Consider the following 55001-nt stretch of genomic DNA (forward strand, 5'->3'; position numbering starts at 1 on the left):
GTGCGTCGACGCGGTGCTCGAACGCGTAGGGGGCCGTCCCGGTGACCTTGGCCGGGCCGTCGAGGCGGGTGACGCGGGTGCCGATGGTGCGGGGTTCCAGCGCGGTCATCGCTGCGCTCCGTTTGTCAGCGCGGCGAGTGTGGCGACGATGGCGCCGCGCGTCAGCTCGACCTTGAACTCGTTGCCGGACAACGGCTGCGCCTGGTCCAGCTCCGCGTCCGCCGCTCGACGGAACGTGTCCTCGGTGGCGAGCGCGCCGACGAGCGTCTCTTCGGCGCGACGGGCTCGCCACGGTTTGTGCGCGACGCCGCCGAGCGCGATACGGGCGCTCCTCACGGAACCGCCGTCGACGACGAGCTCCGCGGCGACGGACGTCAACGCGAACGCGTACGAGGCGCGGTCGCGCACCTTGCGGTACGTCGAGCGAGCACCGGACGGCGGCGGCGGAATGTCGACCGCGGTGATCAGAGCGCCCGGCGGCAGTTCGGTGTCGCGGTCGGGGCGGTCACCGGGCAGCCGGTGGAATTCGGTCAACGGGACACGGTGCTCACCGGAGCCGTCGACGAACACGACCGACGCGTCGAGGGCGGCCATTGCCACGGCCATGTCCGAAGGGTGGACCGCCACACAGTGTTCGGAGGCGCCGAAGATCGCGTGATAACGGACGTAGCCGCCGATCGCCGAACAACCGTCGCCGGGGTTGCGCTTGTTGCACGGCGTCGTGACGTCCTGGAAGTAGACACAGCGGGTCCGCTGCAACAGGTTTCCCGCGGTGGTGGCGAGGTTGCGTAACTGACCGGACGCGGCCGACAGCAGGGCGCGGGCGAGCACCGGGTAGCGGCTGCGCACCACCGGATGCGCGGCCAGATCGCTGTTGCGGACGTCGGCGCCGACGCGCAGGGTGCCGTCGGGCAACTGGTCGACGTCGGTGAGGGGTAGGTGGCCGACGTCGACGACGAGGGACGGCTCGAGGATGCCGAGCTTCATGTGGTCGACGAGGTTGGTACCGCCGGCGAGGAACACGGCGTCGGGGCGGTCGGCGACGGCGGTGACGGCGTCCTGCACGCTGGTGGCGCGGTGGTAGTCGAAGGGGATCATCGGGCGGCCTCGCTGATGGCGGCGACGATGTTGGGGTAGGCGGCGCAGCGGCAGAGGTTGCCGCTCATGCGTTCGCGGATCTCTTCATCGGACAGTTCGGGCGTCTGTTCGAGCTCCACGGTGACGACGCTGGGCTGGCCGGCTTTGAACTCATCGAGCATGCCGACGGCCGAGCAGATCTGACCGGGCGTGCAGTACCCGCACTGGAAGCCGTCGTGGTCGAGGAAGGACTGGGCGACCGGGTGGAGTGCGTCGCCGTCACCGAGGCCGGACGCGGTGACGATCTCGGCGCCGTCATGCGCGACGGCGAATGCCAGGCAGGTGGTGGCGCGGCGACCGTCGAGCAGGACCGTGCACGAACCGCACTGGCCGTGGTCGCAGCCCTTCTTGGGCGCGGTGACGCCGAGGTGTTCGCGGAGCAGGTCGAGCAGGGTGACGCGGTTGTCGACGGTCACGGCGTGCTCGGTGCCGTCGACGCACACGGTGATATCGGTGAAGTGGGCGGACTCCATTGCACGCAGGTACCCGTGCCGGGCCTGGTGAAACGGCCGCGGGTGTCACTCCTCGTGCGGTTTCCTGCCGAGGATCTTTTCCAGCTCGTCGGTCAGATGGTGATGGTGGTGGCGCTTGGGCCGCGAGAAGTCCAGCCCCACGTGTTCCGGACCGTAGGTCATGGCGCCGTTCTCGAGGGTGCCGACGACCATGTGCTCACAGGGCAGGCGATACATGACGCCGCCTTCGGCGTTCGTCACCCACTGAATCTCTTTCTCGTCAACGCTCTCGCCGCATTCCGGGCAGGTGACTGTGGTCATCGCTGGCGTCCTTCCGCTGTCTTCACGGCTGAGTCTGGTGTTGGCCGGACACCGGCGACAGTGACGAAAGGCCTCCCCAAGACGCCGAGAGTCACAAGCCGGAAGAGTGCTCCGCACAATGGACGCATGTCCCCGCAAACGTGGAACCTGGATCCCTCCGACGGTGAGTTGACGATCCGCACCGGCGTTGAAGGCCGTGCGGCAAAGATGGGTCATCGCCTGACCATCGCCGTGAACACCTGGCATGCGACGGTGGGGTGGTCCGACGGCGAACCCTCCGAGGCGACGTTGACCGCGGAGGTCGACTCGCTCGAGGTGCGCAGCGGCGAGGGTGGCGTGACGCCGTTGACGGGTCCGGAGAAGGCGCTGGTGCGGTCGAACGCGCTGAAAGTGCTGAATGCGAAGCGGTTCCCGCGGATCGAGTTCGAAACGAGCGGCATCGAGAAGACGCGCGACGGATACCGTCTGACCGGCACGCTGCAGATCAACGGCAAGACGCGCGACCAGGAGGTCGACCTGACCGTGCAGGACATCGACGGTGTGTGGCGCATGTCATCCGAAACCGAAGTGCGCCACTCCGACTTCGGCCTCAAGCCGTACTCCATGCTGATGGGCTCGATGAAGGTCGCCGACGCTGTGACCGTCGCATTCACCGCGAAACGAAATAGCCGGTAACCTGGCGCACTGAGGAAATCGCCTGTGCTGCTGCGACATCGGAGTCGCCGGCGATACCCGCTGCGGGGAGCGGGTTACGTAAGACGGCGTTGCGGGAACACCACTGGTTGCTGCGCTGGTGTCGAAAAGAGAAAGGATGGCATGTGAGCTCCCCGAAGGGCGGTTCCCGTCTGGGCACGCGATTCGGGCCGTATGAGCTGAAGTCTCTGATCGGCGTCGGCGGCATGGGCGAGGTCTACCGCGCGTGGGACACCGCAAAGGAACGGACCGTGGCCATCAAGCTGCTACGTCCGGATATGGCGGCAGATCCCAACTTTCAGGAACGCTTCCGGCGCGAGTCGCGCGTCGCGGCGCGCCTGCAGGAACCGCACGTCATCCCCGTTCACGACTTCGGCGACATCGACGGTGTGCTGTACATCGACATGCGCCTGGTCGAGGGCGCCAGTCTGAAGGAGTTGTTGCGGACCAACGGCCCGTTGCCGGCGACGCGCGCGGTGTCGATCATCACGCAGGTGGCGTCTGCGCTGGACGCCGCGCATTCGAACGGGCTGGTGCACCGCGACATCAAGCCCGAGAACGTGCTGCTGACCCAGGACGACTTCGTCTATCTCGTCGATTTCGGCATCGCCCACGGTGGCGGCGAAGCGACGGTGACCAAGACCGGCCTGGTGATCGGGTCGTGTGCGTACATGGCGCCCGAACGCATCAGCGGCGAGCGCGGCGGCCCGGCTTCCGACATCTACTCGCTGACCTGCCTGCTCTACGAATGCCTGACCGGTCGTGCGCCGTACGACTCCGGCGATCTGCGCGAGATCATGGGGGCGCACCTGTTCTCGCCGCCCCCGAGGCCGAGCATCATGCGCCGCGGCATCAGCCGGGCGTTCGACGAGGTCATCGAACGCGGGATGGCGAAGAAGCCCACGGACCGGTTCGCGAGGGCCGGGGAGCTCGCCAGGGCCGCGGCGGCCGCCACCGAGCAGGCGCCGCCCACCACCCCGGTCGCGCCGCCTCCGCCGCCGGCGCCGTCGACGCGCCAGTTCTCGGCCGTCGACCCGAACCCGGTGAGCACCCGCCATCAGCCGGCGTACGCGCCGCTGCCGCCGCCACCGGCGAACCGCAAGCGCTTCACCCCGACGCAGATCGGCCTGGTGGCCGCGACGATCGCGCTGTTCACGGTGGCGATAGTGCTGGCCATCGTCCTGGTATTCAGCAACAACGACGGAGGTTCGGCGCCGCAGACGCGGCTGGCCGCGCCGCCGTCGACCACCACCGAGACGACGTCCCCGTCCACGACGGAGACGACCACACCGTCGACCACCACGACCACGACGATCCCGACCCCGACCACAAGCGGACCGCCGATCGCCGGCGTCTCGGGCACCGATTCGCAGGGGTTCATCGGGCACACCACGCGTTGCGAGTCGGGGAGCACGCCGGTCGCCGCGATCCGCACGTCGCAGTCGCTGGCGGTGATCTGCGAGACCGGCCAGGGCACGTACCAGTACCGCGGCGAGCGTCTGCGCGACGGCGCGAACGTCCAGCTCAACGCGCAGAAGATGGGCGGCGGGTTCGTGGCCACCAATCCGGCGGACGGGGCACGCTACGACGTGCAGCCCGGCCTGCTGACGATCTCGAGCAACGGCAAGGTCGATTCGGCCGAACCGGCGCTGGAGTACGGCTCCGCAGCCCGCTAACCGGCGATTTGTGTGCATTTACGCGCGCTGAGCGCTCGTTTACGCACACAAATCGCGCAGGTCGGCTACCGTTCGGCCAGGGACACGTCTCGGATCGGGGATCCACATGGACAACCGCAAGTACGCCCGCGAGAGCGAACAGGCTCGCAGACAGGAAATTGAACAGGACGCCCGCCGGCTCCGGGAGTTCGAAACCTTCTCCAAATTCTCCGACAACGACCTACGACGCCTGGTCGAAGCGGCGCACCGCACGTCCACCTCGGGGCCGTGGCCGCTGATCCAGGAGCAGACCCCGTCGGACGCCTGCTACATCCTGCTCGACGGCGAGGTCGGCGTGTACGTCGGTCACAACCGCATCGCGGTCGTCGGCCCCGGCGAGGTGATCGGCGAGTCGGTGCTGCGTCGCGGTTCACTGCGCAACGCGACCGTGACGACCACGGGACGCGCCGAGGTACTGCATATCAACCGCGACGACCTGGCCCGCCTGGTCGATGAGATGCCGGCGCTGCGCAAGGCCATGGACGAGACCGTCGCCCGTCACGCTCCGCAAGCCGCCGCTGAACAGAGCTGACCGAACCTAACCTCCCTCATGGTTTGACGCGAGTGTCAACCCGGGTACGCCGCGTCTATGGAACGGCTCAGTGCGTTCGACGCGACGATGCTCTACAGCGAATCATCCAGTGTCCCACTGAATGTCTGTTCCATCGCCTGCCTTGACACGTCGACCGTTCCCGGTGGCTACGACTTCGAGCGAGCCCGCGACCATCTGGCCACGCGGTTGAAGGCACTGCCTGAACTACGGGCAAAGCTCGCCAACAGTCAGCTCAACCTCGATCATCCGGTGTGGGTCGACGATGACGATCTGGACCTCGAATACCACCTGCACCGCATCGCCTTACCCGCACCGGGCGGGCGCAACGAATTGGTCGACGTCTGCTCACGGATCGCGGCCGCACCGCTCGACCGCAGCAAGCCGCTGTGGGAGATGTGGGTGATCGAAGGCATCTCCGAAACCGACCCCTTCAGCGGCGGCGATGTCGCACTGCTGATCAAGGTGCACCACGCCGCGGTGGACGGGGTGTCGGCGGCCAACCTGATCAGCACGCTGTGCGACCTCGAACCCGACGGCGCGGCACCCGAACCCGTCGAGGGTTTCGGCGGCGCGAAGCCGTTCGAGATCGCCGCCGGCGGATTGGTCCGCGCGTTCATGCGTCCGCTGCAACTCACCCGGGCGGTGCCCGCGACGATGCAGACACTCGTCAGCACCATCACCCGCGCGCGCAGTGGCAACGCGATGGCCGCCCCGTTCTCGGCTCCGGCGACGGTGTTCAATGCCGAGATCTCCTCGGACCGCATCATCGCGGTGGCGCAGCTCGAGCTCGACGACGTCAAGAAGGTGAAGAACGCGTTCGACGTCAAGGTCAACGACGTCGTCATGGCGCTGTGCGCCGGCGCACTGCGCGAGTACCTGCTCAAGCGCGGCGAGCTTCCGGACAAGCCGCTGATCGCGGTGGTCCCGGCGTCGGTGCACGACAAGTCCGACCGGCCCGGCCGCAACCAGCTTTCGGGCTTCTTCAACAACCTGCAGACCCACATCGAGGATCCCGCCGAGCGGCTGCGCACCATCGCCGAATCCAGCTCTCGCGCAAAGGCTCACAGCGCCGACATCGCTCCCACGCTGCTCGCCGACGTCACCCAGGCGCTGCCCCCCGCGCTGTTCGGGATGGCGATGGACGTGCTGTCCCGCACGCCGCTCAAGCGCGCGGCGATCCACAACGTGGTGATCTCGAATGTAGCTGGGCCGCAGGACAAGCTGTACGCGATGGGCGCCGAGATGAAGGCGCTCTATCCGCTGGGTCCGATCTTCCACGGCTCAGGCCTGAACATCACGGTCATGTCGTTGGGCGGCAAGCTGAACATCGGGATCATCTCGTGCCGGAAACTGGTCAACGACCTCTGGGATCTGGCCGACCGCTTCGAGACCGCGCTCGACGAGCTACTGGCCGCCTGCTGAGCGCTTCGCGGGCTTGATAAGCCACAGCGCCAGGACGATCGCCGCGATCGGACCGACGGCCATGATCAAGCTCAACGTATGGATCGCGTCGACGGCGTTGTGCGGCGCCTGCTCGACCACCAACCGCGCCTGCTCGGGGTTCACCAGCTGCGCGCCGTGACCGCCGTGCACGGTCAGCAGCGCCTCGCGCGTCTCGTCGCGCGTGATCCCCGAGTGCGACAGGTCGTGCGCGCTGTCGGTGAGGAACAGGTTGATGCCCACGAGCGCGAAAAGCGCGGGCCCGAGCGAGTATCCGCCCTCGTTGACCGCGCTCTTGACCGCCGACACCGCGCCGCCGAGATCATCGGGCGCGCTACTCATCATGATCATGGCTTGCGGCGTCGTGACCAGAGCGCCGCCGACCACGATCAGCGCGGTGGTGACGAACACCGTCGTGCGCGTCGTGTCCAGGTCGTAGAACCGCATCGTCAGCAACCCGCCGAGCATGACCATAAGCCCGGTGATCATCACGGCTCGGGGACTGAACCGGTTCGCGGTGGGTCCGGCGGAGGTGGCGGCGACGGCGGCCAACGCGGTGGCGGGGATCAGCAGCAGGCCGAACAGCTCGTGCGACTCCTTGCGGATCGTGACGAGATAGAACGACAGCAGCACCATCGATCCGCCGAGCACGATGTTGAACATGACCCCGGCGGCGACGGCCGCGTTGAACCGGCCCGTCCGGAACACCCGCATGTCGAGTGCGGGATCGCTCGTGCGCAATTCCTGTGCGACGAAAACGCATCCGGCCAGCAGGCCGACGCCGATCGCGACCAGACCCACCGCGTTGATGCCGGTCTCGATGCGCGAGACGCCGAAGATCAGCCCCAGCAGGGCGACGGCGAACAACGCCATCCCGAGCACGTCGAGGCGACGCACCGCGCGCACCGTCTCCGGCACGAACCGCCACGTGACGAGCAAGCCCACCGCGCCGACGATCGGAACGACGAAAAAGCAGGCGCGCCAACCGATCGCGTGGCCCAGCATCCCGCTGATCGCCGGCATCGGCGTGGCGACGGCGTAGCCCACGCCGAAGTAGGCGGCGATCGCCGCGGCCCGCCGCCCCGGCGCGAATACCGCGTTGGTGATCGCGAGCGAGAGCCCGATTAGAAACGCCGACATCACGCCCGCGCCCGCCCGCGCGATGATCAGCACGACCGGCACGGGCGACACGGCGGCGAGCACGCTGAACGCGATGGCCCCGGCCATCCCGAGCAGGTACATACGCCGCATGCCGTACAGGTCGCCCAGCGCGCCGGCGCTGAGGACGGCGGCCGCCATGGTCAGCGTGGCCAGGCTTGCGACGAACGTGGAGGTGGTCCCGCTGATTCCCAGGCCCGTCGAGATGAGTTGCAGGTTGGCCGAGAAGGTGGTCGGGTCGCCGATCGCGATGGCATAGCCGAGGCCCATCGCGATGACCGTCATGACAGCGGCGAGCCCCGATACCTGACGCTGCTCGGCGTCGACACGAGTACCGTCCGGCACGCGCGGGATGTTACCGGCGAAGAAGCGCCGCCATCACCTCTTTCGAGGGGACCGTCGCGGCGGTCAGCGCTATGGTGTGCCGCCCGACGGGCACGTGAACAACCGGACCGGTCGGCTCGCCGTCGAGCAACACCGCGATATCTGGGGGCAGCGCCGCCAGTTCGACGCGTGTGACCGTGTCGGTCGAGACGTCGATGGTCGACGTGTCCAGCGACGCCAGCCCGGCCCTGGCCACGTCGACGGTGATGCCCGCGACGCCGGTGAGTTTCAGCGTCAAGAAAGGTATCGGTTCGACGGCTGCGCCTGTGCGCCACAGCAGTTCGGTGTAGAGGCCGGGGGACAGGTCGAGGTCGGGTTCCACGCCCCGGTGGCGCCGGATCGTCCGGGTGGGGTCGGGGCGCGCGTACGACCGCGCGTCGACCGATGCGACCGCGCCACGCTTGTCCGCCAGGCCCGGATCGGCCTCTAGATCCGAGATCCACCAAACATGTTGCGGGCCAAGGCCGAGATCCGGCCGGACGAGCTCCGGATACCAGGCATAGGTGATGTGTCCGGGATCGGGTTGGCGAAGCCCCGTGCCCATGTGGGCAATCGGATCGTCGAACTCGTCGTCGAGGACCCACGTGAGGTGGTCCTCGAAGGGGTAGACGGTGAACCGGTACCGGTAGCCCAACCGGTCCAGCTCGAGCACCTGTGACAGCACGGAGGCGATCGGGACGAGCTGGTCGAGCACACCGTGGGCGATGACGAACGGAAGCCATCGGGCGTTGGGCAGTAGCTCCCAGGTGTCGCCCGCGCGGGCGCAGTGGGAGTTCGGATCGAGGTTTCCGGGGACGTCGACGTTGGGCAGGAGTCGCACGCCGCAGACCGGAGGCCCGGCCAGCACGACGGCTTGTGCGAACACTTCCGGGTAGGTCAGTCCCAGTTTGTACGCCGCGTAGCCGCCCATGGAGTAGCCAGAGACCACCGTGCGGTTCGGATCGGTGCCGAGCTGTTCGGCCACCCGCGCCCACACCTCCCACACGTCGAGCTCACCTTCGTCGAAGTACCAGCACGACGGTCCGCGGGCCAGCGGTGTGACCACCACCGATTCGCGGTCCTCGCAGACTTGATGGAGTAGCCGCGGGTCGATCGCCGCGAACTGGTTCTGGCCCAACGCAAGTGAGTGCAGCAGCAACGTCAGCGGTAGCGTGCGGCCGGGCGTATAGGTGGAGGGCAGACAAACCGAGTACGGCTGCACACGGCCTAGAAACTGCGGGTCGGTACTGAAGATGTTCGTCTTCGCGACACCCTGGCCCAGCTCGACCGACGAGACGTACCACCGGGTCGATGTCCCACGCACGAGCGGCTCGTCGGTGGTGACGCGATCGGCGAGTCGGTCCCACGCGAGCGCCACGGAGAATTCAGTGACGTCGCCGTCGCTGAGCGCGGCGGCTTGTGCCTGATCGGACCAGAAGTTCAGGTGCGCCTTCTCCTGCTGATGAGTGCGGAAGGCGACGTTGTATACGTTCGGCTGGCCGGGCCGCGCACCGCGAGTGGCGGGCACGTCGGCGAACGCGTCGCCCGTGTCGTCGGCCAACCCGGCGGCCAGGCGGACGGTCCAGGTGCCTTCCGGTTCGACCAGGTTGCGGGGCACCTTGGCGAGGAAAGACCGGGACTGCATGTCGACGACGTGTTCGACCGGCGTCGACGACTGCGTGGTGAGGTCGATCAGCCGTGCGCCTTTGGCCGAAATGAGCAGGGCGGTGTCGATTCCGGCCGAGGTGACTCCGGCCTTCGCGGGCCACTCGTTGGTGGGCGCGGCGGTGCGGTCGGTGTCGAAGGCGAACAGCGCTATAGGGATTGACGCGTCGAGCAGGGTGTTCCAGTCGACGCGCCACCATGTGTGGGTGTCGGTGAGCCCGATCGCGACGCGGAAGATGTCGGCACCGTTGCGGGCCGCGGGTCCGTCGGGGTAGACGTAGGTGCCGCGCGGGGGCACCAGTCCACCGGTCGGGATGTCGACGAGCAGACCGGTCGCACCGTGGTCGTCGTAAAGGAAATCGGTCCAGAAGAACGTGCCGTCGGCGTAGCGGCCGGTGCCGCAGGTACGGGGGAAGTCTTCGCCGAATGGCCAGCCGTCCGGTGCGGGGAGTTTCGGTTCAGGACGCAGTGCGGCGGCCGGCACGCCCTCGGGCATGCCGTTGATGACTTTGAGGTCCGGTGGCGGACCGGCATCCGGCGGTTTGACGGCCTTCAAGAGGGATTCGGCTGCGCGGACTCCGATGCGAACGGGTAGCAGCGCCAGGTCGATGAGGGACATGACCCCAACGTAGGAGGAGTGCGGCGGACCGCGGGGACTTACGGCCCGACTCTCAGCAGGGCGCCTTGATCTGAAAGGGCATCGTGCGCGACTGGCCTGGGTGCTTCCCGTCGGCGCCGACGAGGGTGCCGGAGATGGTGTAGACGTTGCCGCTGGTGGTCGCTTCGGCCTTACCGGCGTCGCCGCCCAGCGAGCCGTTGATCTCGTTGACGTTCTCGATGTTGACCGTCCGTACCACCGGCTTCTCGCCACCGAGCTCCAGGAACACGCTCGCGCTACCCGTCTTCGCCTTGGCGTCGATCTGCATCGACCACTGATGCTGGGTGCACTCGACCGACTGGGTGTCGACGCCGTTGCCGTCGATGACGATTCGGCCGGACTGGGCGGGTTCCTCCGACGGCGTCGGCCCGACCAGACCGCAGCCCGAGACGACGGCCACCGTCGCCAACACCGGTAACGCACTCGACCGGATTCGCATGAGACACCTCCACCCTGGCCTCGGGAGGTTACCGCGGCCGGGCACCACCGAGGGCCGTCATCGTCGTTTCGCCAGGAAACGGCCCGGGTAATAAAGCCGGGTGTCAGGCGGTCCCGCGCCAGCATGAGCTTCAAGGGCGCAGTCAACGAGGCCACCGAGAGTCGAGTGGTCCAGTTCTTCGCGCGTGCCGGATATCCGGTCAGCGGGACGCTGCACCTGCTCGTCGCGTACACGATCGTGCGGATCGCAATGGGCTTCGGCGGTGAGGCCGACCAGTCCGGCGCCCTGGCGACACTGGCCACCGAGGGCGGTGGGACGTTCTCGCTGTGGATCGTCGCCGTCGGCCTGATCGCGCTGGCGATGTGGCGGTTCGCCGAGACGGTGCTGGGTCTGCATCCGGGCGAGAGCACGGAGGCGCACAAACGGGACTCTCCACTCATGAACCGGCTCAGGGCCTTTGGGTTGGGTCTGGTTTACTGCGCGGTCGCCTTCACCGCGATCCAGACCGCGTTGGGCGCGAGAAAGCGCGGCAGTGAGCAGACCGCCGGCTTGAGCGCGAGGCTGATGCAGTCCGACGGCGGCAAGGCGGTGTTGGTGCTCGCGGGGTTGTTCGTCGCGGTGATCGGGGCCTACTTCGTGCACAAGGGCGCGTCGCGGAAGTTCCTCAAGGACCTCACGGTGCCATGTGGCCGGCTGGTCACTGTGCTGGGTGTGTGCGGTCATGTCGCCGAGGGCGCAGTCCTTTTCGCGGCGGGCATGTCGATCGTCGTCGCGACCTATGTCAGCGATCCGACCAAGTCGACGGGCCTCGACGGCGCGGTCAAGGCGCTCGGTCGCGCGCACTACGGTCCGGCGATCCTGATCGTCGCCGCTGCGGGCTTCGCGGCGTACGGGCTGTACAGCTTCGCGCTGGCCCGCTACTCCCGCATGTGACGTTTCCGGTCCAGACCGGTGAGGTATCCGGGCGGAAGTCGAGCCCGAGGAGGAACAACGTGAGCGCAGCGGACAAGGCGAGGAACAAGGTCGACAACCTCGCCGGTAAGGCGAAGGAAGCGGTTGGCAACCTGACCGGCGACGCGCGCACCCGCGACGAGGGCCGCAGCGACCAGGCCAAGTCCAACTTCAAGGACGCCGGCGAGAAGATCAAGGACGCGTTCAAGAAGTAGCACCGGGTTCAGTCGTAGATGACGGCCATTCCCCGGCGTCGGAGGTCCTCGAGGCCGTCCAGCATGGCCTGAATCTGCTCGGGGGTGTGTCCCACCCAGTCGGTGATCTCGCCGACGACCTTCACCGGTTCGCGAGTGCGATAGGACCGTGTCGGGTTGCCGGGCAGCTTCTTGTCGGTGACGTTGGGGTCGTCCTCGACCTCGCCCAGTGGTTCGACGATGTAGATGCGGCCGCGTCCCTCGCCGGCCGCCAGCTCGGCGCCCCAGGTGGCGGCGTCCAGAGTTTGCGTGATGTAGACGTGGTTGGAGATGCGCCCGACTTCGAAGTTCGACGGGCGCCCGGGCACCAGCAGATCACCCACAGTGAGGTCGGCCTTGGTGCCGTGAAGGTAGGCACCAGACTCGTGGACTTCGAACGGTTTTGGCGGGTTCGACACACTGCTCCTTCGTCCGTGGTGTACGTGGCCGGACGATTGTGCAGCAGGTCATGGGCCTTGCCGCAAGCCCCACCCCCTGACGTAAAGTGAGAGTGGGACGACATTCGCAGGGTCTGTCCCCCCAAAAAGTCCCTCCGCAGCGGAAGCGTCGTCCAGGCGACGGGCTAAGTTGAATTCCCCTGCCGCGGTGCTTATTCGGGCTTCTCGAAGTGCTGGTAGTCCTTGGGAGTTTCCCAATCGCCGCCCCATGTCCAGCCGTGGTCGGTGAAGATCTTCACCGCGGGGTCGCCGTCGTGCAGCAAGCCAGGGTCGATACGGCTGCGGTCGAGATAGGCGCCGGCGGTGGCCGGCTCGAGGCCGCCGCTGTCATCGATGTACGGGTTGATGAGCGGATTGATGTCGATGGCACGGCCGTAGGCGTGGAAGGACCAGTTGCCCGATCCGGGGATGCCGCGGCAGCTGAACGCCGACGTGTTGTTGTCGCGCATCGACAATTCGTCTTCGGCGCCCGGATAGTGATCGGGCGTCTGCATCTTCTGGATCGGATAGCGCGCTTCGCGCAGTTGCTCGAAGATCTCGATGACCTCGGGCACCAAGTCTTCGTGTACGACCAACTCTCCGCGATGGGTCTGGGAATCCATTCCGAGATAGTCGATTTCGACGCGCCGCAGCCGCTCCGGAGCCAGAGGGCAACCGGGACGCCAACTTTCGCCGAGGTCGGCGGCGGTGACGGGAAAGACATGGGCAGATGCCGGTGTGGCCGGCGGGGGAGGAGGCGCGCGGTGGGCTGCGGCGCGGTGGTCGTGCTCGGTGGCGGGGTCGGCGCGGCTGGCGGCGGCGAGGACGTGCACTGCACAAGCAGCGCGGCCGCCGCGGCGATGGCGGCCAGCCTGGTGATCGCGACGATACGACCGTAGTTGCCCACGGCCGGATCGTACTGTGTCCGGCAACGGATTCAGGGCAGATAGAAGCCGCGGATCCGGTAGAAGCGTCCGCGACCGAGCAGGGCGTTGGCGGCCTGCAGTCCGGACATCACCGCCGCCTCGATGCACCCGGCGTTCATGCCGCAGTCGGTCCAGTCGCCCGCCAGCACGAGGTTGTCGTAGCCGCTCTCGTCGGGACGCAGCCGGTGTTTGTCCGATCCCGGCACCGATTGCACGTAGCGGTCGGACGGATCGATGTTGACGCTGACGTGTTGGGTGGCCAACGCGTCGGGGCCGCGATGCCCGTTGACGCCGCAGAGCAGATGCCACGCGAAGCCGTCGGCGGTCGTCGCACCGGGTAGGTACAACCCAATGTGGTGATCGAGGTACCGGACCGCTGCGGCGTGTACGGCGTCTCGGCTCCGGCGGACATAGTCGTCGTGAGGCTCGCCGACGGGCCACTGGGCGTCGAAGGCGCCGCAGAAGTAGGCGACGGTCGCGGGCCGATCGTCGGCGGGCCAGTCCTCGGCCCACAACGTCTGCGGCATCGAGGCCCAGGTGTCAAACGGGGGAATGTAGGCGCTGGTGGTCACCCCGGGTCGGGGCCACCCGAGAGTCGGTTCGTCCGGTCGCAGCCAGATCTGAAACGCCTGGGTGGCGACGGTGCGCACGTGCTCGGTCATCGCGCGCCATTCGGGCTGATCGTCGATGAGCTCTTCCGCGACGAGTTCGACCATGCTCAGCGACATCGCCAGCACGACATGGTCGAAATCGGTTCCGCGCCGCAGCACCCGCCTCTCGACGTCGCCACGGTCGCCGAAATGTGATTCCAGCGTGTGCATTCCGGTCCGCGCCTGCACCTGGTCGGCGATCGGCTCGCTGGGAAACACGGGCAATTCGCCCACCCGGATCAACGGGTGGTACTCATCGACACCTCTAACCAGCGCGAGCTGCCGGCCCATGGTGATCGCCTCGATGTGTCGTCGTGAGTCGTCCAGATGCAGCCGGTCGACCCGATGAAAGAACTCGAAGCGCACACCTCGCCGGCGCAGCACCTGGTAGATGGGTGCGATCACGATCTCGCCCATCCCCGCAGTCATCTTCCAGAAGATCGCACCCTTGTACTCGAAAAGAACCAAGCCCGTGAGGAATACGGCCAGCCCCGCCGCAAACGCGGGCCGCTGCGGGTCCCCCTCGGCATAGCCGAAAACAAGGTCGTAGAGGCCGCGGATCAGCGGGAACTCCAGCACGTCGGGGTGGGCGCCGTGTCGCAGGATCCACTGGCCGAAGTCCTCGTCATTGATGGCGCGGAAACCGCGGGGGTCGGTCACGAGATTATCGACGATGAGACCGCGCACCACCGCCACGACGAGCGAGACCAGAAGCCAGGACCGCTTGTGGTCGGGGCGATGCTCGCAGTCGAGTGTCCGGCCGATCGCGGCGACGGCGTCGTCGAGCAGCTGCGTTCCCGAAGACCCGGTTTCGAGGGCGACGGTGAGCACCGCGAACGCCGCACGCTGCACCGACTCGATCGCGGCTTCGGTGGACGGAAGGTGCGGAGAGGTCGAGAGGACGAGCCCGACCGGTTCGGTGTCGCGCAACGAGCGGGTGAAGTCGACGAGCAGTTGTGCCGCCCGGCTCAGGAACCCGACGGCGGTGATCTCACGCCCGGCCGAACCCGGCTCGCCAGGCAGCTCGTCGTTGCGGGTGAACGTGCCGAGCCAGGTCAGCCAGTCGTCGCCCCACCGGTCCGTCAGCCCCAAGTTGTCGGCGGGTATCAGCGCCTGGTCCCAGGTGTGGATCGGACCGGCGGGATCGGTTGTGGCGCGGTCTAGTTCGGTGTAGCACTCGCGAAGAAGGCCGAAGGCGTTCTCGTACGAACCGAGCCAGATGTGCAGTCCGTGTTCCTCGATGCGGCCGTGCGGACCTCTGCTCGACGCGGCCTTACCGCCGAGCCGCCAGCCGCGCTGGTAGACGGTGATCGAGTCGAACCGGTTCTGCCAACCTGGCTCGCTGAGCCGCCACGCCGCGCTGAGACCGGCCATGCCGCCGCCGAGGATGGCGACCTTGCCTCCGGGCCGTTTCACGCCAGCAGGGCTCGCGCCCGGGCCAGCTCGGGCCATGTGCTGTCCGGCGCGAACCGCGCGACGACGTCGGCAAGGATTCCGCGCCCGGAGCCTTCGTTCAGCTCGTAAATATCGGCGGCAGCACGCAATTCGAAGATCACGGCGCCTTGGTTGCGTGCCAGTGTGAGAGCGTCCTGTAGGCAGCGGTCTCGGGTTGCGGCGTCGTCTTCGGTGTGTGCCCGCAAGCGGTACAGCTCGGCGTCGTAGAAGTGCACGTCGGTGTCGGCCGCCAACTGCAGCGCGGCGTCGAGCCGCGCGCGGGCTGCGTCGGTCCTGCCCGCGGCGGACAGGAGCCTCGCGACGATGCTGTCGTAGAAGGTGAGGAACATCCGCACTTCCGCTGCGCGCCAGGCTTCGACGAGCATCGTCATGGTGCCGATGTGCCGTTCCAGCGCGGCAGGCTCGACATCCTCGGCGGTCAATGCCCGCAACCCGTCGACGGTGCACTGCTGAGTCGCGGCGATCAGTGCGAACGCGTCGAAGCCGTACCGTTCGGCGTCGGCGGCCATCGCCGCGACGATCGCCGCGGCCCGGTCGAGGTCACCCGCTTCGATGTACATCCACGCCTCGTAGCTCCGCGCGTAGGCGGCGCTGTACGGGCCCTGCGGGAAACCCAGGTGTTCGACGCGGCGGGCGGTGCGGTCGAACTCGGCTTGCGCTCCGGCGAAATCACCCATCACCAGCCGGGCGGCGGCCAGATGGGTGTAGATCGAGGCCAGCGGTTCGTTGGGGGTGAACCAGTGCGCCTCGTCCTCGCCGGCGCCGATGTCGGTGCGGGCCGCGACGGACTCCAATCCCTCCCTGGCGGAGAGGAATTGGCCCCGATACCACGCCAGCATCGCGAAGCCCGCGTCGTTGTTCACCAGGAACCACGCGACGTCGCCCTTTTGGCCGGCGCGAACCGCCGTGAGCACCTGTTCGGCGCGTTGCAGGTCGGCGCGAGTGGCGAAGTAGCCGTACAGGGCCGTCATCGTGGTCAGAAATTCCTCGGTGAGGTCGGTGCCCACCACCTGCAGGCAGCGTTCGAAGTCGATCGCGGCCTGTGCGCTGGAGGTACCCTCCACCGCTGACGCGAGAAAGCCTCGACGGAGCCGGATCTCGACTTCCCGCCGGTCGCGGTGGCCGCCGGGTGTCATGCGTTCGACTCGGGCGATCGCTTCGTTGAGGAAGCCGAGGGATTCTCCGAGCGCGCCGCGGCGCCGGGCGTCGGAGGCGGCCTGCTGGTAGGCCGTCGCCGCGTCGTCGAACCGCTGCGCCTCGTCGTAATGCCGTGCGACGAGCCGCCATTCGGGCCTTCCGTCGGCGGAGCCAGCGTCGAGGGCGGCCGCGATCCGGCCGTGCAACGTCCGTCGGACGCTCGGCGGTGACAGCTCGTAGGCCACCTCGCGGAGGAGTTCGTGGCGGAACCGGAAGGTGTCCGCGCTCGTCCGCTCGATGACGCGGGCATCCTCGAGGGCGCCGAGGACGTCGTCGACGTCGGCCTCGGGCAGGTCGGTCGCCGAGAGCAGCAGTTGGCGGTCGAACTCTCTGCCGATGGTGGCCGCGGCCTCGACGGTCGGCACGGTGTTACGGGTTGCGCGCAACCGTGACAGCAACGACTCGTACAGCGCATCGGGGACGTGCCCGTTCTGCCCTGCCGACAGCGGTACGCGGTCGAGCGCCGTGACGACTTCCTCGACGTACAGCGGTACCCCGTCGCACCGCTGCCGCACGGATCGCCGCACATCCGTCGACAGTTCGGGGGCGAGCGCACCGATCAATGCGTCGGTGTCGTCGTCGGTCAGGGGTTTGACGTCGAAGATCTTGACGTCGCCCACGCTGGGCAGCTTGGTGGCGTCGCGCGCGGTGATCACCACGAGCAGACGGCCGAGGCGGGCGCTCAGGATTCTGTCGACCACATCAACGGTCGACGGATCGAACCAGTGCAGGTCTTCGATGATCAAAAGGCCGGGACCCTGACCGGCGCACGCGATGAGGTAGTCGTAGACGCTCTCGGCGATGTCCTCGTAGAGCTTGCCGCCTTCGGCCTTGGCGGCTTGGTAACCCGCCTCGGCGGCGACGCCGAGAACCGGGGCCAGAAGGGGCAGCGTGGTCGACGGATCGCGTCCGAGTCCGGTGATCTCCTTCTCGAGCAAGCGCAGCCGTTCACCTTGTTCGGTGAGTCGACTGATGCCGCAACGGCGTTCGAGCAGGTCGCGAATGGGCTGGAGGCCCGCGGCGGTGTGGAAGGGTGAACCGAAGATCGTGATGACGGTCGCTCCGGATTGTTCGGCGAGGTTGACCGCCGCCTGGGCGAGACGGCTCTTGCCGATGCCGGCCTCGCCGACGAACGCGACGCCTACCGTGTCGAGGGTCCCCGCTCGCGCCTGCTCCCAAATCTGCTCGAGATAGGCCAACTCCTCGCGTCGGCCGACCAACGGCCCCAGGGGCGTTCGCGTCGGCATCGCCCGTTCGCCGAGCACCTCGTGGTGCGCGACGGGCTCCTCGATGCCCTTCACGGGCTGCGGAGGTCGCGACGTGAGCTCGAAGGTGTCGCGGATCAGGGGTTCGACGGCGTCGCTCACCACGACGGTGCCCGGCGGCGCGATGCTGGACACCCTGGCGGTCAGGTTCGCGGCGAATCCGTAGACGTCGTCCTGGCCGGTGTCGAGGTACACCAGCCCGCGGTGAACTCCCACGCGGACACTCACTTCGACGCCGAAGCGTTCTCGCGCCTGTGCGCTGAGCCGGGCCACGTCGCGGGTGATGTCCAGCCCGGCCTGCACGGCACGGCGGACGTCGTTCTCGTGCGCGCGGGGATAGCCGAAGACCACGAGCAGGCCGTCGCCCTTCGTCGAGCCGATGTGCCCTTCGTAGCGGTCGACGATGCGCTGCACCTGATCGCGGTACTTGCCGACGATGATGCGGTACGCCTCGGGCTCGATGCGGGTCGAGAGCACGGTGGAGTCGACGAGGTCGCAGAACAGCAGCGTCAGCCGGCGCAGTTCACCGCCGGTCGTCGGTGCGGCGAGGAGGTCTTCGGCGTCCGGGTTTCGGTGGTCGACGGCCAACACCCGCTCGGCCAACGATGTCGCGGTCGCCCGATCACCGCGGTTGATGGCTTGGACTGCTCGATCAAGCAATTCATCGACCGCTCGCCGGTGATCGCGTTCGGTCACAGCTCGATGAACACCTTTACGATTTGGTCGCTCTTGCCATCCGGATAGCCCACCCGAACGTCGCCGAAATAGACCGAGCCGGGCAGTCCGGTGGCGTCGACCTTGATCTGGAAGGTCACCTCGGTGGGCCCCAGCGTGCCGAGCGGCCTCAGCTGTGAATCCCTTCCGGCGTCGGGTACGAAGGTGATCCGATCGTCCGGTATGGAGTGGTAGCCGTTCGACAGCGGTGTCGCCAAGCCGAGATGACGCTGAACTTCGACCCGTATGGTCGGAAACTTCTGCGAGTGTACGGTGCGGTTGGGCGGCGGCGGCGCGGCGGCGGCGCCCGCTGAGCTCGCTGAGCTCGCCGAACTCCCCGAACGCGCGGAGCCGCAGCCACAGTCACCGACGGGTGCGCAAACCTTCTGTGACGAACAGCAATTGAGGGCGGCGGTCGTGAAGGCGAGGCTGCCCTTGATGGCGACATCTACGAGTTGTTGGATCGTGGCGGTGCAGTCGTGGGGTTGCGGGCATTGCGGGTTGGGCTCGCCGACGTCGATACGACCGACTGGTCCGCGGGCAGAACAGCTGCAATTCATCAGTGCCCCTTGGGTTGCGGGGTTTGGCTCAGCATGAGACCAAGAATGCGCCACGGGTCGGTCGCCATCCGCGCCGACACCTTGGCGCCGAACTCGGCCATTTCAGCCGGGTCGAAACCGCATTTGGCCCAGTGATTCACCAGTCCGGCGTATTCGGTGGATACCTCGGTGACGCAGCTGGCCCACAGGTCGACCGCTTCGGTGACGGACGGAGGGAAGGATGGCTGGCACCCGCACGGCGCCGGCGCGGCCGCCGAGGCGCAGACTGTCGGGTCGATCGGCTTGGCGGGCTTGCCGGTCGGCACAGAAGCCGTGAAATCGACGAGGCCCGACGGCGGGTTCAATGCGCAGTCGATGAGCATGTTCTCCCCGATGGAGGCGTATCCGCCGATGACGGCGAACATGATGGTGGCGAGCGGCGGCACGCCTGCGAACTTCACCTCCTTCAGGGTCCTGATGCGCACGCCGCGTTCTTCCTTCTCGAAGCTGATGTAACCGCGGTCGAGGAGTGTGAAGCCGTCGTCTTTGGTGCTGGCCCGGTTGTCGTCGATGTCGTAGTTGATGAAGGCGCCGTCGCCTTTCTCGCCCTTCCAGTATTTGATCGCCGTCCGCAGTTGATAGCCGGGAAGAACGCCGCACAGGGTGCTGATGCTTTCCAGCACCCTGCTCCACCCGTAGCTGTCCGGGGACTTCGGTATGGGGCTCATATCGCAGAAGAAGGGACAGCAGTTGTCCCAGTTGAGCGGGTCGACCACCTTCTTGACTTTGTCGACAGTGAGCCGGTCTCTGAAATAGCTGACCTTCAGGACTGCATACTCGCCACACGCGTCCCGCCGGACGCGGTACCTGAACTCCACACTGCGCACATACGACAGCACCGCTGCACTCACCAGGCCTTGCTCCACCGCGGCTTCGATGACTCCCACGAAGCTGGGGCGGCCTTGGAGGTCGGAGTCGAACAAGTTGAGCAATTGCTGCCCGCCGGACTCCGAGACGGAACCGGTCTCGCCCGGAACGGCCACCGAGAGTGCACTGGCAAACAATTCACGTTCTTCGTCGGTCTGAGAGGACAGCTGCCAGTGAGCGCCGATGACGTACAGGAGCCGGGCCATCTCGACGGGTCCGATGCCGACTTCTTCTTGAACTGCGACGGTACTGCGCATCTCGGCAAACTCGCGTAACGCCTCTCTGCGCGAGGGGAATTCGGTTTGATCGGGGTCGACCGAGAGTCGGCGCACGAACTGCCGGATGTCGCTGAACCAGCCTTGACGTCCCGGTCCCGTGGTGCCCGGCAGGAACGCCTCCACTGTCTCGGTGACCTGGGGGTCGTCGCGGGCCACCACTGTGTCGTCGAGGGCGCCATAGAGTGCGAGCAAAGAGTGAAGGGTGGCCATTCGCGTCTCCTCCCCCCTGGGGTGCGCTTAGCATACCGTCCATCGCCTGTTCGAGCAGGCTATTGCCGGGGAGGTAAAACGGCTTATGACCCGCACGTTTGGCGAGGAGGGCAGCCTCGGCGACCTTCCGTGGGCGTCAGTATTCGACCCCGCCGCCAATGCCCGCGCGCTGAGTGCGATTCAGGCGGAGGGGTTCCGGGCGGCCAGCCAGATCGTCGACAGGTTCGTACGCCTCGCCCCGACCGACGGCGAGGCGGCGACGACGGAACCGCGTCCGGGGGCGCCCGATCTCGAGCAGCTGACGCGCGCATGGTGGTCGGTGGCCGGCCAGTTCCTGCTTGGCGGAGGGCGGGCTCGCGAGGTCGAACTCGATCTGTCCAGTCCGGGAGGGCAGCAAGGCGTCGTCCTGGAGTCGGCGATACCGGGCCGCGCGGAGACGGTGGTGTGGGTGCACAACCGCACCGATCGCGATTTCGGTCGAATCCAGTTGCGGTGCAGCGACCTCCTCGCGCGAAGTGGCGCGCTGATCAGCGCGCGTGAACTCACGTTGGACCCGTCAATGGTGGAGATGCCACCGAGGTGTAGCCGCGGTATCGCTGTGGCACTGCAGGTTTCAGACTTGACTCCGCCCGGGGTGTACCGCGGAACGATGCTCGTCGATGCCGACGACAACTTGTGGCTTCCGGTGGTTCTCACGGTACGGGCACCGGGCCCATGACGAGCACGGCCGACCGGGCCGATCTGGTGTCGTCCGTCGACGAGCGGTTGCGTGAGGTGGCGCGCACGGTCCGGCGTTCGATGTTGGATGCGTTACCTGATGGGGAGCCGGGCCGTTGGCTGTACGCGCCGATGCGCGAATACCCATCCCGGCCCGGTAAGGCGTTGCGTCCGGCGCTGTGTTTGGCCGCGAGCCGGGTATTCGGCGCCGACACCGACGACGCGCTCGGCGTCGCGGTGGCGATCGAGTTGCTGCACAACGCTTTTCTCGTGCACGACGACATCGCCGACGGCAGCGAGATGCGTCGAGGCAGGCCGACGTTGGCGGCGGGCTACGGGATGGCGGCGGCACTCAACGCGGGTGACGGGTTGGCCATCGTGGCGGGACAGGTGCTGCGGCGGGCGACCCGTCGGCTGGATCGCGATCTCGCCGACCTGGTGTGGGCGGAGTTCGACACAATGGCGATGCGCACGCTCGAGGGCCAGGCGCTCGAAGTGGGTTGGCAGGCCGACGGTGTGGAGGATCTGGGGCCGTCGGACTATCTCGAGCTGATCATGCACAAGACATGCTGGTACACAACCATTCACCCGTTGCGGGTCGGTGCGATCGTCGGATCCCGGGGCACGGCGGATCTCGTACCGCTGGTGCGGTTCGGCTTCCACTTCGGCGCCGCGTTCCAGATCCGCGACGACCTGCTGAATCTCATCGGGGACGAACGCCTCTACGGCAAGGAGATTCTCGGCGATCTGTACGAGGGCAAACGGACGCTGGCGCTGCTGCATCTGCTGTCTGTCGCGCAGGGCAAAGACCGTGAGTTCGTTCGGGATTATCTGCGGCTACAACGCTTCGAGCGAACCCAGGAGCTGGTGCTGCGGGTCCGCGCTCTGATGGACGAGTACGGCAGCATCGAGTTCACCGGTCAGTATGCCGAAGGCATTCTGCTCGTGGCCGAGGAGTATTTCGAGCAGGCGTTCGCCGGTGCTCGCCCCGGTCCCGATCTGGACTTCTTGCGTGCCCTGGTGCCGTACGTGTGGGCGAGGTGGCGTTAGCGCCCGGTGCTATGCCGCGGGCGTGGGCGGAAACGCCGCATCGTCCTCGAGGGCGCCGCGGTAGGCGTGTACGCGTCCGGGGATCGTGCTGAGCACCGCGACGGTACGCCCGCCGCGCCCGTACGCCGCGACGAACTCCCACTGGTCGAGGTCGCCCTCGATGATATCGACCGCATCGTGATCGGCTGGCAAACCCAGCATCTGGAGTTTCACGTCGTACTGGTCCGACCAGAAGTAGGGAATCGCGTCATAGCTCTCGGCGTGCTGCGGACCGGCCAGCAGCGTCTGCGCCGCCGCCTCGCCCTGGCGGTTGGCGACGTCCCAGTGTTCGATCCGCAGATGGCGTTCGTAGCGCGGATGCCACCACCGCGCCACGTCACCGGCGGCCACGACGCCGCGAACCCCCTCGGCGGTGCCCGTTGCGTCGCAGAGCACGCCGTCGTCGATGCGCACTCCGGAGCCCTCGAGCCAGTCGGTCGCGGGCGTGACGCCCAGGCCGATGACGACGAGGTCGGCCTTGACCCGGGAACCGTCGGTCAACCGAAGGGCCTTCACCTTGCGCCTGCCCACGAATTTCTCGACGCCGACTCCGAGTCGCAGGTCGACACCGTGGCGCCGGTGCAGCTCGGCCCAGTGCGGCGCCAGCTCTTCGCCGAGTGCGGACAACAGCGGGTTCGAACCGCGTTGAATCAGCGTCACATCCAAGTCGAGCGCGCGGCAGGTGGCCGCCACCTCGACCCCGATGAAGCCGCCGCCGACCACCGCGACACGAGGACGAGAAGCGAGCCGTTCCCGGATGGCGAGGCAGTCGTCGACCGTCCGCAGCATCATCACGCCGTCCGGCACCGGACCGCCCGGCCACTCGCGAGGAACGGCGCCGCTGGCGATCACCAGCCCGTCGTACCGCAGCGACAGCTCGCGATCCTCGTCTTGAACATGGACGGTGCACGACTTGTCGTCCAGCCCGACCGCCGAGGCCCCCCGCAGCACCCGGGCGTCGAGGTCGAACTGCGGCGCCATGTCGATGCCCGCCCGATGGATCTCGCCGGACAACAGTTTCTTCGACAGCGGTGGCCGGTGGTATGGCGGTTGACGCTCGTCGCCGACGATCGTCAGTGCGCCGTCAAAGCCCTTCTGCCGCAGCGTCTCCGCCGCTCGCACACCGGCAACACCGGCGCCGACGACGACCACGTCTCGCAGTCCCGTCGCCATGGTCAGTCCTTCACCAGGATCGCGCGGGTGGGGCAGGAGACCTCCGCGCCCTTCAACTGCTGACGGAGCTCCTCGCCGGGCGCGTCTTGAAGCACGTGCAGACCGTCCTCGCGCACGTCGAACACTTCGCGGCAGATGCTCATGCACACGCCGTTGCCGTCGCAGGTGTCCAGATCGACGATGACCTTCATCGCACTCCAGCCCCTTCCCTCTCCGTCGCGGTGGTGGCCTGCCGGCTCGGCGACCCCGCACGTTCGCGTGCGGCTCGCGCCGCTGGTGAGTGCTCCAAGTAGTCGGTGGCCATCTGTGTGTTGGCCTCGTGGCTCGGGTGGTGGCTGGGCCGCATGTATCGCAGGGGCACCGTCACGAGGAAGTTCCACGGGCCCGGCAGCTTGTATTCGCGCGCGGCGCGCATCCAGTCGCGGAATCGCCACTTCTGGTCGATGGTCGGATCGTTGGCCATCAGGTAGCGCGCCCCGGCGATCCACCAGCCGACGAACAGCGGCGCGGTCATCAGCATCGAGAACGCCCGAATGAAGTAGTTGCCGCAGACGTGCTGGTAGACGTCGAAGACCAGTGAGCGGTGCTCGACTTCCTCGGCGCCGTGCCAGCGGAGCAGGTCGAGCATGACGGGATCGGTGCCCGCGTAGTCCAGTCCGCGGTTCTGCAGTACCCACTGGCCCAGGACCGCGGTGAAGTGTTCCAGCGCGGCCACATCGGCCAGCCGCCGGTAGAGCCACCACCGCTTCAGCGGCGGCGGGAAGAACGTCGGCGGGTCGCCCAACGTCATCGACAAGGTCCTGCCGAGTCGGTCGGTGTAGGGCTTGGTGTCGATGCCCTGTTCGGCCAGGTGGTCCAACACCACCTGGTGCGCCCAAGCGTGCCAGGACTCCTGCTGGATGAATGGTTTGATCGACGCCTCGAGTTCGGGATCGTCGACCAGAGACGACGCCTCCAGCACCGCCTTGATGAAGTGCCGTTCACCCTCGGGCAGGAGTAGGTGCAGGACGTTCATCATGTGCGTGGAGAACGGATCGTCGGGGACCCAGTGCATCGGCGTCTCCGACCAGTCGAAGCGGACCATCCGGCGGTACTTCGGATATCCGTCATGGTGTTGCGCGACTTCGGGCATCGGTACCTCTTCCGCCGACCGACGGCGGGCCGTCGGTTCCTTCTTCGTTGAAGGTCCGGTCGAACACCGGTAGCGATGCGCGGTGAGCGACCGTCCGTGAGGTCGCGTACCCCGCCCGACCCTGCCGTACTCACCTCAGCGGTGGCGGTTCGCTGTGAATCGGCTGCGGACTGGTGGTCATTCGGCGAGCAGGTTCACTGCGCGGGTGAACACACTGGGAGCCGACGCCGCTGCCGACACCAACCGCGAGCGAACCGATGGAAACGCCGTGGCATGCACCAGTCCCGCGGTGAGCATTCGGTAGCGACGCGACATCCGGCGCCAGCGCCGGTCGTAGTCGGCGGGTTGCTCCTTGACGATGCTGTCCACCAGCAACTCGGCGGCGCCGAACGCAATGCCCAGGCCCTCGCCGGTCAGTGCATCGACGTAGCCGGCAGCGTCACCGACCAGGAGCACTCGCCCGGCGACCCGCCGCCGCACCCGCTGCCGCAACGGTCCGGCCGCCAGTTCGGGAGCGTGAGCGCGCTCCGCGACGTGTTCGCGGAGCGCTGGAAACGATTCCAGATGGTGCTCGAACCCGCCTCGTCGCGCAGTGAGGACCGCGACGCCGACACAGTTTTCGGCGACGGGGGTGACGTAGGCTTCGCCGTCGTCGGACCAATACACCTCGACGCATTCACTCCACGGAGCCACCGCGTAGTGCCGACGGATGCCCCATCGCCGCGGTTCGGACGCCGGGACGGCCAGCCCGAGCGAGGTGCGGATCGGCGAGTGCAGACCGTCCGCGGCGGCCAGATAGCGGGCTCGGAAGCCGTTGCAGCGAACCGAGTCTGCATCCTGCTGCACCGCTCCGGCGGCTCCGTTCTCGATGCGGACCCCGGCTTTGGACGCCGCTTCCCACAACGCCTCGTGTAACACCGTCCTGCGGACTCCGCGCCCCGGCCCGCTGTCGAAGCGGCCGGTGACGCTGCGTCGCCCGTCGATGTACGTGATGCCCGAGAACGCTCGCCCCGCCGGATCGACACCCAGCCCCTGTAGCTGACACAACGTGTGTGGCATCAGCCCCTCACCGCATGCCTTGTCGACCGGTGCGGCCCGCCGCTCGACCAGCACGACCTCGAGACCGGCGCGAGCGCCGTGGATGGCGGTGGCTAGACCCGCCGGTCCGCCACCCGCCACCAACAGGTCGATCATCGAAGGGCGGCCAGCGCCGCATTCTCGACCCGGATGCGCCTCCGCAGCAGCGCCGTGTTGAGCACGGTGAAGACCGCGGCGGTGAGCCAGGCGGTGTGCACGAGCGGTAGCGCCAACCCCTCGATGGCGACCGCAACGTAATTCGGATGCGGGACAAGGCGATACGGCCCCCGAGTGACCCTGGCCGCGTCCGGGATGACGACGACGCGAGTGTTCCACTGCCGGCCGAGCGTGGCGATGCACCACCATCGCAGCGCCTGGGCGGCGAGCACCAACGCGAACATCGGCCACCCCAGCGCGGGTACGAACGGTCGGAACGGGGCTTCCACCAGGCAGCCCGCAAGCAGCCCGGTGTGCAGGGCCACCATCAGCGGATAGTGAGACTCGCCGGACTCCACGCCGCCGTGTTCTCGACTCCACGACAGGTTACGCTGCGACACAACGAGTTCAGCGATACGCTCGGCGGCCACCGCGGCGATCAGCAGCCCGTACCAGACCATCGTCAGTGCCAGCGCAGCAGCAACAGCTCCGCGCAGAAGCCGGGACCCATCGCCATCATCACCCCCGGTGTGCCGGCGGGCGGCGGCTTGGCGCGCGCATCGCGCAAGATGTGCAGCACCGACGACGACGAGACGTTGCCGATCTCGGCGAGCGATCGCCACGACAGTTCGAGTGCGGCGTCGTCGAGGTTCAGTGCGGCGGCCATCGATTCGAGCACCCGCGGTCCGCCGGGGTGTGAGAGCCACGAGCCGATGTCGTCGACGGTCAGGTCATGGTCGGCGAGGAAGCCGGTGACGTCGTCGCCGAAGTAACGCTCGATCAGGTCGGGTAGCCCGACAGAGAGCACGAGCTGGAACCCTTCTGCGCGGACGTCCCAGCCCATCGTGTCCAGCGAGTCGGGGTAGAGCCGGCTGCGTGTCGCGACCACATCCGGGCCGAGGGCGCCAATCGCTTCCGCACGAGCCGAACCCACCGAGACGACCGCGGCCGCGCCGTCGGCGAACAGCGCGCTGCCGACGAGGGTGGGCATGGTCGGCGGCGCCGCCGGAAACATCAGCGAAGCCAGGTCGACCGAGACGAGCGCGGCGACGTCGTCGGGGTGGCCGATCAGGTAGTCGTGCAGGCGCGACACCCCGGCTGCGCCGGCCACGCAACCCAAACCGAAGATCGGGATCCTCCGCACGTCGGGCCGCAGGCCGAGCCGTCCGGCGATGCGCGCGTCCAGCGACGGAACGGCCACTCCTGTCGCGGTCGCGGTCATGATCAGATCCACGTCTTCGGGCTGCAACCCCGCGTCGTCGAGTGCGCCCGAGAGTGCCTCGCATCCGAGGTTCATGGCGTGCTCGAGCCATACGTCGTTGGTTTCGCCGAAGTCGCCCAGTGCCAGGTAGTCGTCCATCGGCATGATGAGATGGCGGCCGTCGACCTTGGCGCTCGCGTGCAGTTCACGCACGATGGCTTCGTACTTTGCGAAGGTCGGGACCTGCACGAACCGGTCGGTGATCTCTTGCTGGCTGTATCGGTGCGGCGGCAGCGCGCCGTGCACCCCTGCGATGACGCTCATGGTGCTCACTCTCTAGGCACGGATGCGGGGGCTCGTTGGTTCAATGACGCGGGGTCGGCAGCGTGGGTTTCCGCACTCTCGCTCAGTCCGAGGCGGCGGTGTACTGCGGCCAGCCAGCGGGGCGCCCACCAGTTCCATCCGCCCATCAGGTGCATGAAGGCGGGCACCAGCACCATCCGCACCAGTGTCGCGTCGACCAGGACGGCCAGCGCCAACCCGAGGCCGAAGAGCTTCAGCACCGACACGTTGGCCGCGATCAGTGCTGCGAACGAGATCGACATGATGAGCGCGGCGGCGGTGATGACCCGTCCGGTGTGGGCGATGCCGAGCGCGACGCTCTCGTCGTTGCGGACGCGGGGGGTGAGGACGGCACCGTTGGCTCGCGTCATGTCCGAGTGCAGCCAGTACTCGCGGATCCGCGAAACGAGGAAGACCTCGTAGTCCATCGACAGGCCGAACGCGATGCAGAAGAGCAACACCGGCACGTTGGCCACCAACGTGCCGCTCGTCGTGGTACCGAGCGCGCCGAGGTGGCCGTCCTGGAAGATCCACACCATCGCGCCGAAGGCGGCCGTGAGCGAAAGGATGTTCAGCACAAGCGCTTTCAGTGGTACGACGACGCTGCCGGTCAACAGGAAGAGCAGCGCCAGCATGATGACGGCGATGAGGCTCAGGACGAGCGGGAGCCGTGCGGTGATGGCGTCGACGCTGTCGCTGTTGGAGGCGGCGGTTCCGGTCAGCAGGGCCTCGCGGTCACCGGGTGCCGGTACTGCGTCGAGGCGATCGAGTTGGGTTTCGGAGGCGTCGGAGAACAGGGGGGCGGTGCTGTCGACGGTGAGGAAGGCGCTGCCGTCGGCCTGGCCGGTGGGCGCCGAGGGTGGGCCGGCGAGACGGCCGCCGACGAAGGTTCCGGTGGGCGCGGAGACCGCTGAGACGTCGGGCGCTTCGGACAGCGCGGTGGCGTAGGCGCTGAACTCGTCGGGGGTGATGCCCTCTGCATCGGGCAGCACGATGGTCACGGCGGTGTCGGTGTTGGTGGCGAAGTCCTCGCGCAGCTGGTCGCCGACCTGGTGTGCGGAGGCGCTTGAGGGGAGCACGCGGTCGTCGGGCAGGCCCGGGCGCACGCCGAAGAACGGCAGGCCGAGCACCACGAGGAATATGACGCCGGCCAGCCCGAGTGGAACGGCCCGGCGCATGACGAATGTGGCGCACTGGTACCAGAATCGACGCTCGACCGGTCGCGGCTCGGGTTCCGGCCGGCCGAGCAGGCGGCGGGCCAGGCGGCGGACGTCGAGCGCGTCGATGCGAGGGCCGAGCAACACGAGCGCGGCGGGGGTGACCACCAGGGCGGCGGCCGCGCAGAACGCCACCGTGGCCACGCCGGCGTAGGCGAATGACTTGAGGAAGTGCATGGGGAACAACACGAGGACGGCCATCGACAGCGCGACGGTCGTCGCGGAGAACACGACGGTGCGGCCGGCGGTGGTCATCATGCGGACGAGCGCGACGTCGAATGAGGCGCCCTCGGCCAGCTCGTCGCGGTAGCGGCTGATCATCAGCAGCGTGTAGTCGATCGCCAGGGCGAGGCCCATCGCGCTGGTGAGGTTCAGCGCGAAGATCGACACGTCGGTGCCCATGGAAATGATGCGCAGCACGGCGAGCGCGCCGAATATCGACATGATGCCTACGGCGACCGGCAGCGCAGCGGCCAGCAGGCCACCGAACACCCACATCAGAACGAGGAAGCTCAGCGGGATCGCCAGTGATTCCATCGTCACCAGGTCGCGCTGGGATTGGGCGGTGAGCTGCAAGTTGACCATCGCGACGCCGCCTGCGCGGACGGTGACGCCGTCGCGGTCGAGGTCCTTGGTGAGGTCTTCGGCGTGCCGCTGTTGGGCGGCCTCGTCGCCGATGATGCCCGCGACGATCAAACCCGAGCTGCGGTCCTTGCTGATGAGATCGGCGGCGGCCGAGGGCGGGACGGTCCACGGCGAGGTGACGTCCGCGACGTGTGGGGAGCGTTTCAAGTTGTCGACGATGTCGACGCCCGCGGCCCTGGCGGCGGGGCTGTCGACGCCGTCGGGTGACGAGACGGTGATGAGCAACTGCACGTCGCCCTGACGGAATTTGCCGGTCAGCAGCTGGGTGGCTCGAGACGAGTCGGAGTTCGGGTCTTGGAACCCGCTGGGCGACAGCTTGTTGGCGACTGGGACGCCGAGGACACCGAGCACGACGGTCATCAGCGCCGCGACCGCGATGACGGTGCGTGGCGTGCGAAGGGCCAGTCGGGCGATCCGGTACAGCAGGGCGGTCCTCCGATCCCCGTGAGGGCGGTAATGAGCCTGTCAATCAATTTACGTCGCCGTAGGCCTTAGGGTTCACTTCTGGGCCTAGACAAACCTGTGACGGTGCTGGGGTGTGCCCGGCGACCATCACGCGAACGAGTCCGTCCTGCGTTCGGCGGTGGCATGCTCGGAGAATGGCGGCCAGCCCCGAAACCGTCTATGCCCGGGACCGCGATGTTCACCTCGCCTATCAGGTGGTCGGTGACGGCGGGCCGGATCTTCTGTGGGTTCCCACCGCCACGTTCCCGATAGATCTGCTGTGGGACGAGCCGACTGTCGCCGGTCACTTTCGCAGGCTGTCGTCGTTCAGTCGGCTGATCCTGACCGACCTACTCGGCGTCGGCAGCTCGGATGCGGTGCCGATCTGCGATCGGCCGGCGATGCAGTCGTGGGTCGACGGTTTGCTGGCAGTTCTGGATACCGTTGGTAGCGAACGTGTTTCGATCTTCGCGATGTCCGAGTCGGCGTTGCCGGTCATGCTGCTGGCGGCCAGCCATCCGCATCGTGTGAAGTCGCTGGTGCTGTGGAGTCCGTTCGCGAACTTCGCCCGCACGCCCGACCAGCCGTTCGGGATGCCCGAGCCGACGCTGACCGAGTACGTCCGGTGGTGCGAGGAAAGCGTGGGGCGAGCTAACGCTGTCCACCTGACGCCGAGTTGGGAATCGGATCCGGCGAAGCGTCGGTGGATGGCGCGAGGTGAGCGGCTGGCCGGCGGCCCGGGCTACTTCGCGGACATCTTCGATCTATTCGTGCGCACCGACGTTCGGCCGGTGCTGGAGAGCATTCAGGCGCCGACGCTGGTGATGCACCGCCGCGGCGACCGCCACGTGCGAGACGGGCATGCGCAGTACGTCGCCGACCGAATTCCGCATGCCCGGTTGGTGGAGTTCGACGGTGACGATCACGTCTGGTTCGCGGGAGACGCGGACGTCGTCGTCGACGAGATCGAGTCGTTTCTCACCGGTGGCCGCGGCACCGTCCCGACAAACCGCGTGCTGTCGACAGTGTTGTTCACCGACATCGTCGGGTCGACCGAACGCGCGGCGCGGTTGGGCGACGAGGCGTGGTCGACCGCGCTCGCCGCACATGACCGGGTCGTGGAGCGTCACGTGGCCGGTGCGCGAGGTTCGGTCGTGAAGTTCACCGGTGACGGTGCGCTGGCGACTTTCGACGGCCCGGCCCGGGCGATCCACTGTTCGTGCGCGATCCGCGACGCGCTGGACGATCTAGGGCTCACGATTCGCGCCGGCCTGCACACCGGTGAGGTCGAGATGGCCGACGGCGACGTGCACGGCATCGCGGTGCACATCGCGGCCCGGATCATGGGGCTCGCGGGGCCGGGGGAGGTGCTGGTGTCCGGAGCGATCCCGCCGTTGGTGCTCGGATCGCGGATCGTGTTCGACGACAGGGGCGCCCACCAACTCAAGGGCGTGCCCGACCGGTGGCCGGTCCTGGCGGTCCGCGACGCCTGAGGGGGCTCAGTTGTAGTCGGTGCTGCCCTCGACATCGTGAGTGGTACTGACCAATTTCGCGAAGCAGTGGTCGCGGTCGAACCCGGCGCTTCTGCACCACGCCAAGGCGCCGTCGGCGGTGGGGAACGTGGGCCCCGCGATCGTCACCCAGAAATTGGACTCCGAGAACGTCGACCAGTCCCCTGACCACAGCAGCCGGGCACCGGGGTACGTCTGCCGGAGCCGCTGGTGCTCGGCCAAGATCGCCGCGTGGGTCCACGTGCGTCCTTCAGCGACCAATCCGAGCCGCTTGGAACTCAATTGCGGTACCCAGGTGTCAACGATGGTTGCCAGCACCATCGGCTTGTCGCTCGCGGCGATCGAGCGCAGTTGATCACCGCTTGCGGTGTCGACATCAGGCACGGTGGCGGGGTACGTCGCGGGGGCCGGTCGTGGTGCGGGGCGGCTGGAGCTCTCGATGATGTTGGCCATGAGTGACGGGACCGTCGTCGATCCGAGCCGAGCCTCGTAGGTCATCGCCCCTTGCACCTCGACGTACATCGTCACCCGGTCCTTCTCGACGAAGTTGGCGACCATGTCCGCTTCGCGAGCGGTGATGAGGGTGTTCTGGTCATAGTCGTAGACGTTCGTCACCGGCGCGGGCCCGGTATCGGCGCGGAAGGTCGTGGCGCCCGTCGCCGGATCGAACTGCGTGATCACGCCGTAGACGACGATCTTTCGGCCTGCCCAGGCGTCGGGATCCTTGGCCATGAGGGCGAACTCGCGCGCGGTCAGCGATTGGTATGTCGACCGGTCCAAGCGCGCGGGATCTGTCGGCGGTCGACTGGAACGGCCGACCGGTTCTCGCGGCACCGTGGGCGCAGGGGCGTTCGGAGCACTTGCGACGACGGTCGGTGCCGGGCTCGGCGGAGCCTTGTCGTCGGAGTCGGAGCCTTTCAGCTGGAGGCCCAGCAGAACGCCGACCGCCAGGACTAGCACCGCGATGCCCCCGGAGAGCGACGCGGTGATGACGTGATTTCGTCTGCCCTGCTTGGGTTCTGGATCGGCGTAGTCCTCAGGCCATGGGACGGCCGGCTGCTGCTGGTCATAGTACGGGTGGCGATAATCCATGGTGGTGTCCTTCTAGCGGAGAGCCGAATGGCATTGCCGTGAGCCCGTCCCGCATAAGGTTGCTGGGATAGGCGGCGCCTGCGCTTTGCGGGTGTGAACCATTGGGTGGCTCACTATGCATGATCTTGAATTTGTCTACTTTCAGCCCCTTCTGGGGTTCATCTGGTGTAGACGCTACGCAGATGCCTGTGTAGAGGAATCCGGGGTTTCCCTATGGTCTCGTTTGCTGGGATCGGGGTCATCCGAGCATCTGACCGACGGCGAGCGCCTTTAGGCCTCATGCGTCACAGGCGAAACGCGGTTCAGCGGATGCCCGCTTCGATCTCCTCGACGGCTTGTGATGCCTCGGGCCCGCATATGGTGCGAAGGTCGACGGTACCCGCGGTAAGGATGCCGTCGACGCGGTTCTTGAGGTCGTCGTCGACGACGTGGGCGTAGAGGTCGGCGCCCGGACATGAGGTGTCGTGGCTGGCGTCGCGGTGCCCGGCGAGGGTGTCGGTTGGGATGTCGAAACGCTGTGCGGCCCAGGCGAATGCGAGCGCAGCACCGTTGAGCTGTTCCTCGGTGACGGCCTCTTCGTCGAAGTTGCCTTCGCAGACGACGAGGAAGTGGCCGGTCGGGTCGTAGTTGGTGGCGGTGTCGCCGACGAGCTCAGGCGTGCGCAGCTCGTAGATGTTGCCGTTGCGATCGACGCTGAGGTGATAGGCGATGTCGATCCAGCCGTGGGTGTCTTGGTGATAGTGCTGATGCTGGCGCAGGCGCGCCGGCGCGTTGGAGTTGTCGCCGAGGGTGACCGCCGTGTGGTGGATCGTCATACGGACAGGGGTGTGGGGCGTGCCGCCTGGACGCGGCGGCTTGGCGCCCCAAGCGCTGCGACACAGGACGCTCGGGGAGGGCGGGGCCGCCTGCGCGACGTCCAGGGGCAAGCCGCTGGCGACAGCCCCCAAGCCGGCGAGCTGCAGGAGCCGCCGACGGCTGAGCGCGAAGCGGTCGTCTACCACGTCAGCCCATCAGCGAGATTGCCGCGGCGATCAGCACGGCGACGCCGAGCGCCGTCATCACCAGGGACGAAGGAGCGCTGCGGCGCAGTACCGAGTTCATCGGATTGTTGGGGTCGACCCAGACGTCGACGGTCTGGCCGGGCGCATACCGGGAGGCTTGCGCGGAGGCGATGCCGCCGAGGCCCATGCCGAAGCCGAGGGGTGTGCCGAAGCCTGCGCGCTGGCCGACGAAGGTCTGCCCGCCGACTTGGTATTGGTAGCCGACGACGGAGCGCGCAACGTTGGCGCCCATGTGCCCACCGCCGGCTTGCGTCTGATAGCCCGCGACGCCGGAGCCGAGCATGTTCCCCGGGACGCGCTGCCAGCCGAGCGCACCGAGCAACTGCAGAACGCCGGGCAGCCCGCGGAACAGCAGGAAGATCCCGATGATCAAGAGGCCGATCTCTGTGACGTAGTTGGCCACGGCCGGAGCCTAACGCGCTGATCGACGCCGGGCTGTCGGTTCAGCCGAGGTCGCGGCGACCCTCGGCGGGTCCGGTTCGGCGTGGGGGAGAACTGTGGAGTGTGAACCCGAAACGGCAGGTCTTCCGGCGACGTGCGAGAGTCTTGCCATGGCGGGTAGGGGCGAGACCGGCATCGTGTGGGGTGGGAAGCCGTGGCGTTAGAAGAAGGGGACACCTTCGCCGGCTACACGGTGGTGCGACCGCTGGGTAAGGGTGGCATGGGCGAGGTCTACCTCGTGCAGCATCCGCGGCTGCCGCGCTACGAGGCACTCAAGATCCTGCCGGTTGAGTTCACTGTCGACCGCGAGTACCGCGAGCGGTTCAACCGCGAGGCGGACATGGTGGCGCGCCTGTGGCATCCGAACATCGTCGGTCTGCACGATCGCGGCGAGTTCGACGGGCAGCTGTGGATCACGATGGATTACGTCGAGGGCACCGATGCCGGCCAGGTGTTGCGTGAGCGCAAGGGCGCCGGCCTGCCGCCGGACGATGTGGTGCGGATCGTGTCGGGTGTTGCCGACGCGCTGGATTACGCGCACCAGCGGGAGCTGCTGCACCGTGATGTGAAGCCGTCGAACATCCTGCTGGCGCAGGATGGCCAGAAGTACAGCCGAGCCTTGTTGGCTGACTTCGGTATTGCGCGCTGGGTGCAGGACTCGTCCGGTCTGACCGCTACCGACATGACCGTCGGCACGGTGGCGTACGCGGCGCCCGAACAGCTGATGGGACAGGCGCTCGATGGTGGAGCCGACCAATATGCGCTGGCGGCGACGGCATTTCACCTGCTCACTGGCCAGCAGCTGTTCCAGCACGACAATCCCGCCGTGGTGATCAGTAACCACCTCACCGCGCAACCGCCGGCGATCGGTGAGCGCATCCCGGAGTTGTCGGGGTTGGGCCCCGCATTCGAGCGGGCGTTGTCGAAGTCACCGGCCGACCGCTATGACACCTGCACCGAGTTCGCCGAGGCGATGGCCGAGGGATTGTCAACGGTGGCACGGGAATTGGGCGCCACCGATCCGACGGCACCGGCTGTGGCGGCGAGAAAGAAGAGCAAGCACGCGAAAGCCGCGCCGACGCCGCGGCGACCACGCCGGGTGTTGTTGGCGGCGGGAGCCGTCGCGGTGCTGATCGGGGTCGCGATCGCGGTCGGCCTGGGGGTGGCGAAGTGGGACGAGTCGACCGAGAAGGCCGAAGCGAAGCCGGATGTGCCGGTCGTCCTGATCGGCGCCGACTGCGCGACTCTCGGTGCGGCGGGAGTGACGACGAACGGGCAGGAGGCGTTCTGCTCGCGCCTGCCGGCGACGGGCGATGAGGTCTGGTCGATCTACAAGGGCCCGGTGCCGAGTCCGACGGCTACGCCGCATCCGACCGAGGAGGTGTTCCCCGCCGGTATCGAGGAGCAGGTGCAGGTCTGCGTCAGCCAGACGGGTCAGACGCGGGCGCAGTGTCGCGAGGATGTCCGCAAGGGCAACCTCGAGGGGCCGGCGTAGTCCGCGCTCTTCGAAAGGCGCTGGTTCGTGAGCGAGCAGGATCGCATCCGCTGGGACGAGCGCTACCGAACCCGCGTAAGCCCCGGTGTCTCCGCAGCCGAGATCCCTGCGGTGTTCGCTCCATATGAGGCCGAGTTCCCTACGCGGGGAAGGGCACTCGATCTGGCGTGCGGCCCGGGAATCGCCAGCGTGTGGCTCGCACGTCGAGGCCTGGACGTCTGGGGTGTCGATATCTCGTCGGCGGCCATTGATCAGGCACGGGAACTGGCGGCCCGCGCAGACGTGGGGGAGCGGTGTCGGTTCGATGTCGTCGATCTCGACGATGGTCTACCGGCAGGTGCGCCTGTCGACGTCGTGGTCTGTCACCGCTTCCGCGATTCTCGGCTTGACCGGTCGATCGTCGACCGGTTGGTGCCTGGTGGGCTGCTGGCGATCTCAGCGCTGAGCGTGGTCGGCGCTGCTCCCGGGCGCTTCCGCGTGCAACCGGGCGAGTTGACCATGGCCTTCGCTCAGCTCGAGGTCATTGCCTCGGGCGAAGGTGACGGCGAAGCGTGGTTGGTGGCGAGGAAGCCGGCGCAATAGCGATACCGTCGGAGAACTTCCGCGGGCGCCCGAGTTGGCCGCGTGTTTGAGATGGCTGACGATCGGTGAATATGTGGGTGCGATCGCCGCGCCGGTACGGCCGCTGGGCGTGCGTCACATTCTCCCGTCGTTCATGACGTACGCCACGCAGCAAATCGCCCTCTTGTTTGCTGGCGACTTATGGCCCGGCCGTGCAAATCGCGTCTGAAGTGCAAATTTACCCGGCAAGCGGGGCGATTACCGCGATGCTGTAGTGCCTACGGGCGATTGGTCACCACATAGGGGCGGTGGGTATCGTCCGCCGGCGATGGGAAGACACTCACTTGCCAAGATGCGGCGGTCTTCGCGCTTGGCGGTAGTGGCGGGCGTAGTTACGGCGGTCGCTTTGTTTGGCGTCGGCGCAGACAGCTATTCGCAGGTCCGTAAATCTAAAGGGTGCTGCGAGGTCGCCGCGGCGCCACAGCCGCCGTCACCGGCAGTGAACCTGATGGCTGCGCGACCGCCCGTCCCAGTTCCCCCGCCCACGTTGCCGCGCGGCAAGGCGCCGGAGAACGGGTTGCAGGTCGATACCGTCTTGGCGGCGCGCGCAGTGAGTGCCCAGTTTCCGGAGATCCTCACCATCGGCGGCGTTCGTGCCGATTCCTTGAAATGGCACCCGCATGGATTGGCCATCGACGTGATGATCCCGGACCCCCGCTCGGCGGCGGGCAAGGAGCTCGGGGACAAAGTGGTCGCGTACGTCTTGGCGAATGCGCAACGCTTCGGCCTCGAGCACGTCATCTGGCGGCAGACGCTCTACCGTGCGGACGGCTCGAAGAAGGTGATGTCGGACCGCGGCGGAGACACCGCCAACCATTACGACCACGTGCACGTCGCGACGGCGGGCGGCGGATACCCGAAAGAAGACCAGGTTTACCTCCGCTGATCGTTACCGGCGAGGTCGTCGAGGACCTGGTAGCCGGCGTTGTATCCGGGGATGAAGGTGATGCCGGGGCCGCCGTGGCATCCGGCGCCGGCAAGGTAGAGCCCGTCGATGCCGATCGGTAGATCGCAGAATCCCTTCGGGCCGGGCCGGTTCGGACCCATGAGGTCTGGGTGCAGCAGGCCGTGGCAGAAGTCTCCGGCGGGGGCGCCGAACATCGTGTTCATGTGGTACGGCGCGAAGGTGATGTGCCGGATCTGGATGTCCTTGAAGTTCGGCGCGTAGCGGGTGATCTTGTCGATGACGCGTTGGGCCATCTCGTTTTTCAGGTGGCCGTGTTTGTCGCGGGGAGATTCGACGGGGAACGCGTAGGCGTAGGCGCTGGCGGCGTGCTTGCCGGGCGGGGCCATGTTCGGGTCGTGCACTGACGGGATCTGGATGCCCAGCGACGGGTTGTCGGGAACGACGCCGCGGCAGGCGTTTTCCCATTGGCGTTGTTGTTCTTCGGGTGAGCCGAAGATGCCGACGGACGGTTGCATACCGGGCTCGTTGAGCAGGTCGTACGGCGGGGCGAACTCGGGGAGCCCGTCGAGGGCGAAGTGCATCTGGACGAAGGAGGCACGGTGGTCACGTCCCTGGAGTCGTTCTCGAAGCTCCGTCGAGACATGCTCAGGCTCAACGAGTTCGGTGAGGGTGGTGTCGGGCGAGAGGTTGGAGACGACGATAGGGGCGGTGATGGTGTGGCCGTCCTTGCAGCGCACACCGCTGACCTTGCCGTTGTCGACGAGGATCTGCTCGACCTTGGTGCGGTAGCGGACCTCGCCGCCGCGGCTTTCGAACATCTCGCGCAGGTGCTCGGTACAGCGCGTGACAGATCTGTTGGACTGCCGAAGGTCCGCGGAGGACGTACGGAGCGTTGTCCTCGCAACGCTACGCCTCGGCTCAGGGGGTTAGGCCAACGTCAGGTTGGCGGCGAGCGCTTGGAACCAGGGCGGTTTATCCCCTGAGTGCCGAGCGGATTTGCTTCGCGACGGCAGACGCGAGCCCCACGGGTACCGCGTTCCCAATCTGTCGCGCAATCTCGATCTTCGACCCACACCAGGCATATGACTCGGGAAAGTCTTGTAGCAGAGCCGCTTCGAGATGCGTGATAACTCGATTGACGCGCCGGCTAGGCCTGTCCAGCTCCCACTGGGGATGGAGGTAACGGCCCTTCTCGGGCTTGAAGAATTCCGTACGAATCGTGAGCGACGGTGCATCCCAACGCATTCGTCCCATCACATCGGTGGTCCCCGATGGCTTGTTCCGCCAGCACTCTGAGCGAAGCTCGTCAGGTAGGTCGAACCGACCCCCGCCGGGCGGAATACAGTCATATCGCTGTAGTGAGAATGCGCGCGGCGTGCGGCCGAAGTGCAAGTCCAGCCACTTGAACTCACCCGGCACGACTTGCCCGAAATAGGACGTCTGAGTCTGCGGCAGCTCGGTAGTGATCGGACGTTCGGGGAGACCGAAGATGCGGTCGCGGACAGTTGCCCACGGCTTGGTTCCGAGTTGAAGGTCTCTGGAATGAGTAGGCCTCGGCGGTTCGATCTTTCCGATCCGCGATCCGATGACGATCGCACGTGGTCGCTTCTGAGCGACGCCGAAGTCTGCGGCGACCAAGACGTCGTGGGTCAGTTCGTAGTCGGCGATCCTGCCGGTCGCGGCCTCGTCGACGAGCAACTGAAACTCGGAACTCTGTCGGAATCTGGATACGTTTTCGATGACGAAGACGTCCGGTTGCGCGCGCTCGACCACTTCCAAGTAGCGCTTCCACAGCTTGTTGCGTGGATCGTTTACGTCCTTGCTTCCGAGGTTCGAGAACCCCTGACAAGGGGGGCCACCGATGACGACGTCGGCTTTCGGTATCTCGCGCTCCAGAGCGTCGTCGATACTGCCCCAGAAGGTGTGTGCTTTGCCGTGGTTGGACGCGTATGTCGCGGCTGCGTGCAGGTTCCACTCCACCGACAGGACGGGTTTGAATCCGTGCCGCTTGAAGCCCTCGGTCATCCCGCCGCAACCCGCGAACAGATCGATCATCCTCAGGGCTTTGGACACGGCACCATGCTATTCACGGCACATGACATGACGCCATCGGCACGCCGACCGCCTTGTGGATAACCTGCGCGCAGGCTGCGGCGGCAAAGGCGCCGGTCTGCTACTACGCCGCTTCCACCCCGGTCGCCCCGCCTCGCCATCAAGCGTCGAGCCGTGCTGCCTCCCGGAGCTGCGGTAATACTGCTTCCAGGAAGCCAGGCACGTTGTTGCCGCCGAGAACCAGCCGGCGGTCCAACAACCGGTTCCCGACTTCACAGGAAGTCTCGCTGATCAGTGCGCAGCCATGACAGGCCGACAAGTTCATTCGTGACGACACCTGTCGATCACTCTCGATGCAGACAGGGTCGTTGGAACAGACGTCCGCCTCGTCTAGTGCCGCGATCAAAAGCGGAATGAGTCGCGATGGCTGGCCCAGACGTACCAAGCCGCCGAGGGTTCCTTGTGCATCTCCTGCGGCCGTGTAGATCAATATTCCCGCTGTGCGGTCGGCCCGGTTCGAGTTGGCGTAAATCCGCTCTTGGAGCGCAGCCGATGTGTACCCGCTCGCGAAAGCCAGCCGGCGGATGAGTAGGTGCGCGATCGTGTGGAGTGCGACATAGCGTGGTTCCGGCACATCGAGGCGGTCGGCCCACTGAGCGTTCTCGCGCGCTTTCACCAGTATGTCGGCCCTGTCTTGAACCCGAGCCTGAGTCTCCCACTCCGAGATTGCGTCCTCATCGAATCGGAGGAAGATGCCCTCGCCGAAGAGTTCGATGGACGGGTAGATCGGATTTCGCACGGAATCCGGGCCTAGGTCGGCCTTGATGAACGCCGCGCCAGGGTCGTGGCGCCTGAAACCCAGGAGTGCCTGCACCTCGCGTACGCGATGCACCTGGCCGATTCCGGCGAGCCTTCGCGTCAACTCATCCGGGCCGGGAAACTCGCTACGCTGGCTCCAGCCGTCGACTACGAAATCTCCAACGCTACGGTCTTGTCCGCGGCTCAGTTTGTCTACGAAGGCTGACCACTCACCATCCTTTATATCGAGAATGGGTGCTCCGTCGTCGCTGTCCTCGCCGGCGGCGATACTGAGCACAATATCGCGAGGAACGTTCAACTCCTCCGCGATCCACCCCGCCACCAACTCGGCCTGTGGGCCTCCATTGTCCGCGACCACTTTCTCGAAGTAGACGTGGCCGCGAATCTTCGCCGCCATCTGTTCTGACTGTGACGGCGCCTCCGGAATATCGAGAGCTGAGAGTCTTTCCGCGATGTAGTTTCCCGTAGCACCGCGTTGAACCGCGATGAGTGGGAACTCACACGGGGCTTTGACAGCAGCCTCTTCCTCCCAAGGCTGGCGGCTCTCGCACTTGATACCGTCTGCTCGGAGTGCGCCTTCGCGCACAAGCTCGGTGAGGGGCCGTGATCGCTTGCACTTGTTGCAAATGACCCGGAGAGACGCGAGCCCTTCGCCCTTATCTGTGGACCGAATGAACTTGAGCTCGGTATACCCGCGGCAGAATCTCACCGCCTCGGTGACTCCCTTGTCGTGGCCACGATGTGCCCATTTGAACCACGGGATGTCCATGACATGGCTGCCGCCCTTACAAATCGCCACGTAACGCATGGGCACCAGCATGCCGCCGCATTCGCATTTGTTGACGAACCGGCCCTTCTCTCGTCCTGTCAGCATTGACAGGCGGGAGCATCGTTCGCAGAATCGCCACGCAGGGAATCGCCAGTACATCAGGCTTGCAGTGTCTTTCGCCGCACGACCGGCGTGCGTGGGCGCTTGGCGGAGCTCTCCGGCGCCGAGTCGTGAAGTCAACCGATCGCAGGAAATCCTGGCGGCGAACTTGCGATCCCACCATGATGTGTCCGGCGCGATCAACGACTCACCGCGAACATCGACGATCGCACCGACGCCGTACGGTGCTACAGTCTCGGAGAGGCGAAGGTCATGTTTGATCGGTTGCACGGCGCGCCTCCTGGAGTGGTTCTTGGACTTCGACCGCCACGTTCTCTTCAACCGACCGCATCGAGTCCCCCACGAGCCATCCTTCCCCGGTCTGCCCGAAACGCTTTAGGAGCGCCTCGTCTGTCTGAACTCGCCGGTCATAGCGCAGTGGGGCGTTGTCCTTGCGTGCAGTAGTAGCGCGGGAGTCCCATTCTCTCAATAGTCTGCCGAGCTCTTCTTCAGTCGCGTCCTTCTCGCCGGGGTCGGAACGCTCAACGAAACCGAGTAGTTCACCGATAACTCCATCGATGGCGTTGCGGAGTCGCTGCTCGTCCAGGTCGAGTGCCCTCGCTGCGCTGTCATCCGCCAGAATCTGAAAAGACTGTCTTAGCAACGCAACAAGCGCGCCTGCAAGCGATCGCTCCCGGGAAGACAGCGACCATGGCGTCACACTCGTAGGCTCGACACTTCGGTATAGCGCTTCGTGATAGCCCCGGAATGTCTCGAAGTGCGATCGGTCTCGAGCACGGTTCGATCGGAACAGCGTAGCGACTATTCCTTTGTTGTCGCCGCGGCCCACCCGACTGGTTGCTTGGATGTACTCCGCGGTTGTCTTCGGTTGTCCGACCATGAGCATCAATGCGAGACGGGGAATATCGATGCCAACCGAGAGCATGTTCGAGGACAGGACGACGTCGATTGCTTCCGAGGACTTGTCGATCTCGAGGCCGAGCTCTCGCAGATCGTTTGGAAGTTCATCAGCGCCGCGGCGGCTCGTCAACTCGAGCACCCGAGGTCCCCGCACCTTGCGTAGTGGTAGTCCCAAGCGCTCTGAACGTGTCTCCAGCCGGCCGTTGACGTCATCGACTACGAGCGTTCCCGATCGACCGAGCTCGCGAAGACTGTTGTGGTACATCACCAAAGTCCAGTAGGCGTCTCGCTTTGTACCGACTTTCGCCGCCTCGAGAACAGCAGGGAGTTCGATGAGGGGCGCGCTGGCCGCTACGAGGGCTGATGCTTGCGATACCGACTGCGGCATCAGTCCGAGGTACAGGCGACCTTCACCGGATTCAACAGGGCGAGAGAAGAAAGTTCGGTCGTCGTCGAGACCGGCTGGGGGGTAGAGCGCGACGGATCGTCCGTAGAGCCCCTGGACCTGCTCGTCAGACGCCCGGATGGTGGCCGTCGACGCGATGATCTTTGGCGTCGATCCGTTCTTGCTGAGCAGGAGCTGGATGACTGCATCGAACACCGCCACCGTCGTTCCGAGAGGCCCGGATAGGAGGTGCAGCTCGTCCTGGATAATCATCGAGGGTTGGCGGTACATGCCGTTGAGACCGAGAAGAGCGCCAGCTTCTGGCTTAAACTGCAGCCGCGCGAATTTGTCGACCGTCGCGAGCAGGATCGTCGGCGGAGCGTCGTAGAGCACGTTGTCGACGACAGACAGTGGCAGTTCGTTGTTGAATTCGCATTGTGGGTTGGTGCAGTGAATGACGAAGTCGTTTCCAACGAAGCGAAACCCATAGCGCGAGTGGTCGTCGCTGCGTCGGCTCGGGACCATCACGGTTTGGCACCAAGGGCAGCTTTCGACCTGAAACCCGTTGGCCTCTTCAGGTCTTGCCGCCTTATGTAATCGCTCTAGTGCCTTCTTCGCCTCAGGAAGGGTGGCAGGCGTTACTTCGTTGCCTACCCAGAGTCCGATTGTGAAGCGGTGCATACCTTTCACTCGGTCATCGGAGTCACGGAGGATTTCCATCGCACAGACCAAGGCCGCGGCACGTTGGAATTGTTGTGCAGTGAGAAGCCGAAGCGTGTACCTAGTGATGACAGCAGTGCCGCCGCCCGCAACGCCGTACGCGAGGCGGCGACGGAAAATCTCGATCGCCGCCAACCCGAGATACGCCTCAGTTTTCCCTCCGCCTGTGGGAAACCAGATCAGGTCAACCAGGTCTCGCTCGGGATGCCGCTCATCGACGGTCGAGGCAAGCGAAATCAGTAGAAAGCCAAGCTGGAACGGACGCCACATTGGTTCGCCGGGGGGCAGTCCGCGATTGATCGCCGACTGCCGCATCTGCAATCTCATCGCCGCCATACCCAAGGCGAACGCAGTTCGCAGCTCCCCCTGATCGGCCTCGGCTAAGAGCTCGACAGCGGCTTGCATCCGATCAACAGCTACGCGCGAGCGCTTGGCAATGGTGCGTGCGATCGTCTGTTGGGCCCCAAACCCGTCGGCGCGTGACTCTTGTTCCGCAACCCATTTCGAGAACGCCAGAACGAAGGCTTCGAGGGCGGGCAGTACCTCTTCGGGGGCGGAGTCCATTCGCGACAGATCGGCAAGCCGAAGGGCTCGGGATTCCTCCGTTCCCTCTTCGAACCCAGTAATCTCGACGGTCGGGACAACGAACGCTGGAACCGGGGTTAGGAAAACCTCGGAACACGCGCCGTCATCGACTTTCCAGTCAGCGGCCATACCATGTCCGACCGCATACACCTTGCGGTTGCGGTACCGGAGACGTAGTTCGGCTGATTCGGCGTCGAGGTCAAACGCTCTCGCGTCTTCGTACTCGAGCACGCGTCCGGCATTCGAAGGTCGCACCGCAAGGGCCACCTGAAAAAGCATTCTGGGGATGTCCAGCTTGTCGTCTCCTGTGGTCTTAACCGCTACCCGGACGTGCACCGTAACGAGCTGAGCACTACCGAAATTGCGCCAACGAGAGCCGATTTCGATCGGAACATCATTGACTGAAAGTCGATCTGAGGTCGTCGTTCGACTGAGCTCAATATCGGTGAGCTCGACCGCACGGCGTTGCCACCGGGGTGGTCCATCATCGGCTACTGCCTTGTACGTTCCAGCCGACAGGTTGACGAAGACGGACGACGCATCGGTAACGAAAGAAATGGCGACTGACGAGGGCCGCCAATCTTCGGCGAGTGGCGTGGTTGCCCCAGCCTCTTCGACGTCGCCTTCCTGGACTGAGCTGGGGAGGAACTCGCTTCCCTCGCCAGGAATCGGGGCCGGCTCAACCTCGGACTCTGACGGAAACAGCATTCCGACCGCGTACTGGAGATGAGGCCTGTTGTAGAGGATCTCGTCCGGACCTGCTTCCGGCCCGACGTACGCGGAACGGATGTGTCCCAACGCAATGCGCTGCGCCTCGTTTAGTGTCAACGCGTTCCTCCTCGCCGTTGTGCAAGCTCCTGAAGGCGCTTCTTGTCGTCCGGCGTTGCCACGATGTGCAGTCCCACTCGAGCACGCGTAACTGCAACGTAGAATGCGGCCAAGCCAGCGGCGTCGTATTCAGACGGTAGATCGCAGGCAATGACGTAGTCGGCTTCAAAACCTTTGGCCGTTCGGGGAGTGGTCACCGTGATGGAGTCGTGCGTTGATGTCTCCGAAGGGGTTCCGCTGACGCTAATGATCCAGATCGACTTACGGCTCGCTCCGTTGGCGATGAGCTCGCGAGCTATACCGGCCGCCTCATCGACGTCCGCCGCGCCGGACGACCAGTGCCAGCGGATAGCGTCCCCGAGGACGATTCCCGGATCGCCGATATCAGCGCCTAAGTACTGCTGAACTACGTGGACGATTGCCTTCGTATTGCGGACGTTGCGTCTCAGATCCAAGGAAAGAGCCTCCGCAGCAACAATTTCAAAAACGTCGCTGTCGAAGCGGCCATCCACATGTGCCTGGTTATTGGGATCCAGGAACATGCGCCACCGGCCTGCCGAGCGGCCACCCTTGATCACCGAGTCGAGGCGGTCCATCGCCTCGACTGTCATGAGGTCCTGCGCTTCGTCGATCAGGACGACGTCCCAGTCGCGATCGGGCAGGTCGCCGAAAGCTATGAGATCGATGTCCCTCTCGCCAATGAAGGGTTCGAAGAACCTGGCGAGGTCGGGCGAGTGGAAAGTAATCAAGACTGATCGCCCAGTTTCGGCCTCGAGCTTCGCGGCTTCAACAAGCACGAGTGACTTCCCTGTGCCCGCCCCGCCGAGAACCATCACGCGATCGTTGCGCGCCAGCGACGCGAGAACTCTCGCCTGATCTTCAGTCGCTCGATTCTGCTCTTCGATGACGGCCCCGCGTTGCGCGTCGATAACGGGCATCCGGGTGAACTCTCCGAACAGGCGGTCGCGCAGATCTTTGGGCCTGGCTACTTTGGTGTTGCGCGGGGCGCCGGTCGAATTCGACTCCGTTACCGTCGTCAATGCGACTGATAGTCCTTCTATCGTCATTTCGTCACGAGCGAGCCAATGAGTCGGCTTCCAACCGACGGCATGTGGAGGAGCCTCAATATCGGGGGTAATCACAACAGCTTCTCGCGGAAACCAACCGACTCCCTCCTCGCGAAGGACGTCGGTCAGGGCGTGCATGGCTGACGTGGCTTGATCCATTGGTGATTCGGTCAATTTGTGCCACTCGCCATGCCGGTCGATGGACCACCACACTCCATCGACATTGCGAACACCGCCACCCTTGACCTCGATTACGACTACCAATCCGTTCCAGAGGAGGACAAAATCCGCCTCCGCTTGCTGCTTGTATTTGTGCGATCGGAGCTTCACCGAGTAGAACGCGACTGCGTCCTGCGGGCCGACTACCGAGCTAAGCAATCGGGCGACGTGCTTCTCTGCGTTGCTGTCGGCGATCTGAAGGATCGTGGGTAGGTCGGGAACGAGGATCATGCCTTCTGTACCTGCCAAAGGTCCTCGTACTCCCGGAAGCCGAGATACTCGTTGATGTCACCGAAATTGTCGGCCATATCCACGATCAAACACTCCTCTTTGCCGCCATTCTTGGGACCGCGCAACCCGCGACCTGCCATCTGAATGTATGCGTTAGGACTGAACGTTGGTCTTGCAATGTAAAGGGCTCGCACGCCGGGCGCATCGAAGCCCTGAATCAGCAAGTCGCAGTTGGTAAGTACTCGAATATCGCCGCGCTTGAACTTGTCGATGACGTCGCGTCGCTGCTGGCGACCGGTTTGGCCGCTTACCGATTCCGCAATGATGCCCCGGTAGCGAAGTGTTGCAGCAAGGACTTGAGCGGACAGGATGCTCGGAGTGAAGACCAAGACCGGCCAGTTCGGATCCAAATTCATAATGTGCTTCACCAAGATCGACATGCGTTCGTGGTCTTGGCCAATTCGGTCGAGCACCGTCTGATTGATTCGGCGAAGGCTCGTCGCCTCGGTACGCTCAGCGGCCGACATCTCAACATCTACACCTTGCAGAACCTCGTGGCGGACCGTCGCCAGGATGCCAAGCTCCGCTAGTTCTTTATAAGCGTTCTCTTCGAAGGCTTTTAAAATGACATTGCCGAAGCGGCTGGCAAGTCGGCGCGTCAACTCGTCTGAGGTGCCCTTGAACGGTGTAGCTGACAAGCCGACGAGAGGCCGGGCCCAACCTCGGCCGGCAATGCCCAGCCAGTCGAGAAGCCTTGTGTACAACTCAGAACCGCCTGCCCGGTGACCTTCGTCGATAATGACCGCGGTCGCCTTGCTCAGCCACTCGTACTCCGGCAGTTTGCGAACCACGTCGAGCTTCGCATCAGTAGCAACTACCACACTGAACTCGGTGTCCGGTTCATGGACGTCGTTATTTTCCCAGAGACGTCCAATCGTTAGTGGACGTTCGTCATCGAGGCCACGCCAGACTGTGCTCCAAGTCTGTACGGCTTGTTCGCAGAGCTCTTTTGATTGCGCAATCCATAGAACCGGACCTCGAAGGTCTTCCTCCTTAAACAGTCGGAGAACCGTCTCGGTTGCCACGCGGGTCTTCCCGGCTCCTGTCGGCAACTCGACCATTGCCTTCTTCGATCGGCCCTCGTCATCGCGCCGCGTCAGGATCTCCTTTAGATCTTTCCTAATCTTCTTCTGGAACGGATGGAGGTCGTTCAAGCGGATCTTTCCCGGCACGACGAACTCAGCTTCCTGGTGTACGGTTCGCCGGCCTGCGTACTCCGGTGCGAACCCCATCTTTCGCAGCCATGAGATGGTTCTCGCGCCGCCAGCCCACTGGTCGGGTACGTCAGGAAAGCCCTCGGCCCTGAACAGGTCGGCGAGAAATTTGATCGAGTCGGCGCCGTAAACCGTGAGATATAACTCAGCGACTGAAGTCGACTCGTTGACGAGACCTTGAAACTCAAGCGCCTGCCACAATCCCTTAGGAAGAGCTTCCCGAAGGTCGTCTGGCCCGAAGTAGGTGTCGAGCCTGGCAGAGTCTGAATCCGCTGCGTTGGCTTCTATTCGGAGCTTCTCCAATCGGAGATCGATTCCCGCCTGGCGAATGCCGGTCATGTCGGCGTTGTTGAGCTGGAGGCTGAACGCATCGTTGACTATGGGGAGAAGCAGATCATCGTCGACGCTGTCCTTTACATAGAGGTGGAAGCCTTCGACGTGCCAGTCGAGGGATTGATCTTCGACACCATCTTGGGTCGTTACACGCTTCGTGATGACAGCTGCGCGGGTCAATTCCGCGTTAGCGACGGCCTTCTCCGCGAGCGTTCCGCGTAGCCCCGTGAACACGTCGAGCACGCGGTCACTGGATTGCGTGCCGTCGATGATCATCGAGAATGCGAAATTATCTTCAAAACTCTGACAGCCGACGACCTCGATCAGTTCCGTCGCGGTTTCAGCCGTTGTGAACAGGAATGGCCGCTGACGCGACATAAGAAACTCGCGCTGTTCATCGGATATGGCTGTGAAAACTGATTTAGGAGGACGTGATTCGACAGCACGTCCTATTCGACAAGGAATAGTCCGCGGATGTGCACCGGGGTAGACGACCCGGCTCGCAGTCAAAATAAACTCCACAAGTATGTCGTCGCTAACTGTCGGTGGGAGAAGATCCGCTTCGAGAGCTTCGCGCAGGAGCTCCGCGGGCACGTGCTCGAGTTCGTCGGGAAGTTCGAGCGCATCTGCCACCTGGCCGGGACCCATGAATAGAGGAAGAAGGTCGCGATACCGTGCAAGCGATGGGGCGGCCACCGAGCGAGGAGCACGTAAACCGCGCGTGGAGTTTACGATTCCGGACATGTCAGCCGCCCAACGGACGGGTGACGGCACCCGCTGGTTGATACCGGTGTCATTGTCTTCGCAGTCCCACATCGCATCGCCGAAACTTAGGAGCCCCCGCGTCCAGGCCTCGCGAAGCGCAAGAGATGCGCCTGCGTCGTTTAGTATCTGCAGGAGGGAGAACGGGCCAGGCGAGAACTGTTGTGAGGGATAGAGACTGATTCGCTCCACGGGTCTCTCTCCGGGCCCCAGCTCTGAGTTCAACCGCTGGATCACCCACGACTGGTACTCGTACTTGAGCGGCTCATCATCAAAGTCATAGTTCTTTACGGGCTCTCGGATCACGCCGAGCGCGTACGCAACTTCGGGCACGCATCGCGCGCGGTCGAGCACTAACGAGAGGTAGTCGGCCGCCAGTAACTCGCTGAGGTCAACTACCTGTGCAGGCCATGCCCAACCACCATCGCGCGTAGGTACTTTCACAGCGAGATGCTGTCGACCCTTGACCGCGTTGAGCGCATCCCGCGGTTGAACTCCTTTGGCCGATTCCCAGAACCGCGTGAGCGCGGCTTCAGTCGAGTCGGACGAGAGTTGGGAAATGCGCGCGTTCAGGATCGCTACTGGATTGAGGTTTCGAAACCCCGCCTTACGGAGCAGGTCTTCCATGCCCGGCCTAGCCATGAAGTCAGGATCAACGAAGACGGAGCCCTCGATGGTGAGGTTCTCCTCCTGCTCCAGGAAGACCATATCCTTATCAACGAGTGCTTTCAGACCGTCGGTCGTTTGAACAACCTTGGCCTGGGTGATCGATGGGAGCTCAGGATGTTGAACCACGAACTTGAAAGCGTTTGCCGCAGAGTCGGTGTCGGATCCTTCCGCCCACTCGCGGAGCCACGACAGGAGGCCGCGCTTCGGCATCAGCTCAAGCGCTCGTTTCATGTCGCGACTATCTTCGTCGATCACGTTACGTCCGACGGCGACTGCGAAGAGCTGGCGTAAGCGAGTCATCCGCTGTGTTGACGTGTAGCACCGCCAGTGGGGGACATCCTCGCCCGTGTTGGGCGACTGAATCCACGACCGATGAGCAGTTTCATCGATCGTAACGGCGAAATCGAGGGGTTTGAGCTCGGCTGGCGAGCGGAGAACCCCACTCCCATCGGGGATGAGCTCTAGGTCCGCCGCAAGCAGCGGCACTTGGGTGCAGAGGATCTCGTTCCCGAACACGCGATTCTCGCGACCGCGTGCGGGGAGGTAATCAAGGTGGGCGGCTGGGTCTTCATTCGTGCTCACTCTGGGAAGAAGCGCAACGAACATTTCGGCAAGGGTGCTGACGATCTCACGGTTGTAGTCGTTGTGTAGCAGTGTTGTTCGATCATCATTGACGCTCCACGGAGCGTTGAATAAGGCGGAAGCTGAGGTGTCGTCTTGCAGTGGAAAATAGGACCAGAACTTTCCAACACGCTGCTGAGCGTGCCGCACGGGCATAGCAACAGTGACTTTGACCATCTCTCGGGAGACGGCTTCGCCTACTTCCTGCCGTGCTGCCAACGATGGCGAATGCATCCGATCTTGAACGATCCACTCGTCCCCGTTGCCGTCGGGCCGTTCAATTCTCAGCACGCCGTCGCCAAGGTCTCGGCTGACGTGGCTTGTATCGACTCCGTCTTTGTCGAGTACGCGCAACTTCACTTCTCGTACTGAGCTGACGAACAGAAGAAACTCAGAGGAGAAACCCTCGATCTCTTTCCGAAGACGCTTCAGGGTCTGCGAGGTCGCGCCCGGCAGTTTAACGATCGTGACGGCCCATTTGCCGAGCTCGTCCAGCACCGGGTCGCTTGCGAAATGATCTTGGGCGCTTATCAGCGTGGGAGTGCGAAGCAGCGGATGCTTCTTCGTGCCGCCCGCGACTTCTGCAATAGCTTCTCGAGCACTCTTGGCGTTGAACTCGAAGGACACGCATCGACTGAAAATCTGTGGCGCATCCGTCACAGCAAGCACCGATTTAAATCCGAGCCCGAAGCGGCCGATCTCATCGCCGCGCTTGTGACTCATATATGCGTGCATCAGAGCGATCAGACCGTTCTTCGAGAACGGGCGTCCGGCGTTGGCGCAGTAAAGCGTCTCGTTGGCGATATCGAGGACGATTTCGACTCGACCAGCGTGCTTGCTGCTTCCACTCGTGTCGACGCCGGACATCGCATCAGCCGCGTTCTGCACCAACTCCAGAAGGGTGCGGTGGGCGTAGCCGCCTACACGGATCGACTCCTCGAGTCCCGCATGCTCGGCCACCAAATGTGGATTCGCTCGGTACGAAGCGATTGCGCGGCCGAACTGCTCCTCGACCTCGAGCTCTAGGCTGGCGTCAGCCTTCCATCCCTGGGATTCCGTCTTGACCACGCGTTGCCTCCCCCTTTTTTGTCATCCGTTCCTCTACCCCCTACCCAGGGGTCGGTGTAGCAACCCCTGAGCTCGTGTAAGAGTGCATCGAAGCTTCCGGAACGGTGTCCGTAGCGGCATGCCAGTCGCTGTTCCGAGCCAACAGCGCTGCCAGCTGGCCGACAGCGTTTCTTAATGCTCTCGTCCGACGCCACCTTATTAGGCATGCTTGATACGCGCAGGCGGTTTGAAACGGCTAAAAGACAGATGGGCTGTCCCTGCCGGCTGAACTCGCAGCCCCGATTGCAGTCACTAAACCTGCTCGTTGTCGGCTTGCGCCGCTGCGGCGCCAGTGCGGAAATTGAGCGCAGGCTCGTATGTCGAGGCAGTTCCAGACGTCACCGAGCGAATCTGCGTGGGGTCTATCGAGCTGCTAACTTCGCCCCGAGAGTGGCGTCAGCTCGACGCGGCCGACCCGGCGACGCGTGGGTCATGCGGCGGATTGTCTGCGGCTCGCCTTGACTATTGGAAGGGAACGCTGGTGATTGCAAATGATTGCGCTTTCGTGGTCTATACGGGTTCGTCTGCATTGTTACAGTTCGTCGCGTTTCGGCTGTGGGGTGTTGGAGCACGCTATGGCGCCGCGCTGTTATGCGGTGCGGACTCGCCACGCCTCCAAAGCCTGTAAACAGGTAAGATCCGGCTACTTGTCCTCATTGATATGAAAGCTGCTGGTACTGAACCACCGCGATCACGGCGAGCGCACGCCGCTTCCGTCTTCTGAAGACGTTCGCGCCAGAATGAGCAGGCAGCGGCGTCGTGATACGAGTCCCGAACTTGCGGTAAGACAGACCCTCCACTCGCGTGGCATTCGCTATCGAGTCGACATGCGGCCGGAACCGGATTTGCGGTGCAGAGCAGACATCGTTTGGAAACGCCGGCGAATCGCGGTGTTTATTGACGGTTGCTTCTGGCATAGCTGTCCGATTCACGCAACCCAGCCGAAGTCGAATCGAGAATGGTGGGAACGGAAGCTTGAAGCGAACGTGCGCAGAGATCTAGCCACCGATGCAGTGCTGCGTTCGCGCGGGTGGACTGTCCTGCGTTTTTGGGAGCACGAAGATCCTTCGGCCGTTGCCAACGTGGTCTGCGAGTACCTAGAGAGGTCGCCGTAATGGGTACACAAGCACGGTGCAAGAGCATCCCGGCCGGATAGGTGCGCCGGAGTCAGCCAGGTGCTTTATTGCCGACGTGAAGTCAGGTGCGACCCGCGCCGACCACGTGGGTGAGGGGGACCCGTTTGGTGGTCCAGTCGCTATGCGGCTTGGGTTGATGGGTCGTGGTCCACTGTAGGGCGAACTCGGTCGGGGTGAGTTCGCCGTGGGCGGAGTGGGGTCGGTTGGCGTTGTAGTCGCAGCGTCAGTGTTCGATGATCACCCGGGCTTCCAGCAAGGAGTCGAAGCGCCACGCGTTGAGCAGTTCGTCGCGTAGCCGGCCGTTGAACGACTCGATCCAGGTGTTCTGCCATGGCGAGCCGGGATCGATGAACAGCGAAGCAGTGCTGTTGAATTGACACCAATCGTTGACGGCCTGGGCCACGAACTCGGGGCCGTTGTCGAAACGCACGTAGGTCGGTGCGCCGTGCTGCACGGTCAAGCGGTCCAAGACCTCGACGACGCCGTCGGCGTCGATGGAGCGATTGACCTCGATGGCGAGGGCTTCGCGGGTGAATTCGTCGATCACGTTCAACATCTTCAAGGTGCGGCCATCAGCGGTGGTATCGAACTGGAAGTCCATTGCCCGAACCGCGTTCGGACGGATCGGTGCCATCGCCCCGACGGTGACATCGATACCAGTCAGTCGTTTCTTCTTGCGGCGCTGCGGGACTCGCAGGCCCTCCTCACGCCACAGCCGGCGGATGCGCTTGTTGTTGACCTTCCAGTCCGCGCGGCGGGCCATCTTGGCTGCCCGTCGCCAGCCCCAGCGGGGGCGCTCAGTGGAGAACCGGCGCAGCCAGGCACGCAGCTCGGCTTCTTCGGCGGTGACCGCCTGCGGCGTCAGGCGCATCGTGGAACGGTGAATTCCTACCACCTGTCGGCGTCGCCTGAAAACTGACCCCGTGTCGACGCCCGAATTTTGACCCCCTTCGTCTGATTCTCGGCTTTTGAGCCGAGAGGAGAAGGGAGTTGTTGGCTGTGGAGGATTGGGCTGAGATCCGCCGGTTGCATCGAGCGGAGGGGTTGCCGATCAAGTTGATCGCCAGGACGTTGGGGATCTCGAGGAACACGGTGCGTTCGGCGTTGGCGTCGGAGGCGCCGCCGAAGTACGAGCGCAGGCCGGCGGGGTCGGCGGTGGACGCGTTCGAGGACGCGATTCGTGCGGAGTTGAAGAGGACTCCGACGATGCCGGCGACGGTGATCGCCGAGCGGGTCGGCTGGACGCGTGGGATGACGGTGTTCACCGAGCGGGTCCGTGAGCTGCGTCCGGCGTATCTGCCGCCGGACCCGGCTGGGCGCACCAGCTACGACGCCGGTGATGTGGCGCAGTGCGATCTGTGGTTCCCGCCAGTGTCGATCCCGGTCGGGTACGGGCAGTTCCGTCGGCCGGTGCAGTTGCCGGTGCTGACGATGGTGTTGGGGTATTCGCGGTGGCTCTCGGCGCTGCTTCTCCCGTCGCGCCGCGCGGAGGATCTTTTCGCGGGGTGGTGGCAGCTGATCGCCGCGCTCGGTGCGGTGCCGCGGACGTTGGTCTGGGACGGTGAGGGCGCGATCGGCCGAAACCGTGGTGGCCGTATCGAATTGACCCGTGACTGCCACGCCTTCCGCGGTGTGCTGGGTACCAAGGTGATCGTCCTCAAGCCTGCCGAGCCGGAGCACAAGGGCATCATCGAACGGGCGCACGACCACTTCGAGCGGTCGTTTCTGCCGGGCCGCGAGTTCAGCGGTCCGGGCGATTTCAACCATCAGTTCGGCAGGTGGTTGCAGCTCGTCAACGCCCGCCAGCGGCGAGTGCTGGGCTGCGCTCCGATCGATCGGATCGGGGCCGATCTGGCGGCGATGCTGTCGCTGCCGCCGGTGGGGCCGCAGGTCGGGTGGCGCACCTCGGCGCGGTTGGCGCGTGATCACTACGTGCGGTTGGACTCCAACGACTACTCGGTGCATCCCGGCGTGATCGGGCGCCGTATCGAGGTCACCGCCGATCTGGATCGGGTGAGGGTGTTCTGTGAGGGTAAGACCGTCGCCGACCACGAGCGGGTGTGGGCACACCATCAGACGATCACCGATGCCGAGCATCGGGAAGCGGCGAACATGCTGCGCCGCAACAGGATCAGCGCCCTACGTCCGATCCGTGAACCGGACGGGCAGATCGTGGTCGAGCAACGCAGCCTCGGCGACTACGACGCGGCACTGGGTGTCGACCTCGGCGACGGCGGGCTGGTGTCATGACCACCAGAACCACCAAGACGACCGTCTCCTCGGGCGCCGGTCGGGATCTCAGCGCGGAGATCGGATTCCTCACCCGAGCCTTGAAGGCCCCCACGATGCGCGAAGCGGTGACCCGACTGGCCGAGCGGGCCCGCGCCGAGTCCTGGACCCACGAGGAGTTCCTGGTGGCGTGCTTGCAGCGCGAAGTGTCGGCACGGGAATCGCACGGAGGCGAGGGACGCATCCGCGCAGCGCGGTTCCCGTCGCGGAAGTCGTTGGAGGAGTTCGACTCGACCACGCGCGTGGACTCAAACGCGACACCATCGCCCACCTCGGGACGTTGGACTTCGTCGCCGCCAAAGACAACGTTGTGTTCCTCGGGCCACCGGGCACCGGCAAGACGCATCTGGCCATTGGCATCGCGATCAGGGCGTGTCAGGCCGGGCACCGCACCCTGTTCGCTACCGCTTCGGAATGGGTGGCACGGCTGGCTGAAGCCCACCACGGCGGCCGGCTGCAGCAGGAACTCGTCCGCCTGGGCCGCTACCCGCTGCTGGTGGTCGACGAGGTCGGCTACATCCCCTTCGAACCCGAGGCCGCCAACCTGTTCTTCCAACTCGTCTCATCACGCTACGAACGGGCCAGCCTCATCGTCACCTCCAACAAACCGTTCGGCCGCTGGGGTGAGGTCTTCGGTGACGACGTCGTCGCCGCGGCCATGATCGACCGCCTCGTCCACCACGCCGAAGTGATCGCGCTCAAAGGCGATTCCTACCGCATCAAAGACCGCGACCTCGGGAGAGTCCCGGGATCGACCACTGAAGAATGAACACCAAGGGGGTCAATTTTCAACCGTTGAGAAGGGGTCAAATTTCAACCGGCGTTGACACCACCGTGCAGGCTCGGCGTTCAGATACCCCGAACCGCTCGCGCAGCACCTCCACTGCGCGGCGTTTGCGGTTCGGGGTCAGAAGTTTCCCGCCGAGATGTCCTTGAGCATGTCGATGTCGAGAGCCTGGTTGGCGACCAGCTTCTTGAGCCGGCGTTCTCCGCCTCGAGTTCTTTGAGTCGTTTCGCATCGTTGGCTTTCATGCCGCCGTACTCGGCCAGCCAGCTATGCCACGTTGATTCCGCGATCTCCGAGACAATTGCACGTCTTTGATGACCCCAACCGGGATGACCGGGGATGGGTGTTATCGGTCGCCCACGTTGACGTGGTGCAGGCGAGCCGACTCGACTTGCGCATTCCCGAGACGACACGCATCGTTCCGGTTTCCACGCCGGGCCGATTGGCATTCGACCACGACGAAATCATCTTGCGTGCGGTTGAGAACGTGCGTCTGCGCTACGCCGACAAGCCCGACCCGGATCGTCTGATCGGCGAGGAATTCACACTCCGTCAGCTGCGCATCGCGCACGAAGCAGTAATCGGGCACGCCCTCCAACGCGATACATTTCGTCGGGCAATGGAGTCGCAC

The 55001-nt window shown here is 65.3% G+C and carries 41 protein-coding genes and 5 pseudogenes; 16 read left to right on the forward strand and 30 right to left on the reverse strand.

Going from position 1 to position 55001, the window contains the following annotated elements:
• Window positions 1-105 precede the first annotated feature (105 nt).
• From A5698_RS14905 to A5698_RS14915, 3 genes are read right to left on the reverse strand one after another with little or no spacing between them, the layout of a single operon-like run.
• Entirely contained in the window at window positions 106-1098 is a 993-nt protein-coding gene (locus A5698_RS14905; protein WP_068298227.1) for an FAD binding domain-containing protein, read from the reverse strand.
• Window positions 1095-1610 carry a 2Fe-2S iron-sulfur cluster-binding protein gene (locus tag A5698_RS14910; RefSeq protein WP_068298230.1) on the reverse strand — a complete coding sequence of 172 codons (516 nt, stop codon included), beginning with the start codon at window positions 1608-1610 and terminating at the stop codon, window positions 1095-1097. Before A5698_RS14910 ends, A5698_RS14905 begins: the two co-directional genes overlap by 4 nt.
• A 45-nt stretch (window positions 1611-1655) precedes the next feature.
• Window positions 1656-1910, reverse strand: coding sequence for a hypothetical protein (locus tag A5698_RS14915; RefSeq protein ID WP_068298233.1), 255 nt, complete (start codon window positions 1908-1910; stop codon window positions 1656-1658).
• Window positions 1911-2036: 126 nt separating this feature from the next.
• Here A5698_RS14915 and A5698_RS14920 point away from each other — a divergent pair, with 126 nt between their 5' ends.
• The 4 genes from A5698_RS14920 to A5698_RS14935 all read left to right on the forward strand — a co-directional run bounded on the left by A5698_RS14920 (window position 2037) and on the right by A5698_RS14935 (window position 6293).
• Window positions 2037-2585 (forward strand): YceI family protein, encoded by a 549-nt coding sequence (locus A5698_RS14920; protein WP_068298235.1) that lies wholly within the window; start codon window positions 2037-2039, stop codon window positions 2583-2585.
• Between the two features lie 143 nt (window positions 2586-2728).
• Window positions 2729-4279 (forward strand): serine/threonine-protein kinase, encoded by a 1551-nt coding sequence (locus A5698_RS14925; RefSeq protein WP_068298238.1) that lies wholly within the window; start codon window positions 2729-2731, stop codon window positions 4277-4279.
• A 106-nt stretch (window positions 4280-4385) separates the two neighbouring features.
• Entirely contained in the window at window positions 4386-4850 is a 465-nt protein-coding gene (locus A5698_RS14930) for a cyclic nucleotide-binding domain-containing protein (protein WP_067090252.1), read from the forward strand.
• Between the two features lie 57 nt (window positions 4851-4907).
• A complete protein-coding gene (locus tag A5698_RS14935; protein ID WP_068298242.1) occupies window positions 4908-6293 on the forward strand; it encodes a WS/DGAT/MGAT family O-acyltransferase in 1386 nt (461 codons plus the stop codon).
• Here the strand turns inward: A5698_RS14935 and A5698_RS14940 are convergent.
• The 3 genes from A5698_RS14940 to A5698_RS14950 are packed head-to-tail and all read right to left on the reverse strand — an operon-like array spanning window position 6276 to window position 10594.
• Entirely contained in the window at window positions 6276-7814 is a 1539-nt protein-coding gene (locus tag A5698_RS14940) for an MFS transporter (RefSeq protein ID WP_231967417.1), read from the reverse strand. The genes A5698_RS14935 and A5698_RS14940 overlap by 18 nt on opposite strands.
• A gap of 10 nt (window positions 7815-7824) precedes the next feature.
• The gene (locus tag A5698_RS14945; protein WP_068298245.1) at window positions 7825-10116 is read right to left on the reverse strand and encodes an alpha/beta hydrolase-fold protein; all 2292 of its coding nucleotides are present in this window, start codon (window positions 10114-10116) and stop codon (window positions 7825-7827) included.
• A gap of 52 nt (window positions 10117-10168) precedes the next feature.
• Window positions 10169-10594 (reverse strand): lipoprotein LpqH, encoded by a 426-nt coding sequence (locus A5698_RS14950; protein ID WP_068298249.1) that lies wholly within the window; start codon window positions 10592-10594, stop codon window positions 10169-10171.
• A 123-nt stretch (window positions 10595-10717) separates the two neighbouring features.
• On the opposite strand from A5698_RS14950, the gene A5698_RS14955 reads away from it, so the two are divergent.
• Both A5698_RS14955 and A5698_RS14960 read left to right on the forward strand, forming a co-directional pair.
• A complete protein-coding gene (locus tag A5698_RS14955) occupies window positions 10718-11527 on the forward strand; it encodes a DUF1206 domain-containing protein (RefSeq protein WP_068298252.1) in 810 nt (269 codons plus the stop codon).
• Window positions 11528-11586: 59 nt separating this feature from the next.
• Entirely contained in the window at window positions 11587-11760 is a 174-nt protein-coding gene (locus tag A5698_RS14960) for a CsbD family protein (RefSeq protein ID WP_068298255.1), read from the forward strand.
• A gap of 8 nt (window positions 11761-11768) precedes the next feature.
• On the opposite strand, the gene arr is transcribed toward A5698_RS14960, so the two are convergent.
• The 6 genes from arr to A5698_RS14990 form a co-directional block, all read right to left on the reverse strand.
• Window positions 11769-12197, reverse strand: a complete 429-nt coding sequence (gene arr, locus A5698_RS14965; protein ID WP_068298259.1) for an NAD(+)--rifampin ADP-ribosyltransferase — start codon at window positions 12195-12197, stop codon at window positions 11769-11771.
• A 191-nt stretch (window positions 12198-12388) separates the two neighbouring features.
• Entirely contained in the window at window positions 12389-13048 is a 660-nt protein-coding gene (locus tag A5698_RS14970; RefSeq protein ID WP_353651820.1) for a M15 family metallopeptidase, read from the reverse strand.
• 104 nt (window positions 13049-13152) lie between these two features.
• Window positions 13153-15165 carry an FAD-dependent oxidoreductase gene (locus A5698_RS14975; RefSeq protein ID WP_084792458.1) on the reverse strand — a complete coding sequence of 671 codons (2013 nt, stop codon included), beginning with the start codon at window positions 15163-15165 and terminating at the stop codon, window positions 13153-13155.
• A 38-nt stretch (window positions 15166-15203) separates the two neighbouring features.
• The gene (locus A5698_RS14980) at window positions 15204-18404 is read right to left on the reverse strand and encodes an ATP-binding protein (RefSeq protein ID WP_068298265.1); all 3201 of its coding nucleotides are present in this window, start codon (window positions 18402-18404) and stop codon (window positions 15204-15206) included.
• Window positions 18401-18640, reverse strand: a complete 240-nt coding sequence (locus tag A5698_RS14985; RefSeq protein WP_067287206.1) for a hypothetical protein — start codon at window positions 18638-18640, stop codon at window positions 18401-18403. The genes A5698_RS14980 and A5698_RS14985 overlap by 4 nt, the downstream gene beginning before the upstream one ends.
• A gap of 341 nt (window positions 18641-18981) precedes the next feature.
• On the reverse strand, window positions 18982-20376 hold the full coding sequence (locus A5698_RS14990) for a hypothetical protein (RefSeq protein ID WP_068298268.1): 1395 nt from the start codon (window positions 20374-20376) through the stop codon (window positions 18982-18984).
• An 85-nt stretch (window positions 20377-20461) separates the two neighbouring features.
• Here A5698_RS14990 and A5698_RS14995 point away from each other — a divergent pair, with 85 nt between their 5' ends.
• Both A5698_RS14995 and A5698_RS15000 read left to right on the forward strand, forming a co-directional pair.
• Complete coding sequence (locus A5698_RS14995) at window positions 20462-21094, forward strand: hypothetical protein (RefSeq protein WP_068298271.1); 633 nt, start codon at window positions 20462-20464, stop codon at window positions 21092-21094.
• Complete coding sequence (locus A5698_RS15000; protein WP_068298274.1) at window positions 21091-22143, forward strand: polyprenyl synthetase family protein; 1053 nt, start codon at window positions 21091-21093, stop codon at window positions 22141-22143. Before A5698_RS14995 ends, A5698_RS15000 begins: the two co-directional genes overlap by 4 nt.
• A 9-nt stretch (window positions 22144-22152) precedes the next feature.
• Here A5698_RS15000 and A5698_RS15005 read toward each other — a convergent pair whose 3' ends face one another.
• The 7 genes from A5698_RS15005 to A5698_RS15035 all read right to left on the reverse strand — a co-directional run bounded on the left by A5698_RS15005 (window position 22153) and on the right by A5698_RS15035 (window position 29551).
• Window positions 22153-23355, reverse strand: coding sequence for an NAD(P)/FAD-dependent oxidoreductase (locus A5698_RS15005; protein ID WP_068298276.1), 1203 nt, complete (start codon window positions 23353-23355; stop codon window positions 22153-22155).
• A 2-nt stretch (window positions 23356-23357) separates the two neighbouring features.
• Window positions 23358-23546 carry a ferredoxin gene (locus tag A5698_RS15010; RefSeq protein WP_068298280.1) on the reverse strand — a complete coding sequence of 63 codons (189 nt, stop codon included), beginning with the start codon at window positions 23544-23546 and terminating at the stop codon, window positions 23358-23360.
• A complete protein-coding gene (locus A5698_RS15015) occupies window positions 23543-24487 on the reverse strand; it encodes a metal-dependent hydrolase (protein ID WP_068298283.1) in 945 nt (314 codons plus the stop codon). Before A5698_RS15015 ends, A5698_RS15010 begins: the two co-directional genes overlap by 4 nt.
• Before the next feature lie 177 nt (window positions 24488-24664).
• A complete protein-coding gene (locus A5698_RS15020; RefSeq protein WP_068298285.1) occupies window positions 24665-25681 on the reverse strand; it encodes an NAD(P)/FAD-dependent oxidoreductase in 1017 nt (338 codons plus the stop codon).
• Window positions 25678-26181 (reverse strand): isoprenylcysteine carboxyl methyltransferase family protein, encoded by a 504-nt coding sequence (locus A5698_RS15025; RefSeq protein WP_068298288.1) that lies wholly within the window; start codon window positions 26179-26181, stop codon window positions 25678-25680. The genes A5698_RS15020 and A5698_RS15025 overlap by 4 nt, the downstream gene beginning before the upstream one ends.
• A 2-nt stretch (window positions 26182-26183) precedes the next feature.
• Window positions 26184-27245, reverse strand: a complete 1062-nt coding sequence (locus A5698_RS15030; RefSeq protein ID WP_068298334.1) for a type III polyketide synthase — start codon at window positions 27243-27245, stop codon at window positions 26184-26186.
• Window positions 27246-27250: 5 nt separating this feature from the next.
• The gene (locus A5698_RS15035) at window positions 27251-29551 is read right to left on the reverse strand and encodes an MMPL family transporter (RefSeq protein WP_068298291.1); all 2301 of its coding nucleotides are present in this window, start codon (window positions 29549-29551) and stop codon (window positions 27251-27253) included.
• Window positions 29552-29724: 173 nt separating this feature from the next.
• On the opposite strand from A5698_RS15035, the gene A5698_RS15040 reads away from it, so the two are divergent.
• Window positions 29725-31062, forward strand: a complete 1338-nt coding sequence (locus tag A5698_RS15040; protein ID WP_068298294.1) for an adenylate/guanylate cyclase domain-containing protein — start codon at window positions 29725-29727, stop codon at window positions 31060-31062.
• A 6-nt stretch (window positions 31063-31068) separates the two neighbouring features.
• On the opposite strand, the gene A5698_RS15045 is transcribed toward A5698_RS15040, so the two are convergent.
• The 3 genes from A5698_RS15045 to A5698_RS15055 form a co-directional block, all read right to left on the reverse strand.
• Complete coding sequence (locus tag A5698_RS15045) at window positions 31069-32172, reverse strand: hypothetical protein (RefSeq protein WP_068298296.1); 1104 nt, start codon at window positions 32170-32172, stop codon at window positions 31069-31071.
• Window positions 32173-32474: 302 nt separating this feature from the next.
• Complete coding sequence (locus tag A5698_RS15050) at window positions 32475-32987, reverse strand: peptidoglycan recognition protein family protein (protein WP_084792456.1); 513 nt, start codon at window positions 32985-32987, stop codon at window positions 32475-32477.
• Between the two features lie 187 nt (window positions 32988-33174).
• Window positions 33175-33636 (reverse strand): DUF3592 domain-containing protein, encoded by a 462-nt coding sequence (locus A5698_RS15055; protein ID WP_068298302.1) that lies wholly within the window; start codon window positions 33634-33636, stop codon window positions 33175-33177.
• 192 nt (window positions 33637-33828) lie between these two features.
• Between A5698_RS15055 and A5698_RS15060 the strand changes: the two genes are divergently transcribed.
• The 3 genes from A5698_RS15060 to A5698_RS29025 all read left to right on the forward strand — a co-directional run bounded on the left by A5698_RS15060 (window position 33829) and on the right by A5698_RS29025 (window position 36676).
• Window positions 33829-35169 carry a serine/threonine-protein kinase gene (locus A5698_RS15060; protein WP_068298306.1) on the forward strand — a complete coding sequence of 447 codons (1341 nt, stop codon included), beginning with the start codon at window positions 33829-33831 and terminating at the stop codon, window positions 35167-35169.
• A 27-nt stretch (window positions 35170-35196) separates the two neighbouring features.
• Window positions 35197-35751 carry a class I SAM-dependent methyltransferase gene (locus A5698_RS15065; RefSeq protein WP_068298309.1) on the forward strand — a complete coding sequence of 185 codons (555 nt, stop codon included), beginning with the start codon at window positions 35197-35199 and terminating at the stop codon, window positions 35749-35751.
• A gap of 487 nt (window positions 35752-36238) precedes the next feature.
• Window positions 36239-36676 carry a VldE C-terminal domain-containing protein gene (locus A5698_RS29025; protein WP_353651821.1) on the forward strand — a complete coding sequence of 146 codons (438 nt, stop codon included), beginning with the start codon at window positions 36239-36241 and terminating at the stop codon, window positions 36674-36676.
• On the opposite strand, the pseudogene A5698_RS15075 reads toward A5698_RS29025, so the two are convergent.
• The 6 genes and pseudogenes from A5698_RS15075 to A5698_RS15100 all read right to left on the reverse strand — a co-directional run.
• A pseudogene (locus A5698_RS15075) lies at window positions 36664-37533 on the reverse strand (phytoene desaturase family protein); the annotation flags it as partial. The gene A5698_RS29025 and the pseudogene A5698_RS15075 overlap by 13 nt on opposite strands.
• 136 nt (window positions 37534-37669) lie before the next feature.
• Entirely contained in the window at window positions 37670-38770 is a 1101-nt protein-coding gene (locus A5698_RS15080) for a DNA cytosine methyltransferase (RefSeq protein ID WP_231967418.1), read from the reverse strand.
• Between the two features lie 139 nt (window positions 38771-38909).
• Window positions 38910-40727 carry an MrfA Zn-binding domain-containing protein gene (gene drmB, locus A5698_RS15085; RefSeq protein ID WP_068298315.1) on the reverse strand — a complete coding sequence of 606 codons (1818 nt, stop codon included), beginning with the start codon at window positions 40725-40727 and terminating at the stop codon, window positions 38910-38912.
• Window positions 40708-43875: a helicase-related protein gene (locus A5698_RS15090; protein ID WP_068298318.1), complete on the reverse strand. Its 3168-nt coding sequence runs from the start codon at window positions 43873-43875 to the stop codon at window positions 40708-40710. Before A5698_RS15090 ends, drmB begins: the two co-directional genes overlap by 20 nt.
• Complete coding sequence (locus tag A5698_RS15095; RefSeq protein WP_068298322.1) at window positions 43872-45392, reverse strand: nuclease-related domain-containing DEAD/DEAH box helicase; 1521 nt, start codon at window positions 45390-45392, stop codon at window positions 43872-43874. Before A5698_RS15095 ends, A5698_RS15090 begins: the two co-directional genes overlap by 4 nt.
• Window positions 45389-50119, reverse strand: coding sequence for a DEAD/DEAH box helicase (locus A5698_RS15100; protein WP_068298325.1), 4731 nt, complete (start codon window positions 50117-50119; stop codon window positions 45389-45391). Before A5698_RS15100 ends, A5698_RS15095 begins: the two co-directional genes overlap by 4 nt.
• A 716-nt stretch (window positions 50120-50835) precedes the next feature.
• Here A5698_RS15100 and A5698_RS28005 point away from each other — a divergent pair.
• A complete protein-coding gene (locus A5698_RS28005; RefSeq protein ID WP_286144520.1) occupies window positions 50836-51273 on the forward strand; it encodes a very short patch repair endonuclease in 438 nt (145 codons plus the stop codon).
• 148 nt (window positions 51274-51421) lie between these two features.
• Here the strand turns inward: A5698_RS28005 and A5698_RS15105 are convergent.
• Window positions 51422-52223: pseudogene (locus A5698_RS15105) on the reverse strand (IS3 family transposase); the annotation flags it as partial.
• A gap of 61 nt (window positions 52224-52284) precedes the next feature.
• Here A5698_RS15105 and istA point away from each other — a divergent pair.
• The gene (gene istA, locus A5698_RS15110) at window positions 52285-53544 is read left to right on the forward strand and encodes an IS21 family transposase (RefSeq protein WP_067088130.1); all 1260 of its coding nucleotides are present in this window, start codon (window positions 52285-52287) and stop codon (window positions 53542-53544) included.
• Window positions 53545-53651: 107 nt separating this feature from the next.
• Window positions 53652-54352: pseudogene (istB, locus tag A5698_RS15115) on the forward strand (IS21-like element helper ATPase IstB).
• A 58-nt stretch (window positions 54353-54410) separates the two neighbouring features.
• Here the strand turns inward: istB and A5698_RS28645 are convergent.
• Window positions 54411-54663, reverse strand: a pseudogene (locus tag A5698_RS28645) (transposase); the annotation flags it as partial.
• Here A5698_RS28645 and A5698_RS15120 point away from each other — a divergent pair.
• Window positions 54663-55001, forward strand: a pseudogene (locus tag A5698_RS15120) (NrtR DNA-binding winged helix domain-containing protein); the annotation flags it as partial. The pseudogenes A5698_RS28645 and A5698_RS15120 sit on opposite strands and share 1 nt — an antisense overlap.

This window comes from Mycobacterium sp. E136, assembly GCF_001666865.1.
Taxonomy (GTDB): domain Bacteria; phylum Actinomycetota; class Actinomycetes; order Mycobacteriales; family Mycobacteriaceae; genus Mycobacterium.

What these genes read in the sequence shown, in the direction of transcription:
- A5698_RS14905 (WP_068298227.1), bottom strand. Translation starts at nt 1,098, where the DNA reads ATGATCCCCTTCGACTACCACCGCGCCACCAGCGTGCAGGACGCCGTC.
- A5698_RS14910 (WP_068298230.1), bottom strand. Translation starts at nt 1,610, where the DNA reads ATGGAGTCCGCCCACTTCACCGATATCACCGTGTGCGTCGACGGCACC.
- A5698_RS14915 (WP_068298233.1), bottom strand. Translation starts at nt 1,910, where the DNA reads ATGACCACAGTCACCTGCCCGGAATGCGGCGAGAGCGTTGACGAGAAA.
- A5698_RS14920 (WP_068298235.1), top strand. Translation starts at nt 2,037, where the DNA reads ATGTCCCCGCAAACGTGGAACCTGGATCCCTCCGACGGTGAGTTGACG.
- A5698_RS14930 (WP_067090252.1), top strand. Translation starts at nt 4,386, where the DNA reads ATGGACAACCGCAAGTACGCCCGCGAGAGCGAACAGGCTCGCAGACAG.
- A5698_RS14935 (WP_068298242.1), top strand. Translation starts at nt 4,908, where the DNA reads ATGGAACGGCTCAGTGCGTTCGACGCGACGATGCTCTACAGCGAATCA.
- A5698_RS14945 (WP_068298245.1), bottom strand. Translation starts at nt 10,116, where the DNA reads ATGTCCCTCATCGACCTGGCGCTGCTACCCGTTCGCATCGGAGTCCGC.
- A5698_RS14950 (WP_068298249.1), bottom strand. Translation starts at nt 10,594, where the DNA reads ATGCGAATCCGGTCGAGTGCGTTACCGGTGTTGGCGACGGTGGCCGTC.
- A5698_RS14955 (WP_068298252.1), top strand. Translation starts at nt 10,718, where the DNA reads ATGAGCTTCAAGGGCGCAGTCAACGAGGCCACCGAGAGTCGAGTGGTC.
- A5698_RS14975 (WP_084792458.1), bottom strand. Translation starts at nt 15,165, where the DNA reads ATGGCCGGTCTCAGCGCGGCGTGGCGGCTCAGCGAGCCAGGTTGGCAG.
- A5698_RS14990 (WP_068298268.1), bottom strand. Translation starts at nt 20,376, where the DNA reads ATGGCCACCCTTCACTCTTTGCTCGCACTCTATGGCGCCCTCGACGAC.
- A5698_RS14995 (WP_068298271.1), top strand. Translation starts at nt 20,462, where the DNA reads ATGACCCGCACGTTTGGCGAGGAGGGCAGCCTCGGCGACCTTCCGTGG.
- A5698_RS15000 (WP_068298274.1), top strand. Translation starts at nt 21,091, where the DNA reads ATGACGAGCACGGCCGACCGGGCCGATCTGGTGTCGTCCGTCGACGAG.
- A5698_RS15005 (WP_068298276.1), bottom strand. Translation starts at nt 23,355, where the DNA reads ATGGCGACGGGACTGCGAGACGTGGTCGTCGTCGGCGCCGGTGTTGCC.
- A5698_RS15010 (WP_068298280.1), bottom strand. Translation starts at nt 23,546, where the DNA reads ATGAAGGTCATCGTCGATCTGGACACCTGCGACGGCAACGGCGTGTGC.
- A5698_RS15015 (WP_068298283.1), bottom strand. Translation starts at nt 24,487, where the DNA reads ATGCCCGAAGTCGCGCAACACCATGACGGATATCCGAAGTACCGCCGG.
- A5698_RS15020 (WP_068298285.1), bottom strand. Translation starts at nt 25,681, where the DNA reads ATGATCGACCTGTTGGTGGCGGGTGGCGGACCGGCGGGTCTAGCCACC.
- A5698_RS15025 (WP_068298288.1), bottom strand. Translation starts at nt 26,181, where the DNA reads ATGGTCTGGTACGGGCTGCTGATCGCCGCGGTGGCCGCCGAGCGTATC.
- A5698_RS15030 (WP_068298334.1), bottom strand. Translation starts at nt 27,245, where the DNA reads ATGAGCGTCATCGCAGGGGTGCACGGCGCGCTGCCGCCGCACCGATAC.
- A5698_RS15040 (WP_068298294.1), top strand. Translation starts at nt 29,725, where the DNA reads ATGGCGGCCAGCCCCGAAACCGTCTATGCCCGGGACCGCGATGTTCAC.
- A5698_RS15045 (WP_068298296.1), bottom strand. Translation starts at nt 32,172, where the DNA reads ATGGATTATCGCCACCCGTACTATGACCAGCAGCAGCCGGCCGTCCCA.
- A5698_RS15050 (WP_084792456.1), bottom strand. Translation starts at nt 32,987, where the DNA reads ATGACGATCCACCACACGGCGGTCACCCTCGGCGACAACTCCAACGCG.
- A5698_RS29025 (WP_353651821.1), top strand. Translation starts at nt 36,239, where the DNA reads ATGGCTGCGCGACCGCCCGTCCCAGTTCCCCCGCCCACGTTGCCGCGC.
- A5698_RS15095 (WP_068298322.1), bottom strand. Translation starts at nt 45,392, where the DNA reads ATGATCCTCGTTCCCGACCTACCCACGATCCTTCAGATCGCCGACAGC.